General features: G+C 49.4%; 44 protein-coding genes and 1 pseudogene. 40 read left to right on the forward strand and 5 right to left on the reverse strand.

Annotated features, from left to right (window positions below; translation table 11 throughout):
* Positions 1-100: 100 nt before the first annotated feature.
* Positions 101-832: an MlaE family ABC transporter permease gene (locus ACAW87_RS22530; protein WP_370725912.1), complete on the reverse strand. Its 732-nt coding sequence runs from the start codon at positions 830-832 to the stop codon at positions 101-103.
* A 126-nt stretch (positions 833-958) separates the two neighbouring features.
* Here ACAW87_RS22530 and ACAW87_RS22535 point away from each other — a divergent pair, with 126 nt between their 5' ends.
* Positions 959-1,633: an SDR family oxidoreductase gene (locus ACAW87_RS22535; RefSeq protein WP_370725913.1), complete on the forward strand. Its 675-nt coding sequence runs from the start codon at positions 959-961 to the stop codon at positions 1,631-1,633.
* Positions 1,634-1,736: 103 nt separating this feature from the next.
* On the forward strand, positions 1,737-3,575 hold the full coding sequence (locus ACAW87_RS22540) for an ABC transporter ATP-binding protein (protein WP_370725914.1): 1,839 nt from the start codon (positions 1,737-1,739) through the stop codon (positions 3,573-3,575).
* A 76-nt stretch (positions 3,576-3,651) separates the two neighbouring features.
* Here ACAW87_RS22540 and ACAW87_RS22545 read toward each other — a convergent pair whose 3' ends face one another.
* On the reverse strand, positions 3,652-4,260 hold the full coding sequence (locus ACAW87_RS22545) for an IMPACT family protein (protein ID WP_370725915.1): 609 nt from the start codon (positions 4,258-4,260) through the stop codon (positions 3,652-3,654).
* A 188-nt stretch (positions 4,261-4,448) separates the two neighbouring features.
* Here ACAW87_RS22545 and ACAW87_RS22550 point away from each other — a divergent pair, with 188 nt between their 5' ends.
* From ACAW87_RS22550 to ACAW87_RS22560, 3 genes are all read left to right on the forward strand, one after another.
* The gene (locus tag ACAW87_RS22550; protein WP_370725916.1) at positions 4,449-5,555 is read left to right on the forward strand and encodes an LBF_2804 family protein; all 1,107 of its coding nucleotides are present in this window, start codon (positions 4,449-4,451) and stop codon (positions 5,553-5,555) included.
* Between the two features lie 64 nt (positions 5,556-5,619).
* Complete coding sequence (gene msrA / locus ACAW87_RS22555; protein ID WP_370725917.1) at positions 5,620-6,288, forward strand: peptide-methionine (S)-S-oxide reductase MsrA; 669 nt, start codon at positions 5,620-5,622, stop codon at positions 6,286-6,288.
* A gap of 217 nt (positions 6,289-6,505) precedes the next feature.
* Positions 6,506-7,495 (forward strand): ribonucleoside-diphosphate reductase small subunit, encoded by a 990-nt coding sequence (locus ACAW87_RS22560; protein ID WP_370725918.1) that lies wholly within the window; start codon positions 6,506-6,508, stop codon positions 7,493-7,495.
* A gap of 75 nt (positions 7,496-7,570) precedes the next feature.
* Here ACAW87_RS22560 and ACAW87_RS22565 read toward each other — a convergent pair whose 3' ends face one another.
* The gene (locus tag ACAW87_RS22565) at positions 7,571-8,032 is read right to left on the reverse strand and encodes a regulatory protein RecX (RefSeq protein ID WP_370725919.1); all 462 of its coding nucleotides are present in this window, start codon (positions 8,030-8,032) and stop codon (positions 7,571-7,573) included.
* A gap of 154 nt (positions 8,033-8,186) precedes the next feature.
* On the opposite strand from ACAW87_RS22565, the gene ACAW87_RS22570 reads away from it, so the two are divergent.
* Positions 8,187-9,044, forward strand: a complete 858-nt coding sequence (locus tag ACAW87_RS22570) for a 3'-5' exonuclease (protein WP_370725920.1) — start codon at positions 8,187-8,189, stop codon at positions 9,042-9,044.
* A gap of 19 nt (positions 9,045-9,063) precedes the next feature.
* Here ACAW87_RS22570 and ACAW87_RS22575 read toward each other — a convergent pair whose 3' ends face one another.
* Positions 9,064-9,411 (reverse strand): helix-turn-helix transcriptional regulator, encoded by a 348-nt coding sequence (locus ACAW87_RS22575; protein ID WP_370725921.1) that lies wholly within the window; start codon positions 9,409-9,411, stop codon positions 9,064-9,066.
* Positions 9,412-10,266: 855 nt separating this feature from the next.
* Between ACAW87_RS22575 and ACAW87_RS22580 the strand changes: the two genes are divergently transcribed.
* From ACAW87_RS22580 to ACAW87_RS22660, 17 genes and pseudogenes are all read left to right on the forward strand, one after another.
* Positions 10,267-10,911: a TlpA family protein disulfide reductase gene (locus tag ACAW87_RS22580; protein WP_370725922.1), complete on the forward strand. Its 645-nt coding sequence runs from the start codon at positions 10,267-10,269 to the stop codon at positions 10,909-10,911.
* A gap of 400 nt (positions 10,912-11,311) precedes the next feature.
* A pseudogene (locus tag ACAW87_RS22585) lies at positions 11,312-13,501 on the forward strand (peptidase domain-containing ABC transporter).
* A gap of 2 nt (positions 13,502-13,503) precedes the next feature.
* On the forward strand, positions 13,504-14,841 hold the full coding sequence (locus ACAW87_RS22590) for an HlyD family secretion protein (protein ID WP_370725923.1): 1,338 nt from the start codon (positions 13,504-13,506) through the stop codon (positions 14,839-14,841).
* 84 nt (positions 14,842-14,925) lie between these two features.
* Positions 14,926-15,273 (forward strand): NADH-quinone oxidoreductase subunit NuoK, encoded by a 348-nt coding sequence (gene nuoK / locus ACAW87_RS22595; protein WP_207329876.1) that lies wholly within the window; start codon positions 14,926-14,928, stop codon positions 15,271-15,273.
* A 133-nt stretch (positions 15,274-15,406) separates the two neighbouring features.
* Entirely contained in the window at positions 15,407-17,347 is a 1,941-nt protein-coding gene (nuoL, locus tag ACAW87_RS22600; protein WP_370725924.1) for an NADH-quinone oxidoreductase subunit L, read from the forward strand.
* A gap of 19 nt (positions 17,348-17,366) precedes the next feature.
* Positions 17,367-18,839, forward strand: a complete 1,473-nt coding sequence (locus tag ACAW87_RS22605) for a complex I subunit 4 family protein (RefSeq protein ID WP_370725925.1) — start codon at positions 17,367-17,369, stop codon at positions 18,837-18,839.
* Between the two features lie 83 nt (positions 18,840-18,922).
* Positions 18,923-20,356: an NADH-quinone oxidoreductase subunit N gene (locus ACAW87_RS22610; protein ID WP_370725926.1), complete on the forward strand. Its 1,434-nt coding sequence runs from the start codon at positions 18,923-18,925 to the stop codon at positions 20,354-20,356.
* Positions 20,357-20,455: 99 nt separating this feature from the next.
* Complete coding sequence (locus tag ACAW87_RS22615; RefSeq protein WP_370725927.1) at positions 20,456-20,965, forward strand: GtrA family protein; 510 nt, start codon at positions 20,456-20,458, stop codon at positions 20,963-20,965.
* Positions 20,966-21,104: 139 nt separating this feature from the next.
* Positions 21,105-21,302 carry a PG1828 family lipoprotein gene (locus tag ACAW87_RS22620; protein ID WP_370725928.1) on the forward strand — a complete coding sequence of 66 codons (198 nt, stop codon included), beginning with the start codon at positions 21,105-21,107 and terminating at the stop codon, positions 21,300-21,302.
* A gap of 101 nt (positions 21,303-21,403) precedes the next feature.
* Positions 21,404-22,003 (forward strand): SprT-like domain-containing protein, encoded by a 600-nt coding sequence (locus ACAW87_RS22625; protein ID WP_370725929.1) that lies wholly within the window; start codon positions 21,404-21,406, stop codon positions 22,001-22,003.
* Positions 22,004-22,055: 52 nt separating this feature from the next.
* Positions 22,056-25,460: a type IX secretion system sortase PorU gene (porU, locus tag ACAW87_RS22630; protein ID WP_370725930.1), complete on the forward strand. Its 3,405-nt coding sequence runs from the start codon at positions 22,056-22,058 to the stop codon at positions 25,458-25,460.
* A 102-nt stretch (positions 25,461-25,562) separates the two neighbouring features.
* Entirely contained in the window at positions 25,563-26,792 is a 1,230-nt protein-coding gene (gene porV / locus ACAW87_RS22635; protein WP_370725931.1) for a type IX secretion system outer membrane channel protein PorV, read from the forward strand.
* Positions 26,793-26,860: 68 nt separating this feature from the next.
* The gene (locus tag ACAW87_RS22640) at positions 26,861-28,147 is read left to right on the forward strand and encodes a M16 family metallopeptidase (protein ID WP_370726016.1); all 1,287 of its coding nucleotides are present in this window, start codon (positions 26,861-26,863) and stop codon (positions 28,145-28,147) included.
* A 132-nt stretch (positions 28,148-28,279) separates the two neighbouring features.
* The gene (gene plsY, locus ACAW87_RS22645; RefSeq protein WP_370725932.1) at positions 28,280-28,927 is read left to right on the forward strand and encodes a glycerol-3-phosphate 1-O-acyltransferase PlsY; all 648 of its coding nucleotides are present in this window, start codon (positions 28,280-28,282) and stop codon (positions 28,925-28,927) included.
* Positions 28,928-29,021: 94 nt separating this feature from the next.
* A complete protein-coding gene (locus ACAW87_RS22650) occupies positions 29,022-30,386 on the forward strand; it encodes a dipeptidase (RefSeq protein WP_370725933.1) in 1,365 nt (454 codons plus the stop codon).
* Positions 30,387-30,727: 341 nt separating this feature from the next.
* Positions 30,728-33,766, forward strand: coding sequence for a sensor histidine kinase (locus ACAW87_RS22655; RefSeq protein ID WP_370725934.1), 3,039 nt, complete (start codon positions 30,728-30,730; stop codon positions 33,764-33,766).
* Between the two features lie 196 nt (positions 33,767-33,962).
* Positions 33,963-34,691: a TetR/AcrR family transcriptional regulator gene (locus ACAW87_RS22660; protein ID WP_370725935.1), complete on the forward strand. Its 729-nt coding sequence runs from the start codon at positions 33,963-33,965 to the stop codon at positions 34,689-34,691.
* A 19-nt stretch (positions 34,692-34,710) separates the two neighbouring features.
* Here ACAW87_RS22660 and ACAW87_RS22665 read toward each other — a convergent pair whose 3' ends face one another.
* A complete protein-coding gene (locus ACAW87_RS22665; RefSeq protein WP_370725936.1) occupies positions 34,711-37,104 on the reverse strand; it encodes a sialate O-acetylesterase in 2,394 nt (797 codons plus the stop codon).
* Positions 37,105-37,585: 481 nt separating this feature from the next.
* Between ACAW87_RS22665 and ACAW87_RS22670 the strand changes: the two genes are divergently transcribed.
* From ACAW87_RS22670 to nuoF, 17 genes are all read left to right on the forward strand, one after another.
* Positions 37,586-38,419 (forward strand): MotA/TolQ/ExbB proton channel family protein, encoded by an 834-nt coding sequence (locus ACAW87_RS22670; protein ID WP_370725937.1) that lies wholly within the window; start codon positions 37,586-37,588, stop codon positions 38,417-38,419.
* A 71-nt stretch (positions 38,420-38,490) separates the two neighbouring features.
* On the forward strand, positions 38,491-39,117 hold the full coding sequence (locus ACAW87_RS22675; protein ID WP_370725938.1) for an ExbD/TolR family protein: 627 nt from the start codon (positions 38,491-38,493) through the stop codon (positions 39,115-39,117).
* A gap of 115 nt (positions 39,118-39,232) precedes the next feature.
* Positions 39,233-39,772, forward strand: coding sequence for an ExbD/TolR family protein (locus ACAW87_RS22680; protein WP_370725939.1), 540 nt, complete (start codon positions 39,233-39,235; stop codon positions 39,770-39,772).
* Between the two features lie 4 nt (positions 39,773-39,776).
* A complete protein-coding gene (locus ACAW87_RS22685; RefSeq protein WP_370725940.1) occupies positions 39,777-40,604 on the forward strand; it encodes an energy transducer TonB in 828 nt (275 codons plus the stop codon).
* 359 nt (positions 40,605-40,963) lie between these two features.
* Positions 40,964-41,899, forward strand: coding sequence for a PstS family phosphate ABC transporter substrate-binding protein (locus tag ACAW87_RS22690; RefSeq protein WP_370725941.1), 936 nt, complete (start codon positions 40,964-40,966; stop codon positions 41,897-41,899).
* 95 nt (positions 41,900-41,994) lie between these two features.
* Complete coding sequence (locus ACAW87_RS22695) at positions 41,995-43,779, forward strand: tetratricopeptide repeat protein (protein ID WP_370725942.1); 1,785 nt, start codon at positions 41,995-41,997, stop codon at positions 43,777-43,779.
* 116 nt (positions 43,780-43,895) lie between these two features.
* Complete coding sequence (locus ACAW87_RS22700; protein ID WP_370725943.1) at positions 43,896-44,477, forward strand: adenylate kinase; 582 nt, start codon at positions 43,896-43,898, stop codon at positions 44,475-44,477.
* Between the two features lie 97 nt (positions 44,478-44,574).
* Positions 44,575-45,576: a GTPase ObgE gene (obgE, locus tag ACAW87_RS22705; RefSeq protein ID WP_370725944.1), complete on the forward strand. Its 1,002-nt coding sequence runs from the start codon at positions 44,575-44,577 to the stop codon at positions 45,574-45,576.
* Between the two features lie 107 nt (positions 45,577-45,683).
* Entirely contained in the window at positions 45,684-49,292 is a 3,609-nt protein-coding gene (locus ACAW87_RS22710) for a T9SS type A sorting domain-containing protein (protein ID WP_370725945.1), read from the forward strand.
* Positions 49,293-49,392: 100 nt separating this feature from the next.
* Positions 49,393-51,606, forward strand: coding sequence for a sialate O-acetylesterase (locus tag ACAW87_RS22715; RefSeq protein ID WP_370725946.1), 2,214 nt, complete (start codon positions 49,393-49,395; stop codon positions 51,604-51,606).
* Between the two features lie 47 nt (positions 51,607-51,653).
* Positions 51,654-52,028: an NADH-quinone oxidoreductase subunit A gene (locus tag ACAW87_RS22720; protein ID WP_370725947.1), complete on the forward strand. Its 375-nt coding sequence runs from the start codon at positions 51,654-51,656 to the stop codon at positions 52,026-52,028.
* Between the two features lie 96 nt (positions 52,029-52,124).
* A complete protein-coding gene (locus ACAW87_RS22725) occupies positions 52,125-52,670 on the forward strand; it encodes an NADH-quinone oxidoreductase subunit B (protein WP_370725948.1) in 546 nt (181 codons plus the stop codon).
* A 31-nt stretch (positions 52,671-52,701) separates the two neighbouring features.
* A complete protein-coding gene (locus tag ACAW87_RS22730) occupies positions 52,702-53,202 on the forward strand; it encodes an NADH-quinone oxidoreductase subunit C (protein WP_370725949.1) in 501 nt (166 codons plus the stop codon).
* Positions 53,203-53,311: 109 nt separating this feature from the next.
* Positions 53,312-54,556 carry an NADH-quinone oxidoreductase subunit D gene (locus ACAW87_RS22735; RefSeq protein WP_370725950.1) on the forward strand — a complete coding sequence of 415 codons (1,245 nt, stop codon included), beginning with the start codon at positions 53,312-53,314 and terminating at the stop codon, positions 54,554-54,556.
* Positions 54,557-54,566: 10 nt separating this feature from the next.
* A complete protein-coding gene (locus ACAW87_RS22740; protein ID WP_370725951.1) occupies positions 54,567-55,067 on the forward strand; it encodes an NADH-quinone oxidoreductase subunit NuoE family protein in 501 nt (166 codons plus the stop codon).
* 29 nt (positions 55,068-55,096) lie between these two features.
* On the forward strand, positions 55,097-56,137 hold the full coding sequence (locus ACAW87_RS22745; RefSeq protein ID WP_370725952.1) for a phytanoyl-CoA dioxygenase family protein: 1,041 nt from the start codon (positions 55,097-55,099) through the stop codon (positions 56,135-56,137).
* Positions 56,138-56,159: 22 nt separating this feature from the next.
* Complete coding sequence (gene nuoF / locus ACAW87_RS22750; protein WP_370725953.1) at positions 56,160-57,500, forward strand: NADH-quinone oxidoreductase subunit NuoF; 1,341 nt, start codon at positions 56,160-56,162, stop codon at positions 57,498-57,500.
* Positions 57,501-57,671 lie beyond the last annotated feature (171 nt).

Raw genomic sequence — 57,671 nt, forward strand, 5'->3', positions numbered from 1 at the left:
CTGCGGCTCCAGCTTCGGTAGTAAAAAACTTGCGGTTTACTAGCTCTATTTAACTACCGAAGCTGGAGCCGCAGCGGCGGACCGTTTCGGTGCTACAGGGCTAAGCCAATAATAGTTGAGTCAGCACAAAGTCGGCTACAATAATCGAGATACAGCTGGCTGTTACGGCGTTGGTTGACGCGTTACCGACTTCCAGCGCGCCACCGGTCACATTGAAACCCTGATACGCAGAGATCGTCGCGATCAGAAAGGCGAATACCTCCGTTTTAATAAGGGCAAACTTGATACCGAACGGGTTATAATCGAAACGAAGACCCGAGACGAAATCTTCGTGCGAAATAACGCCAACCAGTACCCCAGCCAGGTAACCACCCAGAATACCCAGAAAAGCCGCCATCATGGTCAGCAATGGGAACATCAGCATCGCGCCGAGCACTTTGGGAAGCACCAGATACGAACTTGAGTTAATACCCATCACCTCCAGCGCATCGATCTGCTCGGTTACGCGCATAGTACCCAGTTGACCGGCAATGCTGGAACCAACCTTGCCCGCCAGCACAATACTGCTAATGGTTGGCGCGAACTCCAGAATGGTGCTATCCCGCACGATGAACGCGATGATATTACGTGGAACAAACGGATTGTCAAGGTTATACGCCGTTTGCACGCAGGTAACGGCCCCGATAAACGAGGAGACAATGGCGACAATAAAGACAGAGTTAACGCCGATACTGACACACTCGTCGAGAATCAGGCGCAGGTAAACCGATGTACGTTCGCGATCGCGAAACAACGTACCCAGAAATATAAAATACCGACCGAGGGTAACCATATGAAGAGGAAAGAGAGGCCGTAACAACCGGTTGAGTGCGGCCACTAAGGCAATGAACGGCCACGGCGGGCGAATGGTTTCGGCCCCCTGTTTCCGTTTAATAGTCGAATGGGCGAACTTTGTGGCATGAAAAAACTCATAGTGGTAACCGGTGGCTCAAAAGGCATTGGCCGGGCTATTGTCGATACATTCGTAGCGCGCGGTTTCGACGCCGTTCTCTGCGCCCGCAACGTCGATGGCATTGAAGGACCGGGCTTGATCCCCTTCGCCGCTGACCTCAGCACCCGCGGCGGTGTTGAGGCCCTGACAACGTACCTGAAAAGTCTGAACCGCCCCGTTGATGTGCTCGTGAATAACGCAGGTACGTTCCAGCCGGGGCAGATTCAGAACGAAGCTGAGGGTACGTTTGAGACCCTGATGAACACCAACGTGGCTAGTGCTTATCACCTGACCCGTGGCCTCGTTGGCGATATGATTGCCCGGCGTGACGGTCATATTATCATGATGTGCTCAACGGCCAGTATCATGGCCTACACCAACGGTGGCTCGTATTGCATCTCTAAGTTCGCTCTGTTGGGCATGAGCAAAGTGCTGCGCGAAGAACTAAAACCGAGTGGTGTTCGTGTTACAGCCGTACTGCCCGGCGCTACGCTAACAGCCAGTTGGGAGGGCACCGACCTGCCCACCGACCGGTTTATGCAGGCTACCGATATAGCCGAAACTATCTGGGCAGCCTGTACATTACCCAAAACCGCCGTCCTCGAAGAAATCCTGATGCGTCCTCAGTTGGGGGATATCTAAATCAATTAAGAATGAGGAATGAAGAATGGCTTTGCTGGAAGACCGACGTATTGATTAGCAGAGCCCATTCTTAATTCTTGACTCTTAATTCTTAATTCCAAAGATGAATACATACTTCCGCCTCTTATCGTATGGCAGGCCGCTGGGGCGGTTTTTGGCGCCGTTCATGCTGACGTCAATTTTGGCGGCTCTCTTTGCGACGCTGAACTTTACCCTGCTGATTCCGCTGCTGAATGTACTGTTCAAGCAGTCGTCGCCTGAGCAACTACAGGCGGTGTTGAATCAGCCAGCGCCAACGCTTTCGTTAGACACGTCGCCGATTGATATTTTTAATTACTACTTCGCGCAGCAGTTTCAACTGTATGGACAGTTGGGGGCACTGAAGCTTGTCTGCGGTACCGTAGTTGCTTCGGTCATGCTTAGCAACGTATTCAAATACCTGTCTGTCAGGCAGCTTGAATCGTTTAAGGCGCGTATGGTAGCCACCTTGCGGGAAACAGTTTTTGCCCGGGCCATTCAACTGCACCTCGGCTATTTCTCTGATCAGCGCAAAGGCAATCTGATTGCTCACATCACCACCGATGTGCAGGAAGTAGAGAACTCGATTGCCAATACGTTGTCGGCCGCATCAAAAGAGCTGTTCACGCTGATCTTCTTCCTGATTACCCTCTTCTCCATTTCGGCTAAACTTACGTTTGTTGCCTTTCTGGTCATTCCCATTTCGGGTGGTATCATTGCCACGCTCGTTCGGCGAATGAAGCGCGACGCTACCCAGGGTCAACAACGACTGAGTAGTCTGCTGAGCGTACTCGACGAAACCTTTGGCGGCATGCGCGTGGTGAAAGGATTTAACGCCGAGCCGTTTACGCTGGGTAAGTTTCAGACCGAAAACAATGGCTATCGCGATGCTATCCGGTCACTAGCCAACCGCCGCGAACTGGCGTCTCCATTTTCTGAATTTATGGGCGTGACCGTACTTTCCGGCATTTTGCTCTACGGCGGTTCGCTGGTTCTATCGGGTCAATCAGACCTGACCGCCGGGGAATTTGTTACGTACCTGGCCCTTTTTTCGCAGGTGACGCGGCCCGCCAAAGACATTTCCAACGCCATCAGTAGTTCACAACGCGGACTGGTTTCGGGTAAACGCGTATTGGATTTGATCGATATACAGCCAGCCATTACTGACAAGCCTAACGCGATTCAGCTAACGGGTTTTGAACGAGATATTACGTTCGACAATGTGTCGTTTGCTTACGAAAAAGGTTCTCCCGTCTTAAAAAATATCAATTTTCGGCTGGAAAAAGGAAAAACAGTGGCTTTGGTTGGCTCGTCAGGCGGTGGCAAATCAACGCTGGCCGATCTGGTGCCGCGTTTTTACGACCCCATTTCGGGTGCTGTCCGAATTGACGGGCACGACCTTCGCGATTGCCAGACTACCTCGTTACGGAATCTGATGGGCATTGTTACGCAGGAAAGTATTCTGTTCAACGATACCGTTTTCAACAACATTGCCTTTGGCAGCGAAGCCACCGAAGCTGAAGTTGAGCAGGCGGCGAAAATTGCCAACGCCCACGAGTTTATCAGCAAGATGCCTAACGGGTATCAGACCACCATCGGCGACCGGGGAAGCAAACTATCGGGCGGTCAGCGGCAACGTATCAGCATTGCCCGCGCCGTGTTGCGTAACCCACCCATCCTGATTCTGGACGAAGCCACATCGGCCCTGGATACGGAGTCAGAAAAACTGGTGCAGGAAGCCCTCACCCGCCTGATGGCCAACCGTACCACGCTTGTGATCGCTCACCGCCTCAGCACCATTCAGCACGCCGATCAGATTCTGGTGGTGCATCAGGGCCAACTCGTCGAACAGGGCAATCACCAGGAACTCCTCGCCAACGAAGGCGGCTTCTACTGGCGGCTTCAGACCTTGCAGCAAGTTTAAGATTAGTTTGAGGTTTGTGGTTTGTAGTTGCTCTGCTGGCGTATATGGCTGTGGTTTAGCGGAGCAACAACAAACCTCAAACCACAAACCTCAAACTGATTCCCTCCAGCTTCCCCAACCGTTCCAGGACGGTACTTACCAGCGATTTGCGGACTTCGATATCGAGGATACAGGCTGTGTCGTAATCTTGTTTAAGAACGGTTAGGTGTTGCTCTTTCACCAGACGCATTACCTCATTCATTTGCTCGAAGGGGTAACGTACCTGATAAATCTCATTTACGGTTTGCTCTGTAATTGTTGCCGCATCGAGGGCAGCTATGGTGGCTGTTTTATAGGCGTTGATCAACCCTGGCACGCCCAGTAACGTACCGCCGAAATACCGAACCACTACTACTAGCACGTTGGTCAGTTCCCGTGAATAAAGCACATTCAGGATTGGCCGACCAGCCGAGCCGCTGGGTTCACCATCGTCGTTGGCGCGGAAGTTATTTTTATCTACGCCGAGGCGGTAGGCGTAGCAATGGTGAACGGCTTTGGGGTGTTGCGCCCGCAGCAAGTCCAGGTACGTTCGGGTATCGGTTTCGGAATTGATAGGGTAAGCGAACGCCAAGAACTTACTACCCCGGTCGCGAAACTCGCCGGTAGCTTCTCCAGCCAGGGTGTGAAAGGTATCATCAATGATCATTTGTGCATGAGGAGAGAACTTTCCCCTCTTTTAGCTGATAACCAACCGGTTCTGTAGTGTAGGTGAGGTATGAGTAGAAGCTATAATTATACGCCAACAAGTAAACTGGTGTGTAGCGTTTCAAAACACGCTTGCCTATTTCTCAGTTGTATAGGCTACAAACCATTCTGATGCAAGTTACCCTGCCAATGTCAACTCAACCGCCCGACAACACACCTGGTCCCATTGACCAGCTAGCGTTGCGCTACTTGCGGGGAGCATTGGAGCCACCGCACCCGACCGACGAACCGTTTGTGATGAACAACCGAGAGAGTCATGTCATCGCCAAAATTCGGTGGCAAACGCTGGCTATGGCTGGTGTTTTCGGCGTGCTTGGTGTTGTGCTGCTTTACCTGCCGCAGTACCTGTGGCCTGCCTTCTTTGAGAACACAGACCTGACCTTTCTGAAGACCACCTACGCCCTGCCGCTCATTACGCTACTGTATGGTTTGTTGCTAGTCTATCTGGAAATTTACGCATTACTCTATATCAACCTGCGGGCGGTGCGATACGTGATGGCTGTCTGTCAGTTTCCACGCCAGTACGATGCGCAATACGAACGTCATTTACATGCCCTGGCCGACGCCGCTCAGGAAAAAGAAAACCAGGGCATGCTCCGTTTCGGCATCGACCCCTACTTAGGCCTGCCTCAATGGGGGCTCACCGCCTTTCTGGTTGTTACCAAGTTACGGGCCGCCATTTCGACCGTAGGGCTGAAATTTGTGTTGCGGCGGTTACCCGGCCAATTGGCCATTGGTCAGCTAATTGATCTGGCTGGCCTACCGATTCACGCTTTCTGGAATATTTGGGCGTCGAATCGGATTATTCATGAAGCTAAAATTCGGGTAATGGCTCCGCTGACCATCCGCGAGTTTGTGGATGGGTTGTACGAAGAATGGAAGCACAATCAAGCCTTTTGCGAGCTTATACCGGAGGCATTGCAATACGTCTCTATTCTGGAAAGACAATACAACTACGCCCACCTGCTGATGACCGAAACCCTGATGGATCGGTTTGGCCTGCAAGTAATCAAACCAACCGGCCATTTCCTTGATCGGTTAGCCGAAGCCCCCGCCGAGGTACGTCGACCATTGGAACGGCTAATCATTTTCGGGGTGCTCATCGATGGAAATATCTCATGGTTCGAAAAACGCCGCCTGCGACAATTTCAACAGCGCGGATGGCTTTCGTATTCTATTGAAGAAATTGAAGAGATCGGCCGGGAATATTACAAAGGGCGGGGGCTTTGGGTGTAATTTTTTCTGCTATTCGTTGTTCTAAAGCTATAGTTTTCCCTACCGTTCAAATCTGCTATTTCTTATGCGGCGCTATCTGCTTTTGCTGTTCATTCCCCTCTGCTTTGCCTGTGCTACCAAAAAAGGAGCTGACCAAGCCAACAAGTCTGATGTAAAAGATACGTCTCTCGCCAAGCTGCCGGAGCTACAGCCTGGCGAAGCCGTTGCTACTTTTGCGGCGGGTTGTTTCTGGTGTATTGAAGAAGAGTTTGAACTGCTGCGCGGCGTGCGCGAAGCCGTTTCGGGCTATGCGGGTGGTGAACAGGAAAACCCAACCTACGAGCAGGTTGGCACCGACAAAACGGGGCACGCCGAAGCGGTTCAAGTGTATTATGACCCCAAGGTGATTTCGTATGATACGCTGGTGAAAGCCTTCCTATATGCCCACGATCCAACCACATTAAACCGGCAGGGACCCGATGTAGGTACGCAATATCGCTCGATGGCCTTTTACCGCACTTCTGAAGAAAAGGCTAGTATTGATGCAGCCATTAAACGATTCAACGCTACTGGCGAACATAGCGACCCGGTGGTAACGGAGGTTGTTCCATTTAAAGCATTTTACCCGGCCGAGGTGTACCATCAGGGCTATTACCGCGCTCATCCTGACGAATTTTATATCAAAAGTGTGTCGGAACCCAAGGTGGAGAAGTTCAAAAAGCGTATGGCTGATAAGCTTAAGCCAGCTCAGTAAAAGGGTTGACCAATAGGTATGTTACCAAATATTTAGTAACCTATCTATCAGTGTCTTAACTAAAAGTTCCCGATTTTTTACTGAAAAGCGAGATATAAATTTATTCAGGATTGACGGCTGTTTGACCGGTGGAATCGGCTATTTTTGTTCACACGTAAACAATCCGTACCGTGCCTTTTGCACTGGTATCTGCAACCGATCAAAACTTCACTCCCGCATGCTTACAGCAACTGCAATTGAGCCCATTCTAGAAGAAGACAAAAGCCGATTTGTGCTCTTTCCAATCAAGCATAGTGACATCTGGCAGATGTATAAAAAGCATGAAGCCTCGTTCTGGACTGCTGAAGAAATTGACCTCGGTCAGGACATGACCGACTGGAACAACCTGAATGACGGCGAGCGGCACTTCATCTCACATATCCTGGCCTTTTTCGCCGCATCAGACGGCATCGTCAATGAGAACCTTGCCGTTAACTTTCTGTCGGAAGTACAATATGCCGAAGCTAAATGCTTCTACGGTTTCCAAATCATGATGGAGAACATCCATTCGGAAACCTATTCGCTGTTGATTGATACGTATATTAAAGATCCTGTTGAAAAAGACCGGCTTCTGAACGCCATTGATACTATTCCATGCGTGCAGAAGAAAGCCGAATGGGCGCTTCGTTGGATCGAGAATGGCAATTTCGCCGAGCGGCTCATCGCCTTTGCGGCCGTAGAAGGTATTTTCTTCTCGGGTTCGTTCTGCTCTATTTTCTGGCTGAAAAAGCGCGGCATGATGCCCGGCCTGACGTTCTCGAATGAGCTGATCTCCCGCGACGAAGGCCTGCACCGCGATTTCGCCTGTCTGTTGTACACGGATCACATCAAAAATCAGATGGATCCTGAGGCTGTGTACCAGATTATTCGGGATGCGGTGGCCATTGAACAAGAGTTTGTTACCGACGCGCTGCCCGTTTCGCTGATTGGTATGAACGCCGAGTTAATGAAGCAGTACATCGAGTTCGTAGCCGATCACCTCCTGATGTCACTGAATCTCAATAAGATATACAACGCCGCGAACCCATTCGATTTCATGGATATGATTTCGCTACAGGGCAAGACTAACTTCTTCGAAAAACGCGTCGGCGAATACCAGAAGTCTGGTGTGATGGCGTCGATGAAAGAGAACGACGGCTCTAAATTCTCGCTGGAGGAAGATTTTTAAGGTTAGTTGACGCCGTAACACGGACTTCAGTCCGTTTTTTGTTGAGTGAAAAAACGGACTGAAGTCCGTGTTACGTTACTCTTCCTGCGCGCCCAATACTTCCCAGATTAACGCTGGCTCGTAACCCTTACTAAGGGCATAACGAGCCAGTTTTTGTTTTACGACTAACGGGTTGTCGTCACGTACCTGGCGTCGCTTCTTCTCCAGCAGGTCAGTTAGTTTGGCGCGGTAATCATCGGGCTTAATATCGGCCAGAGCTTTATTGAGGTTATAGCCTGTAATGCCCCGTTGCGACAGTTCCTGCGTTATTTTTCGCTTTCCCCATCCCTTTATTCTGAATTTACCACCCGCAAAAGCCGTGGCGAACCGCTCTTCGCTCAGATAGCCCTGCGTGATGAGTTCGGCAATAATCTCTTCGGCATCATCGCCATAGATATCCCAGGCATCAAGGCGTTTGCGAACTTCCTGCTGGGTACGTTCCTGATAGGCACAGAACGAAGCGGCCTTCCGCAACGCATCTTTGAGGTATTCGGTCATATAGAAAAAACACTGTTGACTGGGGGTAGGTTCGGAGCGTATTTGACAAGAAAACCACTTGTCACTCTATTGGATCGGCAGATTGATCATCGGTATATGAAAGGTGTCGCTATTTTTGCAGTCGCTATGTAAACCGGCGCAACTTCCGTGTCTTATGACTCATCCGTTTTTACTAAAGAAACCACTGGCCATTTTCGATCTCGAAACTACGGGCGTCAACACGGCTAAAGACCGGATTGTGGAAATCTGTGTAGCCAAGGCCCTACCCGGAAAGGAGCGCAGCGACGGATCGAAAGAGCCCGGCGAACTGGTGGTGAAAACGTATCGAGTGAACCCCGGTATTCCCATTCCGATCGAGACGAGCCTGATTCATGGCATATACGACGAAGACGTAAAAGACGCTCCAACGTTCAAGAGCATCGCCAAAATTTTGGCGCAGTTTCTGGAGGGTTGCGATTTGGCGGGATTCAACAGTAACCGGTTCGATATACCCCTACTGGTCGAAGAATTTCTACGTGCCAATGTAGAGTTCGACATTAAAAACCGCCGAATGGTTGACGTTCAGCGCATTTACCACCTGATGGAACCCCGGAACCTGACCGCCGCTTACCGTCATTTCTGCGGTAAGGAACTGGTGGGTGCCCACGGTGCCGAAGCCGATACACTGGCTACGTTCGAGGTATTAGGATCTATAGTCGAGAACCATACGGGCCGGGTTATTCGGGACGAACAGCGCAAAATCAGCGTCACCATTGAAAATGATATGGAGGTGCTCGATTCCATTGCCCGCAACAACAATGTAGATCTAGCCGGCCGAATGGTCTTCAACGACAAAGGCGAAGAGATCATTAATTTTGGCAAACACGCCGGTAAATCCGTGCTGGACGTACTTAAAACAGAACCCTCATTTTACGACTGGATTCAGAAAGGCGACTTCTCGTTAGACACCAAACGCCGCTTCACCGAAATACGGTTACGGCTATTCACTGGTGCCCTGAACGGGAAAAAATAGCCTCGTCCGATCAGTTCGACTATCTGGCAGATGTATGGCCAAGTAGCTGTCTTTCTAGCTCATCTACACGCCTGGTGAGGTGTACATTATTCTGGCGGAGCAGTTCGATCAGTTCATCGCGGTGATCGTGGGCGATGGGCGTGGTAGGTATATCTTCTGGCTCGGGCGGAAGCAGGTCTCGCATTCGGACACCGAAGATAGCCGCTAGTTGGGGTAGGTACTCGACTTTATAGCTGGTTTGGTCGCTCTCCCACGCATTATAAGTGCTTTGGGCAATGCCGAGTTGGTCAGCAATTCGTTTTTGGGTCAGGTGGGTGCGGCTGCGATGCCGAATCAGAATAGAGCCAAGTTCCATGTTGGGGTGCATGGGGTAAAGTTTATTGAATCAGTAAGATTGAGCCAAAACTAACTTATTAGCAAGTACGAGCGCTGTTTGTTAGAAATTAGTAACTAATCGGTAAAACGGTGAAAATTATCGAAAAATACGTAGTCAAAAATCGGAAAACTGGTAGCTAGTACATGGTTCAGTAGCTTATGTTTGTGATAACCTACGCAAGAGTTGACGATCTAAGTCAATTCTTGCGTTGTAAACCACAACCCGATAACGTACCTATGCCCCCTACCGACCGCAACGCTATTGTTGCACGTTGCTAACACACACGCGCAGCAGTCATTACAGTACGTAAACGCTTTATTGACCACCCCGACTTTTCAAGCTTAAATGCGCTAAGTGATACGTTCACTGGCCTGAACATACACAATCCGGTCACGCAATTTTTACAAGTTCAGCCGCCGCAGTTGCGGCTGAGCTTGTAAAGCTGAATAATTTTTCTGTATAGATTATTTTTCACCTTTTTCCACCATAAATTACTATCTATATGTTTCAAAATTTTTCAGATGTACGTTTAACAAATCGAGCAGCCAAAAGTTTTAAAGGAGGTGTAGCTTTGGGCTGCATGTATTGTATAACTTTTGACTCAATTGGCGGATGTGGAGATTTTACACAAAGGTTATGGTTTAGGTCCCAGGACGATGCAGTGAGATGGGCGGAAGCACAACTAGACCCAGCGGGTGGTATAATGGGTTATGGTATAACGGCTTGCCCAGATATGACATAGATAACACAAAGACTATTGTATTATGTTACAACATCAAGTTTATACTTAGGCATGAACATGATGTTGTAACATAATAATTCTATTTTAAATTTACCAAAATCCTCATGAAAAAGATATTTTTTTACCTATTATTATCATTTTACTCCTTTACTTTACATGGGCAAACAGTCAAACTATGTGGCTGTGGCAATGAAAAACAAGCTATGGTGAGTAAAGTTTTTGAAGAAAGTACGGTTGCAAGGAAATCTGGAAAGGCTTTCAATCTGCTAGAAAATCTATATAGAGCGGATAGTGCTTGGTCAAAATGCATCAGAAACAGTGAAATAGAAGCTTCTTCATTAATAGGCAAAAGTCTTCCTCCTGAACTACTGGCAGAAGTACATCAAAAGGTTCTCGTTCTGAATTTTTGGTATATGGCTTGTGCTCCTTGTATTAAAGAATTTCCTGATTTAAACAGGATAGTTGAAGAGTATTCAAAAAATGAAGTTGTTTTTCTCGCATTGACTAGCGATAAAGATGAGACTAAATTATCGAATTTTCTTAAAGAAAACACTTTTCTTTTTCATCCAGTATTAGACGCTAAAGAAGCTATCAGTAATTTCTGCATATCTGGCTTTCCTACTACCTTTATTATAAGCAAGGATGGAATTATAGAAATAGGATGGATGGGTACAAAGGATAAAAGTGATGATAGTGTTTATCAACGAATAAAAAAAGGAATCGACAGTGTATTATCAAAAAATCACTAATTAACTGTTTAAATAACATCAACTATAACTCGATTCTTATATAAATTAGACCTGCATAATCTAATTACGCACTGTTTTTTATCGGAAATAATCTACTATACATCTTTTATAGAACAGGTCTGGTTTAAACTTAATTTGATTAACAATATTAAAACGCATTCACTAACTGTTTCTATAACTGTCTTAATTTAAAGAACTGTATTAAGATAGCTACAGAATTTTTAGAATCATTACAACAAGAATATATCTAATTACTTTTCAGCATTGTACTTACAATGATATAATTTATATTAATAAAAAACTCTAAAATTTATGTTAATATATAATTTCATAAATAATTCAAATAAAAGTAAGCATTTACTCTAGCATTGGAGTTTTGAACAAAAGCCACTACGCTTTTATGCCTCACCGATTCTCCTATTACCGACAAGTAGACCAAATGGACTGCGGGCCTACTTGCCTTCGCATGATTGCGAAGCACTATGGCCGTAGCTACTCCATGTCAACATTGCGCGACAAGACGGAAATTGGTAAGGAAGGGGTTTCACTGTTAGGCATTAGTCAGGCGGCCGAGAGTATTGGGTTTCGAACGTTGGCCGTGCGGGTGTCGTTAGCCCGGCTCGTTAACGACGCGCCCGTGCCGTTTGTGGCTCATTGGGGGCAAAATCACTTTGTGGTTGTGTACCAATTTTACAAGGAGCAGGTACGTGTCGCAGATCCGGCATCGGGGCTGGTCGAGTATACAACTGCCGAGTTCGAGCGCAAGTGGGCCACAACGGTTCAGGATGGCGAACGTTGCGGCATTGCGCTGTTGCTCGAACCCACCCCCCGTTTCTACGAGGAATCCGGCGAGGCAGACACGTCGCTAGGTATGGGGCGGCTGTTTGGCTATTTGCGGCCCCATACCCGTCTATTACTTCAGGTTGGGCTAGGTGTACTAGTAGGAGCTGGCCTTCAATTGCTACTCCCATTCCTGACACAGTCGGTAGTCGATAAGGGAGTACAAACGCGCAACCTGTCGTTTATCACGCTCGTGTTGGTGGCGCAACTAATGCTGTTTGCCTCACGCATGGCCGTCGAGTTTATCCGTAGCTGGATTTTGCTGCACATCAGCGTACGGCTCAACCTTAACATCCTCTCCGATTTTCTGGCCAAACTGTTGCGTCTGCCGCTGTCGTATTTCGACTCGAAACAAGCAGGCGATATTCTGCAACGCATTCAGGACCACAGCCGCATTGAGCAGTTCCTCACGAGTACGTCGCTCACTGTCTTGTTTTCACTGGTCAATCTGGTTGTGTTTGGGGTGGTACTGGCCTACTACAACTTAGCTATTTTCGGCGTGTTCGCGGCGGGGAGTACACTTTACGCTGGTTGGGTGGTGCTGTTCCTGGGCTACCGTCGCCGCCTCGACCACAAACGATTTGCGTTGGCTTCGCAAAACCAAAGCTCACTCATTTAGTTGGTAACGGGCATCCAGGAACTCAAACTCAACACCTGCGAACACCGCAAACGTTGGGACTGGGAGAACCTTCAGGTACGTCAGTTTCGGCTTACGATGCGCGGAATGGCCCTTGGGCAGTACCAACAGGCCGGGGCATTGTTTCTAAACGAGGGCAAAAACATTCTGATTACCTTTCTGGCCGCCACGGCGGTCGTAAACGGGCAGCTTACATTGGGCGGGATGCTGGCTCTGCAATATATCATTGGGCAGTTGAATAGCCCTATCGAGCAGTTGGTGAAGTTTTTACAGCACTATCAGGACGCTAAAATCAGCATTGAACGGCTCAACGAAGTACACACCCAAGCTGATGAAGAGCAGGGCGTTGGCCTGCAATCGGCACTACCTACAGAACGGGGCATCACGCTCCGTGATGTGTCGTTTACGTACCCCGGCGCAGGTAATGAGCCGGTACTGAAAAACGTGAACATGACCATCCCCGAAGGATGCGTTACGGCTATTGTGGGTAGCAGCGGGAGCGGCAAAACCACCCTGCTCAAACTACTATTGCGAATCTATGACCCCTCAACAGGCGATATCCGGGTTGGCCCGGCTTCGCTTTCAAGCCTGAGCCACCGGGCGTGGCGCGGGCAGTGCGGAACGGTGTTGCAGGACGGACTACTGTTTTCGGATACCATTGCCAATAACATCACCGTTGCCGATGAGAAGCCAACTCTAAACCGGCTACTTCACGCTGTTGAGGTGGCGAATATTCAGCCGTTTATCGACAGCCTGCCGTTGCGCTACAACACCAAAATCGGGGCCGAGGGCAGCGGCGTGAGTCAGGGACAGCGACAACGATTACTAATTGCGCGGGCGGTGTACAAAAACCCCCAATACCTGTTCCTTGACGAAGCCACTAACGCCCTCGATGCGAACAACGAGCGGGTTATTATTGACAAACTGAATCAGTTTTTTGAAGGCCGAACGGTGTTAGTAGTGGCGCACCGCCTCAGCACTGTTCGCCACGCCGATCAGATTGTAGTACTGGAACAGGGCGAAGTGGTAGAAACAGGTACGCACGACGAGCTGACCCGCCAACGGGGCCGCTATTATGAGTTGGTAAAAAACCAGTTGGAATTAGGGGTCTGATTATGCCACAACCTACCGTATTTATCGACGGGCCTACGTCACCAAACGTACCTGACGCGCCGCCGATTGAACTGCGAAGTAGCGAGGTAGATGAAGTGTTGGGCCAAACGCCTGCCTGGCTGGTGCGCTGGGGTACAACCGTTATTTTTGGTGTAGTAGCCCTGTTGTTTGGGCTGGCGTGGTGGGTACGTTACCCCGATGTAGTGCAAGCTCCGCTCCGGCTGATAGCGACCAACCCGCCCCGCGCAGTGATAGCCCGCACTGATGGACGGCTTACGCGGCTACTAGCACACGATGGCGACTCCGTTCGGGCGGGTGCCGTTCTAGCGTACTTGGAAAGCACCGCCAACCATGCCGAGGTGCTTCGGCTCATGGCCCAACTGCCCGTTGCCGAAATGTTACTGCGGCAAAACCAGCTTAATGCCCTTAGTCAACTTCCTCTCACCAACTACCATCAGTTGGGCGAGTTGCAAACGGCCTATCAGGCATTTGTGCAGTCGCAGAGTCAGCTTCGGGCATACCTGAGAAATGGGTTTTACGAGCAGAAGCAGGCTTTACTACAACAGGAACTCACCCACTTGCAAAATCTATATCAGAACTTGCTCGATCAGCAAGCCCTCCAACGCCGTGACCTCGACCTGGCCCGACAGGACTACGCCGTGCAGCAAACATTGGCCGATCAGAAAGTGATTGCCCCACTAGAGCTGAAACGCGAAGAGAGTAAACAACTAGGCCGACAACTGCCCTATGAACAGCTCAAGGCAAGTTTGATTAACAATCAGTTGGCTCAAAATGCCAAGCAAAAAGAGCGTATTGATCTGGACCGGCAAATTGGCGAGCAGCGTGATGGGTTTCTACAAGCCCTCAATACACTCCAAAGTGCAGCTTATGCGTGGCGGGCACGTTACGTTGTGCTGGCCCCAATGGCTGGGTACGTTGCCTGGCTTACGCCCCTGCACGAAGAACAACCCATAAAAACAGGGCAAGAGTTGTACTATCTACTGCCACCCAACAGCCACCCCAATAGCTACGTGGGCGAGATGGCTGTAGGTCAATACAATTTCGGCAAAATACGTACCGGGCAGACCGTGTTGGTGAAATTGCCCAGTTACCCGTTTCAAGAGTACGGGAGTGTGTCGGCGCGGGTAGCTTCCATTGTTCAGATTGCGTCTGATACCGCCTACAGAGTACGTATCGAATTCCCCGCCGGGCTACTTACCTCCACAGGTCAGCAATTGCCTTTTCGAAACGGGCTAACTGCCACTGGCGAGATCATCACCGATGACACACGTCTGATCGAAAAGATTTTCTACGAGCTGCGGCGGTTGCGGGGGCGGTAGGCGCTGCACGATTCTAAGGCACGTTGAACGGGAAAAAATAGATTTTCTTCTACCTTTGCCCGCACGATCCCATTCACAGCTTTTATGCAACCAACTGACGCAGCGGCTACCATTCCGGAAGTAATCCAGCAGATTCCTCTGAATTATTACCTCATCTTCAGCACCGCTTTGTTTGTCATCGGCATCATCGGTGTGCTGACCCGGCGCAACGCCATCGTCATGTTCATGTCGATCGAGCTGATGCTCAACGCCGTAAATACCCTCCTCATCGCCTTCTCGTCCTACCGGTCCGACCCGGCAGGACAGGTGTTCGTTTTCTTTATCATGGCCGTTGCAGCCGCCGAAGTATCGGTTGGCCTCGCCATTATTGTCATGATTTATCGTAACCTCCGCACTACGGATATCGGCGTGCTGAATAAACTTAAATGGTAAAATCAGTTTTGGAATTAAGAATTAAGAATTAAGAGTTAAGAGTTGCCTTGCTAAACGGCCAATTCGTTCATAAGCGGAGCAATTCTTAATTCTTAATTCTTAATTCTTAATTCCAAGACTTACGACTCCTCGTATGTCTACCGATCTACTCTGTCTTTTAATTCCCCTGCTGCCCCTTCTGGGTTTTGTCATCAATGGCCTTGGTTTCCGCAAGGTGCCATCTTCTCTGATTGGCATTATTGGTCTGGCGGGCCCCGTGCTGGCGTTCATTTGCGTTGTCATGCTCTGGGGTGCGTTCCGGGCGGGCAATGACGCCGTGATCAAGTCGGTGCTGTTCGACTGGATCAGTGTGGGTGATTTTCATATCAATTTTGCGTTTCAGATCGATCAGCTGACCATGCTGATGCTGGGTATTGTCACGGGTATCGGCTCGCTGATTCACTTGTACAGCATTGGCTACATGCACCATGACGCCGGTTTCGGTAAGTTCATGGCGTTTCTGAACCTGTTCCTATTCTTCATGCTACTCCTGGTACTGGGGTCGAACTTCGTCATCATGTTCATCGGCTGGGAAGGTGTTGGACTGTGCTCGTACCTGCTCATCGGCTTCTGGAACACGAATACGAGCTACAACAACGCGGCGCGGAAAGCCTTTGTGATGAACCGCATTGGTGACCTTGGCTTCCTGCTCGGCATTTTTACCATCATGGCCACCTTCGGCTCGGTTGAATATACCGACGTCTTTACGCAGGCGGTGGGTATGGAGGTGAACGACAAAGTGATCCTCACCATCACATTGCTCCTGTTCGTAGGCGCAATGGGTAAGTCGGCACAGATTCCGCTCTACACTTGGTTACCCGACGCCATGGCCGGTCCAACGCCTGTGTCGGCGCTGATTCACGCCGCAACCATGGTGACGGCAGGCATTTACATGGTGGTCCGGGCCAACGTGCTGTTCTCATTGGCTCCGCTAACGCTCGACATTATCGGTGGCATTGCTATCGCTACGGCGCTGCTTGCCGCCTCGATCGGTCTGTTGCAGAACGACATCAAGAAAGTACTGGCCTACTCGACTGTATCGCAATTAGGCTATATGTTCATGGGTCTGGGCGCTACGGCCTACACCGCCAGTATGTTCCATGTGATGACACACGCCTTCTTCAAGGCGCTGTTGTTCCTGGGTGCGGGTAGCGTCATTCACGCCATGTCTGACGAACAGGATATTCGGAATATGGGTGGCCTGCGCAAATCGTTGCCTATCACCTTCTGGACGTTCCTGATCGGTACCATTGCTATTGCTGGTATTCCACCGTTCGCCGGTTTCTTCTCGAAAGATGAAATTCTGGCGCACGTATTCGAGCATAACAAAGTAATGTGGATACTAGGCGTGATTGGCTCGGCCATGACCTCATTCTACATGTTCCGGCTGCTGTTTCTAACCTTCTTCGGTGAATTCCGGGGTACGTCGGAGCAGAAGCATCACCTGCACGAATCGCCGCTCAGCATGACCCTGCCGCTGATGGTGCTGGCCGTTCTCTCGGCGCTGGGCGGTCTGCTGAACGTACCTGAAGTATTGGGCGGTTCTGCTCGTCTGGCGGAATTTATGTCGCCCCTCTTCGACGAGGCACGGCAGGCAAACCCGGCTATTTTCGAGGCCCATTCGCTCGATCACGGCACCGAAATGACCTTGATGGGCGTATCAGCCGGCATTGCTATTCTGGCCGCCATTGGTGCTTACGTCATGTACGTTCGGAACGCGTCTGTACCAGCGCCTGATTCAGAAGCACGGTCGTTGCCACAACAGGTTATTTACGGCAAATACTACATCGACGAGTTTTACGAGAACCTGATCATTCGGCCGGTACGTGCGCTGGGTGACGCTTTTTACAGCCTTGGCGAATTTGCGATCGATGCTATCGTGGGTGGAGTGGCCTTTGCCGTTCGTGGCAGTTCTGTTGCACTAAAACGGGTACAAAGCGGCTCTATTAGCCTGTACGTGCTCCTGATGGTGCTTAGCATTACGCTTCTTGTTGCCCTTCGCTTCTTTACTCTCCCCTTCATTGGCGGGAAATAACCGTTACAGCTACTGAACCATGCTTACGTTATCCCTAATTATTTGCCCCATCGTAGCGGCCATAGCGGTACTCTTCTCGTCCCGTGAAACGGCCAGAATAACTGCTCTGGTAGGTACGTTGGTTGAGCTGGCCCTGGCGGCTCACGCTTTCTACTACTTCACGGCCAATGCCGATTTCCAATATGGCTTCGATTATGCCTGGCTGTTCAACGCCGCTGATGGCAAAAGCGGTATTCGCTTTGCCGGTGCTATTGACGGAATCAGCCTGTTGCCTGTTGTGCTGACCGGACTGGTTACTCCGCTGATTGTCTTATCTACGTTCAAGCAAACCTACGATCGAACCAACGCCTTCTACGCGCTGATCCTATTCATGCAGGCCGCGTTGATGGGCGTATTCGTAGCCCGCGACGGGTTTCTATTCTACCTCTTCTTTGAAGCCGCACTGATTCCAATTTACTTCCTGGCAGCGATGTGGGGCGGCGAAAACCGAATCAAGGTTACGTTCAAGTTCTTCGTATACACGATCTTCGGCAGCTTGTTGATGCTGGTTGCGCTGGTTTATCTATACGCCAATACCCCGATCACCACGACCGGCGTGCACAGTTCGGCCATCGCCGACCTGTATGCGCTGAACCTGAGCCCCATGCAGCAGGGATGGGTTTTCTGGGCCTTCTTTATCGCTTTTGCCGTGAAGATGCCGGTATTTCCGTTTCACACCTGGCAACCCGACACCTATGTGGAGTCGCCTACACCGGCTACCATGCTGCTGGCGGGTATCATGCTGAAAATGGGTGTCTACGGCCTAATTCGTCTGCTGCTTCCCATCGTTCCGGCCGGTGTTGACCGCTGGGGTAGCCTCGCCATCACCCTGTCGATCATCGGTATTGTGTATGGTGCGGTGATTGCCATTCGTCAGCGCGACATGAAACGGCTCATCGCTTACTCATCGTTCTCGCACGTGGGTCTGATGGCCGCGGGTGTGTTTTCTCGCTCAGAAATGGGCCTACAGGGCGCCCTGATTCAAATGCTGGCTCACGGCATCAACGTGGTGGGGCTCTTCTTCATTGCTGAACTGATTTTGCAACGTACCGGTACCCGCCAACTCGACCAGTTAGGCGGTATTACCCGCACAACGCCCAAACTGACGGTCTATTTCATGATCATTCTGCTGGGTAGCGTAGCCCTTCCCCTGACCAACGGCTTCGTCGGAGAGTTCTTACTGCTGGCCGGTATCTATGCCTACAACCACTATTTAGGTTTGATAGCCGGACTGACCATTATTTTCGGAGCCGTTTACATGCTTCGGATGTATCAGAAAAGCATGTTTGGTACGACCAATACCCGCACAGAGTCAGTTGCTGACCTGAGTGGTTCTGAAAGTTATACGCTTTTGGTGCTCTGCGTATTCGTTTTCTGGATGGGCCTTTACCCGGCTTCCTTCCTGAAACTAACCGAACCCGCCGTCGCCAACTTAATGCAATACATTAAATAGTTCAAGGTTCAACGTCTAATGTTCAATGTTCGCAGAGCATCAACTTTAGACGTTAAACCTTAAACGTTGAACTCCCTTTTTCTATGTTTCCCATCGTTGTCCTTTCTGTTTCCGGCATTGTTTTGCTGTTTCTGGGCTTCCTGAAGTCGCGGGCCGTTTTGCTGCCTGCTACCCTGGCGTGCCTTGTTATAGCTGCAGTAGCTAACTTCTACGACTGGAACAAGACCTTCGTTTATTTCAATGACATGCTGGTGATCAACAACCTGGCGATGGTCTTTATCGGCATTGTGCTACTGTCGGCATTTATGGTTGTGGCCTTGTCGGGAAGTTTGCTCGACGATGAAGATGCTCAACCGGCCGAATATTACGCCATCATGCTGTTTTCGCTGGTGGGTGCCGTGATGATGATTGGCTACGAAAACCTACTTATGCTCTTCGTAGGCATTGAGATTTTATCTGTTGCCATGTACGTTCTCACCGGTAGCGATAAGCGGAATCTGCGCTCGAATGAGGCGGCCTTGAAATACTTTTTGATGGGTGCATTTGCCACGGGCATTTTGCTGTTTGGTATGGCGTTGCTGTACGGGGCCACAGGTACGTTCACTATCAGCGGCATTGGTAACGCGGTAAACGGAATGATTGCAGCCCAGACATCGCCCTTGTTGCTTTACACCGGTATGTTCATGTTACTGATCGGTATGCTGTTCAAGGTATCGGCCGCTCCCTTCCACTTCTGGACACCCGACGTGTATGACGGCGCCCCAACGCTGTTTACCGCCTATATGTCGACCGTGGTAAAAACGGCTGGTTTCGCGGCGCTGCTTCGCATACTACTCGTTTGCTTTAGTGCCAGCAGCGTATATGCTTATTGGGTGCAAGTGTTGGCTATCGTCACCGTACTAACGCTGGTCATTGGTAACATAACGGCCGTTTATCAGAGCAGTTTCAAGCGCATGATGGCTTATTCGAGCATTTCGCATGCTGGGTATCTGCTTATTGGCTTGGTAGGACTCACGCAGCAATCGAAGGGAGCCATTGCGTTTTATTCACTGGCTTATTCATTATCAACTATTTCAGCATTCGGTGTTCTACTACTGGTTGTTAAAAACCGACCTCTGAATGATGCTTTGGTGGGTGAGCAAACTACGCTAAGCCGCCCCGATGAAAGCTACGAAGCCTTTAATGGATTGGCCCGTAAGAATCCGCTGCTTGGTTTTGTTATGACCGTAGCTATGCTTTCACTAGCTGGCATTCCACTCACCGCCGGTTTTTGGGGTAAGTTTATGTTGTTCTCAACAGCGGTAGACAAAGGCCTGGTTTGGCTTCTAGTGGTAGCCGTGCTCATGTCAGCGGTCGGTATTTACTATTATTTCCGGGTCGTTATTGCCATGTATTTCCGGGAAGGTCAGGCCGAAACTATCCGGGTTGCTCCCTTCTATCGCTTCGTGCTGATTGCCGCAACCGTTGTAACTATTGTACTTGGCGTGGTGCCCGGGCTATTTCAACGGCTGATATAACTATTCAGCAAATGGCCCGTTTACTCAGTAGATAGGTCTAAAGCAACAGAACAAACGGACGATGCGTACTTTTGCCCCCGTATCATATATCCAACAAACGTGCAGCCTGTCGAAATCAGCATCGTGCAAACAGAGAAATATAAAGCACCACGGGAGTTTTTCTCCTTCTTCTTGACGGCTCTGCTCGGTGCTTCTATCAATTTTGTTAGTCGCATTGTTTACCGCGAACTGTTTGACATAGATTACAGCACAAGTGTACTATTTGGCTATCTAACAGCAACTCTATTAACCTTTATCCCGACGAAGCGATACGCTTTTTCAGCCGGCGATACGGGCAATACGAAACGCGAAGCCATTAAATTCCTGATTATAGCTGGTGTTGCGCTGGTTGTTCAGGTGTATGTTGCCAAACTGACACTCGACTATGTAGCTAACCCGTTCTTTCCAGCCTTATCGAAGATTTGGCGGGAAACAGGTTCACATGTGGTTGGAATGGGACTTAGCTTTATGGCTAACTTTTTCGGTCATAAACTGCTTACGTTCCGTAGCACCGGTGTATACGATCGCATCAAAGCCCGGACCGGACGTCAGAATGAAGACGTATTCTAGTCTATCTCTACAGAATTACAATACTGTACTTTTTCAAGACGATAGTGGGCCTACGAAAATTAATAGGCTTCTATATTGCACATTATCAAGGCGGTGTCTACATTTGTGGCGGAAACTTTAAAGCCACCAAGACATTACCATGAAAAAAGTTATCGCCCTCCTGTTTGTAGGTAGCGTTCTAACGCTGGCCGCCTGCGAAAGCAAGCCAAAAACTGAAGAAGCTGCTGTTGATTCAACTGCCGCTGTTATCGATTCAGCTGCCGCTGTTGTTGACTCAGCTGCTGCTACTGTTGATTCAGCCGCTGCCGTTGTTGACTCAGCTGCCTCAGCCCAGTAATTACAGTTGCTTTTTAGCGACTCAGAAAAAGCCCTATTTTCGTAGGGCTTTTTTGTTTTTATACCTCTGTGCTTCGTCAGCTTTCTCAACATATACCCGCATTGGCAGTAGCTTATTGCCAGCAGCTTCAACAACAATTCCCGTTCGGGTTCCGTATCGTTCGGCCCAGACGAACTCGCCTTGGCGATTTTCGGGCATTTCCCGATGGCACTACTCACATCACTGTCAACGCTGATCTGAATCCATATGCATTTCTGATCACCTACGTACACGAAGTGGCTCACTGCGCTGTGTATCACACGTATAAACGCCCTGGTAAACCGCATGGACGTACCTGGCAGGCCCAGTTTCAACGGCTTATGGCTCCTCTGCTGACCGAAGCCATTTTTCCGGTCGATGTGCTGGAACCACTTCGGTATTACATGGCGCGGCCAGCCGCAACTACATCTGCTCAACCTGCGTTAATGCAGGCACTAAGGCAGTATAACCAACAACCAACTCAGCCGCCCGTTACTGGTCAGGTAGAACTCCGGCAAATACCAGAGGGTCAGGTTTTTCAGCTTCAGAAAAAAAAGTACATCCGGGGTAAGTTACGGCGTACCCGTGTCGTTTGTAAAGAGATACAGTCTGGTCGTTCCTATGCCGTACTGGCCGATGCACTGGTCATGCCAATCAACGAAAAGCAGATGAACAATGCATAACATATACCGGGTAGTGAATCACGGGCGTAGGTTACCCACAGATCATCGTCTTATGATCTCAAAGTGGTTATGTCTGCTACTCGTGGTTCATTGTTCACTGTTCATTGTTCATTGTTCAGCTGCTCAGTCTGTTCTTCACTCAGGTACGTGGTATAAGATTGGGGTGCTGGGTACGGGTGTGTATCAACTCGATTACCCCACACTTACAGCCCTTAACCCGGCTTTTCGAACGGCCGATCCGCGCCGGTTCAGGTTATATGGAAACGGGGGAGCACCGCTACCACAAGCCAACGCAGCGCCCCGCCCTGTTGATTTACTGGAAAATGCTATTCAGGTAACCGGTGAAGCCGACGGTCGTTTTGATGATGGCGATGTGCTGCGGTTTTATGCACAGGGGCCGCAGACCGTTGCGCGTAACCCCACTACCGGGCGGTTTCAGCATCAGTTGAATCCGTATACCGACACTACCTTTTACTTTCTGACCATTGGCCCTGATTCTGGTCGGCGCATTGCTTCGCGGCAGTCAGTTTCGCCAACCGCCCTGCCAGCCATCACCACATTTGATCACTATGCCTATTATGAACGCGATACGGCTAACCTAATCAATTCAGGACGCGATTGGGTGGGCGACTACTACGGTACGTATCCACAGCAGTTTACGCCATTCCGGCTACCCGGCCGCGTAGCTGGCGCCCCCACTTTTGTGACCCTTTCGGCTGTGGCCATCTCATCGACATCCTCATCGTTCATTGTGTCAGTAGATAACACAGTGCTGGCCACGGCTACGTTCGACGCCATTAGCGGTTATCGTTATGCGCCCAGAGGGTCGGCCCGAACCGTAATGGGGCAGGCCGTTTTGCCCAACACAGCCGATGAACTGCGACTGACACTAACTTACGACCGGAAGGGGGGGAGCGGTGCGGCTGCTTACCTGAACTATGTAGCAGTACAGACCCGGCGGGAAATTCGCCAGTACGACGTACCCACGCTGGTGCACGGAGGGCGCGGCAACTACATTGCCCAGCAGGCAAATGCTGATCTGGTGATTTGGGATGTAGCTAATCCGGTTACCCCGGTTCAACAGGCTTATGCATTAACCGGTACGCAAGCTAGCTGGGCTGTAACCGACAGCGCTTTGTTTTACCTTCACACCGGCAGACAGGTGAGTAAGCCAGCCGCGGTGTATGCCATTCCCAACCAAAATATACGGGCCGAAGCAACGCCAAATCTGCTCATTATTACCCCAACAGCCTGGCGCGATCAGGCTGAACGGCTGGCTCAGTTTCGGCGCACAAATGATAAACTAACGGTGCTGGTAGCTACTACGGCTCAGGTTTACAACGAATTTTCGTCGGGTCACCCCGATGTGTCGGCGATTCGGGATGCAGCTCGGTTTTTCGCGCAGAAGCAGCCGGGTACGTTGCGCTACCTATTACTGATGGGCGACGCCTCATTCGATTACCGGGGGAAAACGAAATCGCTCACACCCGCTCAAATTGCGAATCTGGTACCTACCTACGAAAGCCGCGAATCGCTTGACCCCGTTCGCAGCTTTTCGTCGGATGATTATTTCGGTTTCCTGAAAGATGAGGACGGCGAATGGCCTGAAACGTTTAGCGACAATACCAGACTTGACATTGGCGTTGGCCGATTGGCCGTGAAGACGCCCGCCGAAGCCCGAAACGTAGTAGACAAGCTGATTCGCTATGCCAGCGATAAACGATTAATGGGCGATTGGCGCACCAAGTTGTTGTTGGTAGCCGACGATGGCGACGGTAATATTCACAAGAACGATGAAGACCGATTGGCCGCACTCGTTGAGGCACGACACCCCGAATTCAGACCGGAACGGTTGTTTCTGGATTCGTTCAGGCAAGATACGATTACGTTGGCCGGGCAACCCGCTAACCTGATCACCGAGCGGGCACCGCTGGTTAATAAAGCAATAAACCGGGCCGTTGAGGAAGGTCAGTTACTGATCAACTATGCCGGGCACGGCGGCGAAACGGGCTGGGCACAGGAACAGATTTTGACCGTTCAGGATATTTTGTCGTGGAAAAACAGCCGGATGCCCCTTTTTGTGACGGCTACCTGCGAATTTGGCCGTTACGACGACCCAAACGTGGTTTCCGGGGCTGAATTGGCTCAGGTTAGTCGGGTAGGCGGGGCCATTGGTATGCTGACTACAACCCGTCCCGTGTTTGCCAACACAAATTATTTATTGAATGACGCCTTCTACAAAGCTATTTTTCTGGCCGTAGAAGGAGGTTTACCTCGACTCGGCGACGTCATGCGCGATACGAAGAACAACAGCATCAGTGGTGTTCAGAACCGTAATTTCACCCTGCTCGGAGACCCATCGATGCGATTGGCTTACCCACAGCAAAACGTAACTTTTACACACCTCAACAACCGTTTACTGAACCCCGGCAGGGTAGACACGTTGCGGGCCGGGCAACGCATCATGCTTCAGGGCGAGGTTCGTCCGCAGAGTAGCACGCTGGTAGAGAGTCAATTTTCGGGAATGGTACGGGTGCTGGTGTACGATAAACCACTCGCCCTGAAAACACGCGGAACCGAAAGTGCGCCCTACGCTTACAAGGCTTATCAGAGTCTGCTATTTGCTGGTCAGGCTCAGGTACGACAAGGCCGTTTTGAGGTCAGCTTCAACGTACCTGCCGATGTGTCGCCCACGTTCGGTTTTGGCCGAGTATATGCTTATGCCGTTGATGCCGATAGCTTGACGGATGCCGTTGGTAGTTACCAAAACCTGTTGATGGGAGGCACAAGTACGCCCTCAACCGATACGCGACCTCCTAGTCTGACACTTACACTGGCAGGAACAGAGGCCAACGTTCAGCGCCCCACAACCACCGGATCAACAGCTACAATTCGGCTACAGGTCACCGATGAAACGGGGATCAATCTAACTCAAACCTCGGCCAACCGGGGCCCCACCCTGCAACTCGACGGAGCTGCGCCAATGCGCATCGCCGATTATTTTACGGGTTCAGCAGATGGACGTTGGGGCGAATTTATAGTACCGCTGCGCGATATGATGCCCGGCAATTATGTAGCACGCGCACGGGTGTTCGATCTTAACAATAATCTGACAGAGGCTACGTTTGCATTTGTAGTTGCTGAGCAACCAGCCATGACCATTCAACGACTAATGGGAGCACCAAATCCGGTACAGGAGCAAAGTCAGTGGCAATTGACCCACAACCGCCCCGGGCAACCTCTTAGCTGGACCTGGCGCTTGATATCAGTGATGGGTACAAACCTGATTCAACAACATGGCGAGTGCTATGACTGCGCTAAAACAATAACGATTGGCTCATATAACCGATTGGCACACCCTTTGTCGGCAGGTATCTATATCTTACAAACTGAACTGACGAACCCCGAAACAGGCGAACGGGCAACGGCCAGCAGTCGGATTCTTTTTACCGACTAATCGAAACGTTTTTTTTCTACACGCAGAAACCTCGTAATTTTGACGGTCATGCAGTACCGAAGCCCATTGGCTACCACACTGACAGACCATTAGCACGGATTTATGAATCGTATGTACTTCAGCTTGCTACTTAGCGCAGGCTTCTTCGTAACAAGTCTGGTGGCTGTCGCTCAGACAACACCCGCGCCGTCTTTTACCAATCTGGCAGGTCAGACAGGGCGGGTTCCAAACTCAGCGGTGCCCTTTCTGAACTTCACACCCGATGCCCGCTCCGGCGCGCTGGGTGATGCGGGGGTAGCACTCGATAATCCGGATGCTAACGCCATCTTTTGGAATCCAGCCAAACTGGTCTACGCCAACCAAAACTCAGGAGCGGCCGTTTCGTACACGCCCTGGCTGCGCGACCTGATTGGTGACATGTATTACGGCTACTTCTCGGGTTATAAGAAGATCAACAAAAACCAGGTTGTTGGCTTGTCTCTACTTTATTTCGATTTAGGTACCATCGATTTTACCACGAATCAGGGCGTATCAGCGGGGTCGTTTAACTCCAGGGAATATGCGCTGACGGCCAGCTTCTCGCAGAAACTGGCCAAGAATTTTTCGATGGGCGTTAACGTGAAATACCTGAACTCGAACCTGGGCGGTGGTGCTTCTTTTGCAGGTGGCCAAACACCGATCGAAGCAGGATCGACAGCTGCGTTTGACCTTAGCGCTTACTACAATAACTCAGCTCGTGATGAGGTTACGGGTAAAGGCATGAGTTGGGCCTACGGCCTGATGATCTCCAATCTGGGTGGTCGAATCAACTACGGTAGCCAGGAACGTTATTTCATACCGACCAATTTCCGGTTGGGTGGTATGTTTACTTATCACGCTGACCAGCTAAATAAATTCAATTTTGTGGTCGATGTGAATAAACTAATGGTACCAACGCCGCCTATTACCCAACGCGTAAATGGTGTAGACGTCATTGTATCGGGGCAAGACCCCAACCGGCCTTATCTGAGTGCTGTTTTCGGTTCATTTGGCGATGCACCCGGTGGATTCAGCGAAGAATTGAAAGAGGTAACCGGGTCAATCGGTGCCGAGTACTGGTACAACAATCAGTTTGCTGCCCGCGTGGGATATTTCGGCGAATCGGTTGAGAAAGGTGGTCGGCAATACGCCACGGCGGGTATCGGTGCCCGGCTTCCTTCATTAGGTATCGATTTCTCGTACCTGTTGCCTGTTCGTTCGGGCAGCCCACTGGCAAACACATTCCGGGTATCGCTGCTGTTCAACTTTAATAAAAGCCAGCGCGTAGCAGAAGACACCGATTCTGAAAACTAGTTTCGATATACACAATTTCTATACCGGCAATCCATTACGGTGGGTTGCCGGTTTTTCTTTATCAGATGATATCACTTGATCGTACCATTGCCCCTGATTACCATCCTGTTCAGGATATTCGGCTTGCCCATGTTGATTCACAGCTACTGAGCAACGGCGCACCGCTATACATTGTGGCTTTTGACCAGCAGCCCGTTATGCGCGTTGAGGTAAACTTCGATGCGGGTGCCTGGTATGAAACACAGCCCGCCACCTCCTCTTTCGCCTGGAAGATGCTGGCTGAGGGTACAACCTCCCGCACATCGGCCCAGATCAGCGATGCCTTCGACCGATACGGTGCTTTTCTGGAACTGAACAGCGGTTTTGATCGGGGTAGCCTGGTGGTTTACTGCCAGCCCAAACACCTCGCTAATGTTTTGCCTCTTGTGGCCGAATTATTAACGGAGGCAACGTACCCGGAAAAAGAGTTTGAAGACCTGCGCACTATCACGTTGCAAAACCTGAAGGTGAGCTACGAAAAAACAAGCCACCTGGCCAGCGTGCGCTTCAGGCAGAAACTATACGGGCAGCAACATCCCTATGGCCGTAGTCAACACCCCGACACGGTGGGAGCACTGCCGCGTTCTGAAGCTGTTGCTTTCTACAATCAACACATTCGTCAGCAACCATTCCGCGTGCTGCTGGCCGGGCAAATTACGCTGACAGAAACTGCGCTGGTCAACGAAATTCTGGGTCAGCTACCCATTGTGGGGCAGGCTAAACCTGGTAGCCTAATTACCCCGCCCACTTTCGCCACAGACGCCTCTCCCGAGCTTATCGACAGACCCAATAGTTTGCAATCGACCATTCGACTGGGACGGGTTTTGTTTAAACGCGATCATCCTGATTTTTACAAGATGCTGGTTACCAACGAAATACTTGGCGGTTATTTCGGCTCTCGGTTAATGAAAAACATTCGTGAAGACAAAGGATTCACCTACGGCATTTCGTCTAATGTAGGCGCTTTCCGGCAAGCCGGACAATTTCTGATTGGAACCGATGTGAAGCGCGAGTTTACTCAGCAAACCATCGACGAGATATGGAAAGAAATTAACCGATTGCACACTGAACCGACCCCGGCCGATGAACTGCTCACCGTTCAGAACTACATGGCCGGCGAATTTGTCGGTTCATTGAATACCCCGTTTGAGATTGCTGACCGGTACAAACTCATTCTGCTCGACGGCCTTCCCGTTGATTTCCTGAGCGGCTACATCAGTCGAATTCGGGCGGTTACGGCCGAGGATGTGCAACAAATGGCGCAGACGTACCTGACTGAACAATCGCTCGTAGAAGTAGTTGCAGGAGGTAAGTAGTTTCCATAATACCAGATAAAGCAACCAAACGGGCCCTTGGATAGCGTTAGAAAGCGTTCGCCAGTTTTTTGCTAAATTTGATGTCAAATCAGTCGAAACTGGTTTGAAACAGCCCTACATAAGATCGCGCTAATGACAGTATCCATTGCCCCAGCTGCGTTGCTGGCCTATTTACTAGGATCGATTCCGACAGCCGTTTGGTACGGACGCGCCTTTTTCAAGATAGACATTCGTGAGCATGGGAGCGGCAATGCCGGAGCCACCAACACGTTCCGGGTGCTGGGTAAACGAGCCGGCACCGTTGTCATGTTGGTCGACGTACTGAAGGGTTTTGCCGCTGCCTCACTGGTGCATATCCTCAGCGCGCTGGGTACGTTGTCGGTCGATGAAATCCTGGGCTGTCAACTTCTGTTTGGTTTTCTGGCGGTGTTAGGTCATCTATTTCCCGTTTTCGCTCAGTTTCGCGGAGGCAAAGGCGTGGCTACACTTTTAGGAATGGCACTGGCTATCAAACCCGATGTGGCCGCCATCTGTATTGGCGTCTGGTTGCTGGTCGTTATTGCCTCACAATACGTGTCGCTTGGGTCTATTCTGGCCGCGCTGGCCTTTCCGGTGTCGTTGCTGTTACGCGTATCCGGGCAACCCGAAAATCCACTGCTGATCGCCTTCGGCTTCGTTATTTTTCTGATCGTCGTGATTACCCACAAGAAAAACATTGGTCGTTTGATTCAGGGAAACGAAAGCCGAACGATATTGATAAAAAGAAGTCGAAAGTCATAACAAATACACGTCATCGTCTCGGAAACTCTTTTCGAAGACGACAGCCTATCGGCTTCATATAGACCAATCCTGCCGATTCTTTTAACTCTTTAGTATGCTCGCTACTTACCTCACCACCAATAAGCAACGGTTTCTCGACGAACTGTTCGACCTAATTCGCATTCCGTCCGTTTCGGCCGATTCAGCATTTAAAGATGACGTTCGGCGGGCAGCCGAATTTGTTCGCGACCGCCTCAACGACGCAGGGCTCGACGGTGCCGAAGTCATTGAAACGCCCGGACACCCCATCGTGTTTGCCCAAAAACTGGTTGACCCGAGCAAACCGACCGTACTTGTGTATGGTCATTACGACGTTCAGCCAGCAGATCCGTATGAACTCTGGGACACCCCGCCTTTTGAGCCAACTATTCGGAACGAACGAATTTATGCGCGGGGTGCCTGCGACGATAAGGGGCAATTCTACATGCACATTAAGGCACTTGAAGCCATGATTGCTACCGGAAATTTGCCCTGTAACGTAAAGGTGATGATCGAAGGTGAAGAGGAAGTTGGCTCGGACCACCTCGGCGACTTTGTGACCGCCAACCGGGAAAAACTCGCTGCTGATGTTATTCTGATCTCAGATACCAGCATTATCAGCAACGATGTGCCTTCGGTAGAATCGGGACTACGCGGGTTGTCTTATGTAGAAGTAGAAGTAACCGGCCCGAACCGCGATTTGCATTCGGGTGTGTATGGCGGCGGTGTTGATAACCCGGTTAACGTACTTTGCCAGATGATTGCCTCGCTGAAAGATGCTGATGGACGAATTACCATTCCTGGTTTCTACGATACCGTTGTTGACCTTACCACTGAGGAGCGTTACGAACTGGCCAAAGCTCCTTTTGATCTGGATGAGTACAAGCGTGACCTGGGTATTGGTGATGTGTTTGGCGAAGCTGGCTACTCAACGAATGAACGTACCTCGATTCGGCCAACTCTGGACGTGAATGGCATTTGGGGTGGTTATATTGGCGAAGGGGCAAAGACCGTATTACCGTCGAAGGCGTCGGCTAAGATTAGCATGCGCCTTGTGCCTAACCAAACACCCGACGAAATTACGGCACTTTTCGCTAATCACTTCGAGTCAATTGCTCCTGCTTCGGTATCGGTGAAGGTGAAGCCTCATCATGGCGGTTTCCCCTATGTTACGCCTACCGACTCTATTGAGTTTGAGGCGGCGAGCATGGCTTTTGAGGAAGCTTGGGGCAAAAAACCCATTCCAACACGTGGCGGAGGAAGTATTCCTATTGTGGCCTTGTTTGAAAAAGAATTGGGAATTAAAAGCATCCTGATGGGCTTTGGCCTCGATGCTGATGCGCTGCACTCGCCCAACGAGAGCTACGGCCTTTTCAATTTTTACAAAGGCATTGAAACGATTCCTTATTTCTACAAGCATTACACGGCGCTGAAAAGCTAATTTTTTATGTAACGCCATTTTGCAAAAAGCCTTCTTAATCGAAGGCTTTTTTTTGTCTAATATAAAGTAAAAAGAAGGCTCAATACGGCTAATTGAATTAGCTTTTACATCCGCATCAACTACAGTAATTTTTTCGTATAATTCGGTTCATTAACAGTGAGTTAACAACCGAAGCGATGAGAAAAGTAACTACGTGTGCAGCACGGTGGTGGGCTATGGCCTTCTATGGGCTGTTAATGCTGTGTAGTTGCGTCTATGCTGACCCGTTGTTACCACCTGTCCGTTTTCGAGTCGATCATATCGGGGTTGACCATGGTCTAACTCAGGGCTCTGTCTACTTCATGCTCAAAGACTCCCGTGACTTCATGTGGTTTGGCACGCAGGATGGATTAAACTGCTACGACGGGCACCGGTTTTTAACCTTCCGCCCCGACAACTATCGGCGTGGTTACATTCGGGGCGTCAATATCTTCGGAATCGTAGAGGACAAACAGGGTACCATTTGGGTCGGTACCGAAGAGGGTCTAAACCGATACGATCGCCGGAAAAACCAGTTTATCTGCTTCTACTCAACATTGCCCAAGCCAGGTACTAGACCAGTCCCCTCGCGAACACTCCCCTTTTTTGCCGACGATACCGAATTACTTTATTTAAGCGATCAGGAAGGACTGGTTTCTGTAGACTACCGTTCCCGCCGAAAACGAATCATCAATCCTACACTAAAGCCAAAGCAGGAATATGATCTTCAGAGTTCAACTAAACGGACAGTAGCCGGCGATGTGTGGCTACACGCCCCCACCGGTTTAATTCGGTACAATCTGGCCGAGAAAAAATTGTATCACTATTTTAGCAGAAAGGCAACAAACACCTTTGGTGACCCCGAAACTGTCTTTTCTTTTCATATAGACGCAGCTAACATTGCCTGGATTGGTACCGCAAACGGACTTATTCGATTTGATTACAAAACGGGCAATACTCATCGATATAACCAGGTGGGAAGCTTAAAACTGGGACCTGTTTACAGTTTAGCCGAAGATCAGCAAGGACGAATCTGGATTGGGACACAGCAGCAGGGAATCTTTTATTTTGATAAACGGGCCCGGCTGTTTGGCACCATCGAAACACCACCCAACAATCAACAAGTCATCAATCAATACGAGATTAACAAGATTTTGGTCGATAACCAGGGTATTGTGTGGGCCAACATTGATCCTAATGGTTTAGTAAAGCTTGTGCCGGAGGTATTCTCGTTTGGAGGTCTTTCCAAGAACGTTCAAGTCAGGCAGAGTGCGCCCAATCAGCAACTAACGAGTTACACCGTGCGTTGCTTCGCCGAATTTGCTGCGACAAAAGCGGATAGAATGCTTCCCAAAAAACCAATCTGGGTAGGCACAGAAACAGGTATAAATGTACTGGATCAATCATCCTGGCGAGTACTCCGACATTATCTCACGGCTACACCGCGCAGCGATCAGCCAACACATAACCCCATCAAACGATTGTATGTCGACTCTTATCAGCGGATGTGGGTCGGTGCGGTTGGCGGTGCTTATTTATTCCACCCACGCGATGAATCCTTTGAGCTACTGGCTTTTTCGCCTGGCTTGACCCCGCAAGCGGAAATAGCCGAAAATTTCGCGCGTGACCTTGTCGCCATCAGTGCAGATACTATGTTAGCCACCACTGAGGAAGGTATTTTTCAGTTAAGTCTGGCCACAAAACGATGGCAAAAACGATCCGAATTGGCCAATCAAAATCTTTTCTGTTTCTATTGGGAGCCGTACTATCGGCGCCTTTGGGTAGGTACGTACCTCAACGGATTTGCCTGCTACCAGCTTCCCGCCGATGGTTCATCTTCTCCGTGGCGGCGATTGCTAACGGGCCTTGTTGGCTATACGGTATTGCATATCCATGATGACCCCACCCGGCAAACTGTCTGGCTCTCGACTGATCGTGGTCTGGCAGCTATGAACCGTAAAACAAATAAGATAAAGCTATATACCGAGCGCGACGGATTGGCCAACTCTTTCGTTTATGGCACCTTAGCTGACGACCGGAACAACCTATGGATGAGCACAAACCGTGGTATATCAAGACTAAATACAGAAAACTGTCAAATCAAAAATTTTGGGCTTACCGATGGACTTCAGGGATTAGAATATAACGGAAATGCGCTGCTACGTACCCAGGATGGCACCTTATTATTTGGCGGCGTGAACGGATTTAACAGCTGTCGGCCCAACTTATACCGCAATGTTCGCACAAACCCGGCTGTTCATTTATATAACCTGCGCGTAAATGATGAATCCTATACTACAGACGCTATTCTCAATGAATCTAGCTTGGAATTCAGTCATTCACAAAATACATTCTCACTCGAATTTGCGGCGATCGACTACCTGAATACCACTAAAAATCGATACTCATACAAGCTCAGTAATTACGATAACGATTGGGTGCAGGCAGGCGAGAAAAACTACGTTCGTTATGCCAATGTACCGCCCGGTACCTACACGCTGGAGGTGCGAACGGCAAACCGCGATGGACAGTGGAGTTATCGGATTCATAGATTAGCTATCCAAATTAACCCTCCTTTCTGGCGTACAGTACCTTTCCTGTTTCTACTCATAATGTCTCTGGCTGGTCTGGTTATGCTTTGGGTACATAGGCGCGAAGAGCAAATCCGGCACCAGCAGGCCGAACAACTCCGATTGGCTTTTGATGTGCAGGAACAGGTGAAGCGAGATATTGCGCGCGACTTACATGATGAGATTGGTACCAGACTGGCAACCTTGAAACTATATACATCGCAGATTGCTCGCTATGCGGGAGATGAAGAAGCGCCAAGAACATTGCGCAATGCTATAAACGGGCTCATCAATGATACCATCAGTGATGTGCGTGACCTGCTCCGCGAGCTGAACCCACGCACGCTGGAACAATATGGATTTGGCCCTGCTCTGGAAGAACTTCTCGATCGAATCAACGCTACGGGTGCTATTGAAGCCCACGTAAGTTTAGATACAAGCATGACTCGCCTACCCACCGATACCGAAATTATGCTTTACCGTATTGTGCAGGAGTTAATTAACAACACGCTGAAACATGCTAATGCAACTCATATAGATATCACTTGCTATTACCGCGAGGATCGTATTCATCTGACTTATGCCGATAATGGACAAGGGTTTAATTATGAGCGTGTTCGGCAAGGTTTAGGTATTGGCAACATCGAGTCACGGGTACTCATGCTCAAAGGCAGTATTCAATGGCAATCAGAAGATGACAAGGGAACATCGGTCGTAATCTTAATACCCTTGCCTTATGCTGACCGGACTATGCGCCGTTCACAGACCTCTATAAATATACCTTTCCCTTGATCAATTTTCAGTATATCGGATAAAACACATTTTGAGTTGAGAGTTCATTTACAGCATAGGGAGTGCATACGACTGTAACTGAAATAATATTGAGTTAGCAAAAATCCGATTAAAGTAATATCTGGTATATACATAGCTAAAAAAGCCCTATTGGGCGCTCATTCTGTAAGGTTAATTCCTTTTATGTCAACCAGTAGTGACCTTCCGAAAAAAGGTACGTCTGAGTTACAAAATATTATTTACTGAACCTGGTATTATGGAAAAGGTAAGAAGAAACCGCACCAAGACTACACAACGAATCATTGACGCCTTTGAAGAAGTACTAGCAGAACGGGGTCTACAGGCGGTAGGCGTAAATCGGGTTGCTGAACGGGCCGGCGTCAGTAAAGTGTTGATATACCGTTACTTCGGTGGCTTGGAGGGCCTTATCGCGTATTATATACGTATGGGAAGGTTGTATCCGAGTTTTACGGAGCCTGTACTGGAACAGCTACGTCCTAGTAATGAAGATGAACTGGGCCGTTTGTGGCATAAGCAACTGACTCAGTTGTTTCGTCAGTTTCGCAACAATAAAGCGAGCCGCGAACTACTAAAAGCGAACACAATAGAAAATGATCCTATTGCCGACATCGCCAGTCAGGTACAGGACGAGGAAATCACCAGATTGATCGGTCAGTTTTCTTTTGTCGATCACATGGACAATGAAGCCATTTCTGCCGTTACTGTCGGGGCAATGTCTTACCTTACTTTGCTGGCCGATAATAACCGTACAATGGCTGGTATCGACCTGCGCAGTGAGGAAGGCTGGAAACGGATTGAGGCAGCGGTAAAACTAATTTACACTGCACTAAGCAAGAAAGCCGCCGAATCGGAGAACATAACATTCGCTAAACCTGAAAGCGCGCTGGATATACAGTGGAAGTAATCAATTGCTGACAACTACATCATTGCACACGTAGATCAACAGTAGCTTCGTCATCTTCACCCGTCGATATAGGGTATCCATTTCCCGGGGTACTGTCTGGGTCGGCGGGATTAGCTACACGTACCTGAGCTTGCGTTTGCTTTGGGCCAATTGTCGTCGCTCTTGCCCTGAAACTTCTGGTGCTGGATGCCCCGGCCGGTAGTGTCAGTGTCGTGCCTGTTATTCCCCCGCCACCCGGCCCCATATCATTACTGTCTACAAACTGCATACCTGCAGGCAGATAAGCCGTGGTGTTTATGTTACTGGCTTCAGCGCCCCCGCGATTGGTTACTATCAGCGAATAGGTTACCAACTCATTCAATGCCGGTGTGCGGTTGCTCACCACAAGGCGAAGACTAAGATCAGCCATATTGGCAACCGGCGTAGGCTGATTACCAACAACAGTAGGCAACGGCACCTGATCCGGATTGGGCGATACGTAAGTATCTTGACCTGTCCCAACCCTCAAATCAAGGTGAGTTGCATCATCCTGCCCATCACCCGTTCCTGAGCCTGGCTGGCTATCCGGGTCATTATTACCACTTTCTTTAATCTCAGATGCCAGTGAGTAGGTTCCGTTAACGGTAACCTGTATACGGAACGCACGTGTCAGCTGTTGTCCCGCTGCCAGAGCAGGCAACGTACCTGACACGATGCCGTTCGTAACAGTTACAGTACCTGCCAGTGCTGTAGCTATTACGTTGGTTGGCAATCGACATTGCCAGACTATACCTACTGCCTCAGCGGGGCCAGCATTGGCAACCGTTATATACACCGTAGTTGTGTCGTTTACAGCCAATACACGCCGCCGGGCCGCGCTACTTATACTGACATCTGCCTTTGCCCGAAGGCTAAATACAGGCGTCGGTGCACTAGCCATGACCGGACTCGTGGATACTACCCGCACCCGATACGTACCTATAGCTAGTGAATCGGGCCATTTTACTCGGATGGGTGATACACTCCCTCGCCCCACATTGGCTCGAAACCGACCCTTCGCATCAAGAATCTGAACATCCCACCGGTTGTCAGCATTAAACGTACCTGACTGATTGAAGGTGACCAGAACACTGTCTCCTGGCGAAAAAGCCCCCCCTCTAGCGGCTGTTACCTCGTTGGTCGACGCAAACAGAACGGGGAGAACTGGCGCTGCTGTTTGAAAAAAAGAATCGGTCAAGCTATTATTCCAGTTTCGGGCAAAGCGGGATAGTCCCATGTTTGCTGGTATAGACTGCGGATTAAGGTAGTATCTGGGATGAACAGCCGGGCGTAGCGCGTTCCCAAAATGCACATCAGGCTGACCACCCAGCCGGTTCAGAATGGTATCATTGAGAGGCCCTCGGAATACGCTAAAATTGGGCGTTTGAATCACTTTCTCCTGTTGAGCAACTACATCAGCATTGGTTACCTGCCCTGTAAATGACGCGCGTGCGATCACCCAAGGCATTGATCGGTTATTAAAATCCTGGCGCACTTTTCTGATCAGTGAATCGAGGCGGGCCGCATAAAGGGGAATTGTTGACGGCCGAACATTCTCTGATTCGCCCTGATGCCACAAAACGGCCCGAAAACCACCCGTAGCGCCATAATAACTCATAATTTGCTTCAGATTGGTATATGGTTGAAGATTAGGCCAGTTCACCACGCAATAGAACAGGTTACAGGCCGGTATACCTTTGGCCGGGTCATTCCAGTTATCAACAGTAGCAGCATCCCAGCCTGCGTTGTAGAACATCACCGGCACATTGAAGCGATTCACGATGTAGTCACCCAATTCACCCCAACCCCATGAGCTTTCGCCCATCGGAAATACACGTTTTCCCGCCGTCAGTGGCGAATAAGTAGGAAAAGGCATTGGATCGCCCGATGAAAGCAGGGCCGGAAAGTTGGTAGGATAATAGTGATTGATCGTGTCGATAGAACTTACGCGATCAGAGGTAGCACCCAGGTCGTTATCGCCAATGCCGAAACCGCGCGAATTAGACTGTCCCGCCAAAATAAATACCTCACCAATGCCTACGGGTTGCACGCTTGCCTGCGATACAACCACGCCATTCTGAATGGCTCTCACGGTAAGTACATACCAGCCCCCGGCCCCGGTTACGTACCCCATCACGCCCCCCGGCTGAGGATTGATTTGGATAGTCTGCCAGGACGAAGCCACTCCCTGACCAGTTACGACAGGTGTTAACTGGGCCTCTACCCGGTCAGCTGCTTGGCTGATTCGAGCGGCAATGTAGAGTCGGCCCTGATTATCTAAACCACGTTGCGCAACAAAGCGACTGGCCGGAAACTGAATGGTCAACTGTGCCAGAGCTGGCCTACCAATAGACAGCAACAGGCATAGGAAAGCTGAAAAACGGAGCAAAATCATCAAAACAGGAATAGAGCCGGATAGCGTCTTGGGATGCGTACGAGGGGCACAATTTTGAATTTAGACATTGTCTTATGCAAAAAGGATACCGCCCGCATCTATTAAAAATCAAAGATAATTGACTCTACACGCATAATCTGATTTACCTATGCAACGACGCGCTCCCCCAAAAGTCCAATCTTTAGTACACTTTTTTTTAGTCAGCCTTATTTATTCACTTAGCTGACAGTCAATATATAAACTATACAGATTATAGTCTTCGGCATGGGTTTTTGTCCTACGAAATAGTAGGAAAATTACAATTCACAATTTTTTTACAAAGATAGCGTATCTGTATATGGACAGAAAAAACGTAGATTTGTAAGCGTGTTTAGTGGGCTTTTTCGGAATTTTATTTCCCGAAACGTCACAGTTGTAAAATTTTCACTTTTTTTACGTTCAAAACCTAACTTTCAATTCAACCCCAACAGTACACAGTTCAATGAAGACACAATCTGCAACCCCCGCACCCGCTAAGGCAGCCGCACCGAAGAAATCGTCAGGTGGTTTGAACCCGGTATTTGTTATCCCGATCCTATTCATCATCGCCGAATTGGTTTACCATTTCATTTTCGGAGATGGCAAACACTTCCAGGATGGAGACAACACCAAATTACCCCTACCCGGTGATTATTTCGGAACCGTTTACGCTGGTGGTTTTATCGTACCTATTCTGTTCACTTGCTTTCTGTGCGTGTTCGTGTTCTCGATCGAGCGTTTTATCACCATTGGCCGCGCCAATGGATCAGGCTCTATTGATGACTTCGTTCGCAAAGTAAAAGGCCAGCTTGACCGGAATGAGATTTCAGCTGCTATTGCTGAGTGCGACAAGCAGAAAGGCTCGATCGGAAACGTAGTGAAAACGGCCCTGCTGAAGTATCAGCAATTGACTACAGAAACCAGCATGAACAAAGAGCAGAAACTGGTTGCCCTTCAGAAAGAAGTAGAAGAAGCAACTACACTGGAACTGCCTATGCTGGAGAAAAACCTGACGATCATCGCTACGCTGGCGTCGGTATCTACTCTGATCGCCCTGCTTGGAACGGTATTAGGTATGATTCGTGCCTTCGCCGCCATGGGTGCAACTGGACAGCCAGACACAGGCGCTCTGTCGACCGGTATTTCTGAAGCCCTTGTAAACACGGCTATCGGTATCGGTACAGCAGCTATTGCTACGATCATGTACTCGTACTTCACGAGCCGGATCGATACGCTGACTTACAACATCGACGAAATCGGCCTGAGCATCCAGCAGAACTTTGCTGCGCATAACTAAGCCGGCTTCTGACGTTATTTACACGGTTAGCCCGCTCAAACGGGCGGGCTAACCCTTAACGGACCAAATCAATGCCAAAAGTTAAAGTTAAAAGGGCCAGTTCATCGGTCGATATGACAGCGATGTGTGACGTAGCCTTCCTGCTACTCACCTTCTTTATCCTGACTGCCCAATTCCGGTCGCAGGATGCTGCAGCCATCGAAACGCCTTCGTCGATTTCGTCTATCAAGGTGCCTGACACAGACATCATGACTATTGCCCTCGATAAGGAAGGTAAAATTTATTTCGGTGTCGACGGACAGCCAACCCGCATCGCCATGCTCGAAAACGTTGCCGAAGCAAAAGGCATCACGTTCACCGAGCAGGAAAAGAAAGAGTTTGCCCTGATGAGCAACTTCGGTATGCCCATTGCCCAACTTAAGTCGTACCTGAATCTGCCTAAAGAACAGCAGGCGAAGGTGAAGCAGCCTGGCATTCCGACGGATACCACGGGTGCGGGTCCAACCAACGAGCTTAAAGACTGGGTTTATAACAGCCGTAAGTCTAATAACGGTCTTCGTATTGCCCTTAAAGGTGATAACCTGGCTAAGTTCTCGAACTTCAAAAATGTTCTGACCACACTTCAGGCACAGAATATTAACAAATTCAACCTGATCACCGGTACTGAAGCACCACCGGCTGGCTGGAAGGCAGACTAACAGAAACGCTGTTTATCTAATTTAATTGACCTGTTTTTATGGAATTTGCCACTTCGGTGCATCCAACAAACAGATAACAAGTTGAAAGAGATAAACACCTAAAACATTTTTTCTCATGGCAGAAATTAACACCGGTGGTGGTGGTGGTAAGCATGATGGTGGTAAGGTACGGTCCAAGAAAGCATCTACCCGCGTCGATATGACGCCTATGGTGGATCTTGGTTTCCTGCTCATTACCTTCTTCATTCTGGCTACCACCCTCAGCAAGCCATCTTCGATGACGCTGAACGTACCGGACAAAACACAAAAAGAGGAAACAGAGCCTCTGAAGGCATCTAACGTGATGACGATCTTTCTGGGGAAAGACAACAAAGCCCATTACATTATGGGTAAAGCTGCCTCAGAAGATCCGGAATTGAAAACCGTTTCGATTGGTTATGATCTGCGGAAAGCAATCCAGGAAAGCGCGAAAACAGTACCAGGCGACAAGTTTGTGGTCGTACTGAAACCAACGAAAGAATCTACCTACAAAAACATGGTAGATCTTCTGGATGAAATGGCGATTATTAAAATCAAGCGTTATGCGCTGGTTGATCTACTAACGCCTGATGAGAAGACGCTGTTGAAAGACAAAGCAAAATTAGAGGAGATTTAAACCCATGGCAGAAAAACCAAATCAGGCAACACTCGATGATATCGTGTTTGCCGACCGGAATAAGGCCTACGGTGCCTATGCTCTACGTAAAGGCTATCCTGCGGTTGTTACTCGTGCGCTCATCATTGGTTCTGCAATCACGGCTCTCGCCCTGTTTGCACCAACGTTGCTCGATATATTAACACCCGAGGAGACGCAGGAAGCGATGGTAGAAGTTGATCTGATGAAGTTGCCACCGCCACCAATCGATCCAAACGAACCACCACCACCACCACCGCCGCCGGTTGAATTGCCTAAGGTGAACACGGTTAAATTTCTTCCTCCCGAAGTAAAACCGGATGAAGAAGTACCCGAAGAAACACCGCCTCCTGCTGTTGAAGAACTGAAGGAAGCTGTAGCCGCTGAGAAAACGCAGGAAGGTGACCCCAATGCTGAAGAAGTAATTGCTGCACCGGAAGCATCAGCTGGCCCTTCAAGAGCCGAAGTCGTGGTTGAAGCGCCTGCCCCTAAAGATGACGAAGTCTTTACGGTGGTAGAACAAAACCCAGAATTTGTTGGTGGTCAGGCTGCCATGTATGCGTGGTTAGGCAAAAACATCAAATACCCGGCTGCCGCATCGCGGGCCAACATTTCGGGCAAGGTGTTCGTAAGCTTTACCGTGAACACAGACGGATCAATTACCGATGCACAGATTCTGAAAGGTCTTGGCTTTGGTACTGATGAAGAAGCCCGCCGGGTGGTTATGTCGATGCCTAAGTGGAAACCAGGGAAACAGTCTGGCCGCGCTGTTCGGGTGAAGTATAACTTGCCTATCAGCTTCCAGCTGGAGTAAACATGAGTCGCGACAACAATCGCCTTGCCGAAAACCTTCGGTTTTATCTGTCGGTTTTAGCATCGGTCGCATATTTGGGAGGAGGCATCGCACTGATAGCCTCCTCTCAGTCTTTTGGCATAGCTGACTCCGACGGTCCGTTAAGCAGAATTTTAGCTTTTATCATTACCGACGGCCCTTTTCGCTATGCATTGGCTGTTCTGTTAATTCTCTACGGGGCTTTCCGGGGCTTCAGAGCGTTTCAACAGTTTCGTAGTCAATAGGTGCGCTAGTTATCGTTCATTTTTTGTGGAAAAACCGTTGTCGGCGCATCTAATAGGTGTATAGGCAACGGTTTCTCTGCCTTACCACTTACACGATTGATCTCACGCACACGCCCCCTAGTCGGTATTTTGCTTATAGGCGCACTCTTGTTTGGATGCAAAGAAGAGAAAAAGCTGGATAGTCCCTCGCAAGGGCAGATTACAGTAGCTGCCGATGAATCGTATCAGCCACTTACCGAAGAAATTACCAGAACATACGAGTTGCTTTATCCAAGAACAAAATTTGAGCTGGTCTTTAAACCAGAGCGGGAGGCAATACGTCTAATGCTTGAAGACAAAGCCAGAATTTGCATTGTCTCGCGCAAACTAACAGCCAATGAGCAACGTGGCCTGGACCAGAATAAAATAGTGGGGTCAGCAACCCGAATTGCAACAGATGGTGTAGCACTGATCATTAACAACTCAAACACCGATTCGTTGATGACGGTCAGTGAGCTAAAGAATCTGTTTACCAAACAAATTACCCAATGGTCGCAGTTAAAGGGAGGAAATCAGACAGGGCCCGTTACGCTGGTGTTTGATAATCCCAATTCTAGTAACCTGGATTATGTGCTGAATAAATTTGGGGTGAAAAACCTCGACGGACTGCGGATCACTACGGCCAACTCAAATAAGGGAGTGATTGATTACGTAAGGCAACATCCCGACGCCATAGGGTTTATCGGGGTCAACTGGATTAGTGATGGTGACGGAGACGTATCGGCCGAGCTGTCGAAGAACATTCGGGTTGTGGGGCTTTCGCAGAAAGAAAACCCCGGTTCACGGGCTGATTATTTTCAGCCTTTCCAGCAGGCATTGGGATTGAAAGATTATCCGCTGCGTCGTGATGTGTATATTTTGAGCCGTGAAGCCCATCCTGGTTTGGGCAGTGGGCTAACCAATTACCTGATACGGGATGCCGGCAGCCTGTTGATTGAAAAATTAGGGCTTTGGCCTCAGGTGCCGTACAATAGAGAAGTACGTTTCAGATAAGCAGACGTTTTTTTCTGTTTGAACGCAATTTTTTAGTTTTGCACCTTGTTTTACGATTAAAGCACCCTCGTTTTACTAACAACCTACGAATGCGAATGAACCAACCCAAAAACGCCCTGCTAGCCACCTTATTTTTAGGGGCTGCAACGTTGGTACCAGCCACCGCTCAGGATATTGCATCAGGTTTGAAAGACCTTGAGGCAGAGCGCGTTCCGAAGGCGGAGCAAACGTTCAAGCAATTGGCGTCCACGGCTCCAACCGCCGAAAACCAGTTTTATCTGGGCTATTTCCTCTTGAAAACCGGAAAAGCAGACGAAGCGAAGGCGGCCTTTGAAAAAGGATTAGCAGCTGATCCCAAAAATCAGCTCAACAACGTAGGTCTGGCCGGAGTGGCTCTGACTAAGAAAGATCTGACCACGGCCAAGACAAAAACTGACGAAGCCGTAGCTGCAACCAAAGGGAAAAACAGCGATGTGCTGTTCCGTGCGGGCGAAATGTACACCCTCTTCGAAGGTGATAAGGGAGTCAACGATCCGGCGCGCGCCATTGAGCTGTTGGAACGGGCTAAGGTACTGGACAAAAAAAACCAGAACGTTGAGATTCCAATGGCGATGGGCGATGCCTATACCCTGCGGAACGAAGGCGGACCAGCCGTTAGCCGTTACGAAGACGTTATTGATGGCCCATTGGCCGCTGTGTCGAACAATACAACAAAGGCCGAAGCAAACGCTAAAATCGGTCAGTTGTATCTGCGGAGTAAGCAGTATAAGCTTGCTCAGGAGTTCTTCGAAAAAGCCTTGGCTGCTGACCCTGAATTTGCTCCTACGTATCGTTCGTATGCCGATGCGCTGGTTGGTTCAAGGGCCTACAAAAAAGCATCGGAGATTTATGACAGGTACGTTCAGAAAAGTGGCACACAAGACCCGGAATTGTTGCTGAACGTAGCTAAGTACTACTTTCTGGCTGGCGAGCACGAAAAGTCGCTTGCTTATCTGGACAAGCTGAAAGGGCAGGTGAAAGACCCTATCATTGACCGTATGACCGGTTGGTCGAGTGTGGCTCTTGGCCGTAACGAACAGGCTGTTCAATCGTTGGGCAAGTTCATTAGCACGGCTCCAGAGAAGGTGATCTTCGATGACTATAAATACCTGGGTCGCGCTCAGGCGCAACTTGGTACACCCGAAGGTGATTCATTGAGCATTGTGAATTTGTTGCAGGCTGCACCAAATGATACAACAGAGAACCTTTACAAAGAGGTAGCCGACAAATACTATGCAACTAAGCGGTATGATAAGTCGGCAATGTACCTCCAACAGGCTATCAACAAGGAAGAGAAACCAAGCAATAACGATTACCTGAAGCTTGGCCTTTCTTACTATCAGTATGGTTTCCAGGTTCCGAAGATGATTGCTGATACTGCACAACAACAGGTTGCCCGTAAAATGGCTTTTATGCAGGCAGACTCAGCATTTGCTAAGCTTGCTGAGAATGCAGAAAAAATAGGTACTCCTTACCCGCTGGCCTATTATTACCGTGCTCAGTCGAATTACTTCGCGAATGGTCGCGAGGCTTCATTGGCAAACGGTTATCCTGTACCTCTTTACGAGAAGTTTATCGAACAGGCACTTGTTGCACAGGCAAACCCGGAAACAGGTGCTACCACGCGTGATCAGAACCGGAAGTACCTGATCACCGCCTACCGGTACCTGATTCAGAACAGCATTGCCAAGAAAGATGATGCGAAGGCAAAAGAATATGCCAACAAAGTGCTTGAACTGGACCCGAACGATAAGGAAGCGAAAGAATTTTTGAATCCAACACCGGCGGCACCAGCTAAGCCAGCAGCAAAAGCGGCTCCTAAAAAAGGATCTGCCAAGTAATAGTTGAGAATGAGTTTATGCAGAGGGCGCAGGCAGGTTTGTCTGCGCCTTTTCGTTTTGTAAATTTGTCGCCGTTGCTTTTTCAAACGCAACCTCGCATCCCCCTTCGTAGCCGCATGCTCAATCTTGTACTATTTGGTCCGCCGGGTGCCGGTAAAGGCACACAGAGTGAAAAACTAATTCAGCAATATCAGCTTGTACACCTATCAACGGGTGACTTGTTGCGGTCGCAAATAGCCGCAGGAACCGAATTGGGCCTGCGCGCTAAATCACTAATGGACCAGGGTCTGTTGGTACCCGACGAGGTGGTGATTGGCATGATTGAAACCAAGTTAACTGAAAACCAGTCGGCGGCGGGCTTCATTTTCGATGGTTTTCCCCGCACGGTCAAACAGGCCGAAGCGCTGGATACTCTTCTTGAACAGCACGGAACAGGCATTACAACAATGGTTGCGCTGGTTGTTGACGAAGAAGAGCTGATTCGTCGTTTATTGAAACGGGGGGAGACATCAGGTCGTCCGGATGATAAAGACGAAATAACGGCCAGGCGCCGGGTGAGTGTATATAATAACGAAACAATGCCCGTTGCTCAACATTACGAACAACAGGGTAAGTATGCCGCCGTCAGTGGTATTGGTACTATTGATGACATTTTTGATTTAGTCTGCCAAAAAATTCAGCAGGCACAACTTAACTAACCGCGCGTTTGTCTGTTTGCGTTTTTGTGTGTTCGGTTGTGCTGAAGCATAATTGAATCGCTGGACAGGCAAACATGCAAACAGACAAACAACTACTGTGGCTTCATCAAACTTTATTGATTACGTAAAAATAAATTGCCGGTCGGGGCATGGCGGCGCGGGGTCTATGCACTTCCGACGTGAAAAGCACGTACCTAAAGGTGGGCCCGATGGTGGCGATGGCGGACGCGGAGGACACATTATTCTGAAGGCAAACTCTCAGTTGTGGACCTTACTCCATCTAAAATATCAAAAGCACATCAAAGCCGATTCGGGCAACGGAGGTGAAGGAGGTCGCCGAACAGGAGCCGAAGGAGCAGACGTTTATATTGAAGTTCCGCTGGGGACCATTGCCAGGCATGCAGAGACCAGCGAAGTATTGGCCGAACTCACTGAAGACGGTCAGGAAGTGATTCTGCTACCGGGCGGACGGGGCGGCATGGGTAACTCACACTTTAAGTCGGCCACTCAGCAAACACCGCAACACGCGCAACCGGGTGAAGCCGGCCAAGAAGAATGGGTTATTCTTGAACTCAAATTACTGGCCGATGTGGGTCTCGTTGGTTTTCCTAATGCAGGTAAATCCACGCTATTATCGGTGCTCTCGGCGGCAAGACCCGAGATTGCAGATTATCCTTTCACAACGTTAGTCCCTAATTTGGGCGTTGTGGCTTACCGGGATTACAAATCGTTTGTTATCGCTGACATTCCCGGTATCATAGAAGGGGCTTCACAAGGAAAAGGGCTCGGGCTACGTTTTCTGAGGCACATAGAACGTAATTCTGTACTCCTGTTTCTTATTCCGGCAACCAGCGAAGATATAGCCGGCGAGTACCAGATACTGGCCAATGAGCTCGTTGCGTTCAATCCGGAACTGGCAGACAAAACCAGAATACTGGCTATTACAAAGATTGATTTGGCCGATAGCGAGATGATTGACCAAATACAAAATAATCTGCCGGCCAATGTACCGACTTTGTTTATTTCGTCCGTTCAACAAAAAGGTCTTACCGAATTGAAAGACCTGCTCTGGAAAATACTTACCACCACTGTTGATTAAACCTGATACCAAATTTTCACGAGTTCCGGATGTAGTATCGCAAACGCAACTCACCCTGGCGTGTTTCTTAGCATGGCACTGCCAACCAAATGGACTCCTCATTGCCCATGAAACAGTTCGCGTTCTGCATTACCATCGTACTTTGTTTAGTTAATACGCTGGGCGCAGTTGCCCAACTCAACGTATCCTTTCCAGTCACTCGAGCCGTATTTCAACGAAACTCAGCCAATACAGCATCAGTCAGTATCACAGGCACTTACTCAATTGCTATTACACGAATTGAGGCACGGGCTGAAGCGAGAAACGGACAAGGTACCTCTACTGATTGGCAAACCATTGTAGCCAGCCCGCAGGGTGGGGTTTTCAATGGGTCGCTCAGTATGCAGGGAGGTTGGTATAATCTGTCGATACGGCTCATGCGCGATAATCAGGTGGTGGGTCAGCAAACCATTGAGCGTGTAGGGGTTGGAGAAGTGTTTGTCATTGCCGGTCAGTCAAATGCAGAAGGACGGCGGCGCGACACTGAATCGGCTCAGGACGACCGGGTTAATTGCGTAGATTACAAATATGAGGTGGAGCAATATCCTAACGACGCTCCTTTTCCAGTATTTACCCATCTGGATGGACCGAAAACTATTGCACCAAGAGGAATTGGCTCTTGGTATTGGGGAAAATTGGGCGACTTGCTTGCTGCTCGGCTGAACGTACCTGTGCTTTTTTTTAACGCAGCTTTTGAAGGTACAACCGTACGAAATTGGGCGGAAACAGCCACCGGTAACACAACAATAAGCGATTATTTACCCGAACCTTACCCACTCAAGCACCCCTATTTTCCCCTTAAACTAGCTCTGCAGAATTATACGAATATGCTGGGTGTGCGTGCAATTTTGTGGCATCAGGGCGAATCAGACAATCAATTTGATACCCCAACGGCCCTATACGTAGAAAGGTTACAAACTGTAATCAGACAGAGTCGCGCTGATTTTGGCAAAAATATTCCCTGGGTAGTAGCCCGTGCATCGTATCGGGATGCTTACTCAGATGACCCCAGGATTATTGACGGTCAAAATCTGGTAATTGCCAACGGGTCAAACATTTTTCCCGGTCCAAACACAGACAATATTCAGCGCCCCCGCTCGCGTGCACCCCTGTTTGACGATGTTCATTTTGACAATAATGGACTGCGTGATGTAGCAACAGCCTGGAATGCTAGTCTGACAGCGGAGTTTTTTAATAATGCTGTACCTATTAGTCCGGCTCCGGTTCCGACCATAACGGTGAGTTGCGCTGCTAACAATGCTGTAACGTATGCGGTCACCAACTACCAGCAAGTATTCTGGGAATCTGGAGAAACAGGACAATCGGTGACCAAACCGTCAGGTACCACCGTAAGAGCTAAGGTGAAAGATGCGCTTGGAAATATTCATTACACGCCATTTATCAGTAGTACTCCCGCTCCAGTTATTCAGGCCGATGGCCCTACCCGTTTTTGCGAAGTGGGTCAGGTGAACCTCACCAGCAACGTTGACCAAAACATTGTCTGGAGCAATGGTTCGGCGAGTAAGACGATCAACGTAACCAGTACCGGCACATACTCGGTATCGACAAGAGATATCAACGGCTGCACGCTGACTTCTAACTCAATTGCAGTCTCGATTAACCCACTACCGGCCAGGCCTACTATCACTACCGAAGGAGCGCTTACATCTTGCCAGGGAGATAATACAACCCTGGTGGCTAGCCCGGCAGCCAGTTATAGGTGGAGCAACGGCGAACGTACCCAGCGTATCGTTGTTGGGCAAACGGGCGGGTATTCATTAACCGTAGCCGATGAGAACGGCTGTGCTTCACCGCCATCTTCGGTGATAAACGCCACAGTTAATCCTCGTCCTAATCCACTCACTATCAGTTTTAACGGACGCACTACATTTTGTGCCAACGAAACATTGACACTCACGGCAACTCCCGGGGTGGAATCAGGATACGAGTGGAGCAATGGTCAAACTACACCAAGCATTGTAGTGCAACAGTCAGGCAATTATACGGTTCGTACGCGCAACTCGTTTAATTGCCCATCGGCGCCATCTAACGTGGTTCCTGTCATCGTAAATGCTTTGCCAACTACTCCTATCGTAAACAGTAGCCGATCAACCACTCTCTGCCAGGGCGAGAACACGCTGTTGTCGGTAGTAAATACATCTGCTGCCAGCTATAATTGGAGCAATGGTGCCCGCACGCCACAACTCACTATTACCCAGCCAGGTAACTACTCGCTGACCATCTCCGACGAAAACGGCTGCGTGTCGGCCCCATCGAACAGCATCGGGATCATTGTTAATCCAGTGCCGTCTATCCCACAAGTAACAGCTAGCGGTCGGACCATTTTCTGTGCCAACGAATCGGTTACACTGACGTCAAGCCAGGAGAATGCCTATGAATGGAATAGCGGTCAGGCAACGCAGAGTATTGTTGTCACCCAGTCGGGGAGCTACTCGATACGTACCCGAAATCAATTCAATTGCTTTTCAGAACGCTCCGGCCCAATCAACGTAACGGTAAATCCACTGCCTGCTACACCAATTATAGCCAACGAGCGCCCCACCACATTCTGTCAGGGTGACAATACGGTGCTGACAGCCAGCCCGGCAGTAGCATACAACTGGAGTACAGGTGAACAAACCCAGCGTTTAACCATTTCCCAAAGCGGTAATTTCTCACTGACCGTTTCAGACGCCAATGGATGCGTGTCTTTACCATCGGTGGTAGTGTCTGTTGTCGCCAATCCGTTACCTGCCACGCCGCAACTCACAGCTAGTCGCTCAACGACTTTTTGCGCCAATGAAGCGGTTGTCCTCAGTTCGACAACCGAAGCCAGTTACCTCTGGAGTTCAGGACAGACAACCCGCACCATCAACGTGACTGAATCCGGTACCTATTCATTACGTACCCGAAATCAGTTTAATTGCGAGTCTGCTCAGTCAAACATTGCCACCGTATTAGTTAACCCGTTACCCCCTGCGCCCAACCTCACTGCCAGAGGATCGCTCACTTTCTGTGAAGGAGCCAGTGTAACGCTGCTGACCAATTCTCCGCTCAGTACATCCTGGTCAACGGGAGAGTCCACCCAGAATCTGGTGGTTCGTCAGTCAGGGACTTATACCGCTCAAATTCGGGATGCAAATGGATGCTACTCGCCAGCGAGTCTACCCCTATCGACCACCACAAGGGCTAGACCTGAGGCACCACAACTGGCTCAAATTGGCACGTACCTGCTAGAGGCAAGCGGCGCTCCTGCCAACGAGCGCTACTATTGGCAACGTGATGCCGATTCGCTTAACATAGCAACTGCGCAACTGCGCGTATCGCAGAGCGGTGTATACAGCGTACGAACCGCACTTACGTATTCGCCATCTCTTGTCTGTTTATCAGTACCGTCTGACAGCTATACGTATCAGCTACCCAACACCAATCAAAACATCAGCGTCTATCCAAACCCAAGCAGTGACGGTAATTTCTTGATTGAAGCGCTGGCTGACCTCAGCAATACGGTAATTACCGTTTACACGCTTGCCGGCCAACAGGTATATCAGACAACCATCACATTACTGAACGAACGGTATCCACTTTCGCTCTCATCGCTTCTTCCGGGGCCATACATTATCGCTATCCGGTCGGGCAACAATAGAGTGACTAAACGCATACAGATCGGTCTGTAATAATCACCGGTAGAACACGTTAACTTTGTGGCCTATCGGTAATTGAACTGATGGTGTTATTTGGGTAATTTTAGAGTCTCCATTACCCGCCAACTAACTTATGAACAGTATACGTATGCGCTGGAATTTTTACGTAATTATAGCTTTATTATTCAGTTATTCATCTATTGCTCAGACTGTTAGTACTGGCATTAAGATTACGTACCCAGAAAGTCGCGCCGTTTTTCAGCGAGATAACGACAACACGACTACTCTCTCTTTATCGGGGAGTTACTATCAACCGGTCGATAGTTTGCAAGTGCGTTTACTGGCCGAAGTGGCCGGACAGGGAATCAACACGCCCTGGAGAACTTTTCAGCGATCGGCTCAGGGAGGCGTTTTTCAGGGTTCGGTGAAAGGTACCGGCGGTTGGTATAGGCTGGAAGTACAGGCATTCTATAACGGCTCAGTGGTAGCTACCGATGTAATCCGTAAGATCGGCATTGGTGAAGTGTTTATCATTACCGGCCAATCCAATGCACAGGGTTTTCAAGACTTTGGGGCGGTTGGGGCTGCCGATGACCGAGTTAACTGTGTTAGCTATAACAACACGCTTGCCAACTCGCTGGGCGATCCGCCCGCGCCAGTATTTGAGCAACTAAGTGCTACGTCCGTAATTGGTATGCGGGGACAAAGTGCCTGGTGTTGGGGCCGACTTGGCGATCTGCTGGCTCAACAGTACAACGTACCTGTTTTATTTATCAATACAGCCTGGGCAGGAACCACTATTCGCAACTGGATAGAAAGCTTCGATGATAAGGTAACCAAAAATATTTTCGCTCTTGGTACCCCGAACGAAAACCTCCCGCGAGGAATGCCTTACGCCAACCTGCGTATCGCTTTGCGTTACTATTGTTCGTTGCAAGGGCTACGGGCTATTCTGTGGCATCAAGGAGAAACAGACAATGTGCCCCTCAATCTGGAACGTGAAGAATATCGGCGTTTATTGCAGAGTCTCGTTGATAAAACCCGTACAGACACCAACCGCTACCCGGCCTGGATATTAGCCCGTGCATCAAGAAACGGCAGTCTCGATGGCACTTGCTTTAATAACTGTAATGGAAATCAGGACTGTATAGATAAATGTCCGTACATATTTACTAACAGCGAGAAAATCACCAGCGGGCAAACTGATATTATCAATTCTTTCAGCAACAACGTATACGCAGGGCCCTTCACCGATAATATTCAACCTAACCGACCCGATGGTGTTCACTTCACCGGCGACGGATTGATTCAACTGGCACAGGCTTGGTATCAGAGCATGAGCCCAGTGTTTTTTGCCAGTTCAATTCCCTTGCTTCCAACCATACAGCCCCTCATAAGCGTCGCCTGCGGTCCGTCAGAAAACAGCGTGAATGTTACATTGCCAGCGGGCTATAGCAGCTACACTTGGCGAACAGGCCAAACTGGCCGCAACCTGACCATTACGCAACCAGGTCAGTATCAGGCAACGCTGAAAAATGCAGATGGCAACACGTTTTTGTCGCCGACCATCGATGTTCGTCTTCCCATTCAACCGGTTGTTCCTGTTGTTTCGGTGGCAAGGCGGGAGGGAGTGGCTGCTGCTTCACAACAGCAAATCTGTGCCGATTCGGTTTTGTCGCTTGTGGCTGGCGTTACGCCTCAAAGCGCCGCTCAATGGAGCAACGGCATCAATCAACGGATACTGAACGTAGGTAATCCAGGTACGTATAGCGTGAGAGCCGTGAACATATACGGCTGCCGTTCAGCCAGTTCGCCGGGTATCACACTAACTGTGCGCCCTAAACTGGCAACGCCAACTATCGAAAAAATCGGCGTGTATTCGTTGCAGGCAACTTTACCTGCATACCCTAATAATGAGCAGTTCGACTGGCGGCGGGGCTCAGCGTTCCTGAATAACCAGAATGGAGCGGTGGCTAAGGCAGTACTTAGCGGCCCTTACACAGCGCGCGCCAAAGCAACATTCACTCTGGCTGGCGTACCTGACTTGACCTGCTATTCTAATTTCTCGAACGAAGTACTGTTCGAGTCGACCGAGAATTCTGAAGGATTAAGTGTGTACCCAAACCCCAGTGCCAACGGTTACATTGCGGTAGAGACAATCGAGGATTTGCAAAACGTTGATCTGACGGTACATACGTTGGGGGGGCAGCTTGTATTCTCGACCAAAGTGCCATCGTTCAACGAGCGTAAACTCATCAACGTATCCGGCCTAACGTCGGGTCAGTACATTGTTCGTCTAAAAACGGCAGGCTTCGACGTAGCCAAACGCGTTCTCGTTATCCAGTAAGCCGTTTTATAGCTAACTTGCAGTCTATTTTAAAGCCGTTCAACAGCATGAACACAGCGTCGTATTTACCCTCCGATTACATTCCCATCTTTGTTCAGTTAGCGCTGGCTCTTGGGTTCATCATCGTCACGATGATTGTTACGCACAACATTGGCCCGAAGCGAAACAGCCAGAAGAAAGATGACCCCTTCGAGTGTGGCATTCCAGCGCAGGGCGATGCCCGCGCCCCTATCTCGATCAAGTATTTCCTGATTGCCATTCTATTCGTTTTATTCGATGTAGAAGTAATCTTTTTGTACCCCTGGGCTGTTAACTTTCTGAAGCTTGGCACCGCCGGGTTTATTCAGATGATTTTGTTTATGGGCCTGCTTTTAGCTGGTTTTTACTACGTTATCCGAAAAGGTGTATTGAATTGGGAATAATCAAACGAGTTTGAGGTTTGACGAGTAAGGCCTGGGTGACCCATCAACAGGTACGCTGCCCTTCCACGTTGAACCCTGAACCTTGAACTTATTATTATGTCATCATCTATTAAGATGGTAGAGGGTCCGGAAGGCCACGAAGGCTCGGGTTTCTTTGCTACTTCACTCGATAAAGTTGTTGGTATGGCCCGGGCTAATTCGCTCTGGCCTTTACCATTTGCCACCTCATGCTGTGGCATCGAATTTATGGCCACGATGGGCTCTCACTACGACATTTCCCGGTTCGGATCTGAACGTCCCAGTTTTTCGCCCCGGCAGGCCGACCTGCTGATGGTGATGGGAACGATCGCTAAAAAGATGGCACCGATCGTGAAACAGGTTTACCTGCAAATGGCTGAGCCCCGCTGGGTTATGGCCATGGGCGCTTGCGCCAGCAGCGGTGGCATTTTTGATACGTATAGCGTGCTGCAAGGTATTGACCGAATCATTCCCGTTGATGTGTACGTTCCCGGCTGTCCGCCCCGCCCTGAGCAGGTTATCGAAGGACTAATGGAGATTCAGGAAATGGCTCGCAACGAATCCACCCGTCGGCGCAACACAGACGAATATCAGTTGCTGTTGAATTCATACGGCATTCAGTAACCAGTCCGTGTGTTATTAAAACTTATTCACTATGCTCACTAACCAGGCTGTAGCCGAAGATCTGATTAAGCAATTTGGCGCCGATGTGTACGATTTCGACGAGCCTTATGGCCTTCTCACTTTATCGGCAACACGCGAGCAAATTGTCCCTGTTCTGCTCTATCTGAAAGAGCATAAGATCTATAAGATCAATTTTCTGACCGATATAACGGGCGTTCATTATCCAGATGAGTCGGGTCGCGAATTTTGTGTAGTCTATCACGCGCACAGCCTGACCGAAAATTTCCGGGTACGTGTCAAAGTGTTTCTGGCCGAAGCAGATCTTCATATTCCCAGTATGACGGTGCTCTACGCTTCGGCCAACTGGATGGAACGCGAAACGTTTGATTTTTACGGAATCCTGTTCGATGGTCACCCCAATCTGACCCGCATATTGAACATGGAGGAAATGGATTATTTCCCAATGCGAAAACAGTATCCGCTTGAAGACGGCACCCGGGAAGATAAAATTGATGCCCTGTTTGGACGGTAAAATTTGTTAGTTAAGAGTTAGAAGTGAAGAATTAAGAGTTGACATCAACTGCCATTTTCACACATATCAACTCTTAATTCTTCACTTTTAACTCTTAACTCTTTCAGTTATGACCACTGAAGATCTTAGCATAGATGCCGTTGGGGCACGTAATACCCCAGCCACCCCGGAAGGCCCTATTCAGTACGTTAATGAACTAACGACACTGAACTTGGGGCCTACGCACCCGGCTACCCACGGAATTTTCCAGAACATCCTGCAAATGGATGGTGAGAAAATTGTGTCGGGCGAACAGACGATTGGTTATATCCACCGGGCTTTTGAAAAGATTGCAGAACGGCGACCATTTTACCAGATCACGACCCTTACTGACCGGATGAACTACTGTTCTTCACCGATCAATAACCTCGGCTGGATGATGACCGTAGAGAAACTTTTGGGTGTACAAACGCCCAAACGAGCCGATTACATCCGGGTGATTATGATGGAATTGGCCCGTATCTCCGATCACCTTATCTGTAATGGTATTCTGGGTGTAGATACAGGAGCCTTCACTGGTTTCCTGTACCTCTTCGAAGAACGCGAGAATATCTACGAAATCTACGAAGAGATGTGCGGTGCCCGTCTGACGACCAACATGGGTCGGATTGGAGGCATGGAGCGGGATCTTTCTCCTGAAGCAATCCGTAAGATCAGGAAATTCCTCAAAGACTTCCCTCCGGTGATGAAAGAGTTTGAAAAGCTCTTTAACCGCAACCGTATTTTCATGGACCGTGTGGTTGACGTGGGGCCAATCAGCGCTGAGCGGGCGTTGAGCTACGGCTTTACCGGGCCTAACTTACGGGCTGCCGGTGTCGACTACGACGTGCGGGTTATGAATCCGTATTCGTCATACGAAGATTTTGAGTTCGAGATTCCTGTTGGGGAGAACGGCGACACCTATGACCGGTTCATGGTGCGTAACGAAGAAATATGGCAGAGTCTGCGCATTGTAGAGCAGGCACTCGATAAATTACCCGAAGGCCCTTACTACGCTGATGCTCCTGAGTACTACCTGCCGCCCAAGCAGGAAGTGTATAAAAACATGGAAGCGCTGATCTACCACTTCAAGATCGTCATGGGCGAGATTGATGCCCCGGTGGGTGAGGTGTACCACGCGGTAGAGGGCGGAAACGGCGAACTGGGTTTTTACCTGATCAGCGATGGTGGACGTGCTCCTTATCGCCTGCATTTCCGTCGGCCAAGCTTTATCTACTATCAGGCATTTCCAGAGATGTGTAAAGGCACAACCCTGTCAGATGCCATCGTAATTATGAGTAGCCTGAATGTGATTGCAGGCGAATTAGACGCGTAGAGAACCATCCATGACTACTGAAGCAAATCCTAACGTTGCCTTCACGCCCGAGCGGCTGGCACTGGCAAAGGAAATCATTGACCGTTATCCGGCTGGTAAACAAAAATCAGCGCTGTTACCACTGCTTCACTTGGTGCAGGAGCAAGAGGGCTGGACCAGCCCCGAGGGCATGAATATGGTGGCAGCCATGCTCGATATTGAACCCATTGAGGTCTACGAAGTGGCGTCGTTCTACACGATGTACCACCTTGAACCGGTGGGTAAACATGTTATCGAATATTGTCGTACCGGACCATGCTGTTTAATGGGAGGCGAAGACGTATATGGTCACCTGAAGCAAACCCTCGGTATCGAAGCCGGACAAACCACTGCAGACGGTTTGTTTACCGTGAAAGAAGTAGAGTGCCTGGCTGCCTGTGGTATGGGACCAGTATTCCAAATTCGGGAACAGTATTACATGAACCTGACCAATGAGCGAGTTGACGAGATCATTCGTGAATTAAGTGCCTGATCCAGTCTATTCAAAAACCGCTTCAAACAATGGAAAGTAAATTCAAAGACAGACTACGTCGGCTATATCGGATGGCCAAGCACAAGCTGAATGATCCTCAACGGGATTTTGAAGCCGATACGTTGCCTTGGATCGACCGCCCCGGTGCTGATATCGATGCCTTCCTGGCTCGTTTTAACGTACCTGCCGACTTTCCGTATGATTTGAAAGCGTTGCTGGTGCAATGGCGTGATCAGGGATATGTTGTGCTGGAGGGAGCATTACCAACAGCGATGGTTGATGGCCTATGGCAGGAAGTTGAGCACACAATTGAACAGCACGATCAGCATTCGCTGAAGGCGCTGGTTTATCAGTTCAACGATCAGAAAGAGACCCCGATTAAAGACGTACCCAAAGAGAAACTCTCGGGCATTGGATCACGATTGCTGGAATATCATAATAGCTCGGTAGCAGCCAAACGGGTAATGACTTATCCGCACATTGCTACCTTCTTGAAAGCTGTTTTCGACGAACCGGTCAGCGTGCTGCAAAGCCTCATATTCAAGTACGGCAGTCAGCAGGATACCCATCAGGATTTCCCCTGGGTACGTTCCAAAATCGCGTCTCATTTGGCCGCCGCCTGGATTCCGCTCGAAGATGTAGACGCCGATTCTGGACCGCTTTATTATTACCCTGGTTCGCACCGGATGCCTAAGTTTGACTTCGGTACGGGAATTCTTTACAAGCCCGATTCCTTTTATTCGCCCGACCAGTTTTCAAAATACTTGGACAAGACCTGTAAAAAGCTTGGTATCGAGCGAAAAACGCTGTTGTTGAAAAAAGGGGATTTGTTACTGTGGCACGGTGGTTTAGCGCATGGCGGCAATCGAATTGGTAATGATGCGCTAACCCGTAAATCATTTGTTTGTCATTACTCTACAGTGCGTTCCTACTCGAAACATCGTAATGAAGCGCCCGGCATTGAGTCGTCTCCGGTGAATTATTACAATGATATTGCCATTTACGTGAATCCCGAAAATCCGGCTGAAGAAGATAAACTGGCTGAGATGGAATCTGCAAAAAACGTCTAATTGGTCTTGTAAAACCTTTCGTATGGGCAAGAAAATATTAACCGAACACATCAACGTACCTGGCATCGAAACACTTGACGTGTACCGGAAACAGGGCGGCTATTCGGCCGTTGAAAAAGCGTTGAAAACCATGACTCCCGAGGGTGTGGTGGAGGAAGTAAAAAAGGCGGGCGTTCGTGGTCGTGGGGGCGCAGGCTTTCCAATGGGCATGAAATGGAGTTTTCTGGCCAAGCCGGAAGGTGTACCCCGTTACCTTGTGTGCAACGCAGATGAGTCGGAGCCGGGTACGTTTAAAGATCATTACCTGATGAAAAATCTCCCTCACGTACTCATCGAGGGAATGATCATTTCGTCGTTTGCACTGGGGGCCAATACTTCATTCATCTACGTTCGCGGTGAACTGATGTATGTGATCAAGATTCTGGAAAAAGCGATTGCCGAAGCAAAAGCAGCCGGTTTTCTAGGGAAAAATATTCTTGGCAGCGGCTACGATTTGGAACTGGTTGTTCAGCCCGGTGGTGGCGCTTACATCTGCGGGGAAGAAACAGCATTACTTGAATCATTGGAAGGCAAACGGGGCAACCCTCGCAATAAACCACCGTTTCCGGCGGTGAAAGGCCTCTACCAATGCCCAACGGTGGTGAACAACGTAGAGTCAATTGCTACAACGGCCTGGATTGTCAACAACGGAGGTGATGCCTATGCCGCCATTGGCATTGGTCGCAGCACAGGTACAAAACTCATTTCGGCATCGGGGCATATTAAAAAGCCCGGTGTGTATGAAATTGAACTGGGTGTTCCGGTCGAAGAATTTATCTATTCCGACGAATGGTGTGGCGGTATTCGCGATGGTCATCATCTGAAAGCCTTGGTAGCCGGCGGTTCATCGGTACCCATTCTTCCCGCCGAACTGGCCCTGAAGTTAGCCAATGGTGACCCTCGCCTGATGAGTTACGAGTCACTCTCTGAAGGAGGTTTCCAGACAGGTACTATGCTTGGGTCGGGTGGGTTTATTGTCTTCGACGAAACGGCTTGTATTGTTCGCAACACCTGGAATTTCAGTCGGTTCTACCACCACGAATCGTGCGGGCAGTGTAGCCCCTGCCGCGAAGGAACAGGCTGGATGGAGAAAGTACTACACCGAATTGAACACGGCCACGGTAGCATGCACGATATTGACCTGTTGGTTGATGTTGCCAAAAAAATAGAAGGAAATACCATTTGTCCGCTTGGCGATGCCGCAGCCTGGCCCGTTGCCAGTGCCATTCGCCATTTCCGCGACGAGTTTGAGTGGCACATCACCAATCCGTTTGAGGCCACCCAGCCTGGGGCTGTTTATCAGGGCCATATGGCGCTGGTATAAGCCGATTCAGGAGCATACAGTAGAGGGCAACTTACATTCGTGAGTTGCCCTTTTTATTGGGTACGTACCCGGTTTTGCCTATAGAGTTGGCCAGCCCTAAACCAGTCGATACGGCCCAACGGTTCCCCCGAACGCTCATAAATTTCTGCCTAATGGCCGGAAAGCATTAAC

It is taken from the genome of Fibrella aquatica, from assembly GCF_041321135.1.
Taxonomy (GTDB): domain Bacteria; phylum Bacteroidota; class Bacteroidia; order Cytophagales; family Spirosomataceae; genus Fibrella; species Fibrella aquatica.

Coding starts and splice junctions, on each gene's coding strand:
- nuoK (WP_207329876.1), top strand. CDS start 14,926: ATGCAACCAACTGACGCAGCGGCTACCATTCCGGAAGTAATCCAGCAG.
- ACAW87_RS22730 (WP_370725949.1), top strand. CDS start 52,702: ATGCTCACTAACCAGGCTGTAGCCGAAGATCTGATTAAGCAATTTGGC.
- ACAW87_RS22675 (WP_370725938.1), top strand. CDS start 38,491: ATGCCAAAAGTTAAAGTTAAAAGGGCCAGTTCATCGGTCGATATGACA.
- nuoF (WP_370725953.1), top strand. CDS start 56,160: ATGGGCAAGAAAATATTAACCGAACACATCAACGTACCTGGCATCGAA.
- ACAW87_RS22725 (WP_370725948.1), top strand. CDS start 52,125: ATGTCATCATCTATTAAGATGGTAGAGGGTCCGGAAGGCCACGAAGGC.
- ACAW87_RS22605 (WP_370725925.1), top strand. CDS start 17,367: ATGCTTACGTTATCCCTAATTATTTGCCCCATCGTAGCGGCCATAGCG.
- ACAW87_RS22575 (WP_370725921.1), bottom strand. CDS start 9,411: ATGCACCCCAACATGGAACTTGGCTCTATTCTGATTCGGCATCGCAGC.
- ACAW87_RS22680 (WP_370725939.1), top strand. CDS start 39,233: ATGGCAGAAATTAACACCGGTGGTGGTGGTGGTAAGCATGATGGTGGT.
- ACAW87_RS22700 (WP_370725943.1), top strand. CDS start 43,896: ATGCTCAATCTTGTACTATTTGGTCCGCCGGGTGCCGGTAAAGGCACA.
- msrA (WP_370725917.1), top strand. CDS start 5,620: ATGCGGCGCTATCTGCTTTTGCTGTTCATTCCCCTCTGCTTTGCCTGT.
- ACAW87_RS22740 (WP_370725951.1), top strand. CDS start 54,567: ATGACTACTGAAGCAAATCCTAACGTTGCCTTCACGCCCGAGCGGCTG.
- ACAW87_RS22565 (WP_370725919.1), bottom strand. CDS start 8,032: ATGACCGAATACCTCAAAGATGCGTTGCGGAAGGCCGCTTCGTTCTGT.
- ACAW87_RS22535 (WP_370725913.1), top strand. CDS start 959: ATGAAAAAACTCATAGTGGTAACCGGTGGCTCAAAAGGCATTGGCCGG.
- ACAW87_RS22540 (WP_370725914.1), top strand. CDS start 1,737: ATGAATACATACTTCCGCCTCTTATCGTATGGCAGGCCGCTGGGGCGG.
- ACAW87_RS22745 (WP_370725952.1), top strand. CDS start 55,097: ATGGAAAGTAAATTCAAAGACAGACTACGTCGGCTATATCGGATGGCC.
- ACAW87_RS22710 (WP_370725945.1), top strand. CDS start 45,684: ATGAAACAGTTCGCGTTCTGCATTACCATCGTACTTTGTTTAGTTAAT.
- ACAW87_RS22580 (WP_370725922.1), top strand. CDS start 10,267: ATGAAAAAGATATTTTTTTACCTATTATTATCATTTTACTCCTTTACT.
- ACAW87_RS22715 (WP_370725946.1), top strand. CDS start 49,393: ATGAACAGTATACGTATGCGCTGGAATTTTTACGTAATTATAGCTTTA.
- ACAW87_RS22530 (WP_370725912.1), bottom strand. CDS start 832: ATGGTTACCCTCGGTCGGTATTTTATATTTCTGGGTACGTTGTTTCGC.
- plsY (WP_370725932.1), top strand. CDS start 28,280: ATGACAGTATCCATTGCCCCAGCTGCGTTGCTGGCCTATTTACTAGGA.
- ACAW87_RS22665 (WP_370725936.1), bottom strand. CDS start 37,104: ATGATTTTGCTCCGTTTTTCAGCTTTCCTATGCCTGTTGCTGTCTATT.
- ACAW87_RS22550 (WP_370725916.1), top strand. CDS start 4,449: ATGTCAACTCAACCGCCCGACAACACACCTGGTCCCATTGACCAGCTA.
- ACAW87_RS22720 (WP_370725947.1), top strand. CDS start 51,654: ATGAACACAGCGTCGTATTTACCCTCCGATTACATTCCCATCTTTGTT.
- ACAW87_RS22560 (WP_370725918.1), top strand. CDS start 6,506: ATGCTTACAGCAACTGCAATTGAGCCCATTCTAGAAGAAGACAAAAGC.
- ACAW87_RS22670 (WP_370725937.1), top strand. CDS start 37,586: ATGAAGACACAATCTGCAACCCCCGCACCCGCTAAGGCAGCCGCACCG.
- ACAW87_RS22570 (WP_370725920.1), top strand. CDS start 8,187: ATGACTCATCCGTTTTTACTAAAGAAACCACTGGCCATTTTCGATCTC.
- porV (WP_370725931.1), top strand. CDS start 25,563: ATGAATCGTATGTACTTCAGCTTGCTACTTAGCGCAGGCTTCTTCGTA.
- nuoL (WP_370725924.1), top strand. CDS start 15,407: ATGTCTACCGATCTACTCTGTCTTTTAATTCCCCTGCTGCCCCTTCTG.
- ACAW87_RS22695 (WP_370725942.1), top strand. CDS start 41,995: ATGAACCAACCCAAAAACGCCCTGCTAGCCACCTTATTTTTAGGGGCT.
- ACAW87_RS22685 (WP_370725940.1), top strand. CDS start 39,777: ATGGCAGAAAAACCAAATCAGGCAACACTCGATGATATCGTGTTTGCC.
- ACAW87_RS22590 (WP_370725923.1), top strand. CDS start 13,504: ATGCCACAACCTACCGTATTTATCGACGGGCCTACGTCACCAAACGTA.
- ACAW87_RS22650 (WP_370725933.1), top strand. CDS start 29,022: ATGCTCGCTACTTACCTCACCACCAATAAGCAACGGTTTCTCGACGAA.
- ACAW87_RS22655 (WP_370725934.1), top strand. CDS start 30,728: ATGCTCAAAGACTCCCGTGACTTCATGTGGTTTGGCACGCAGGATGGA.
- ACAW87_RS22620 (WP_370725928.1), top strand. CDS start 21,105: ATGAAAAAAGTTATCGCCCTCCTGTTTGTAGGTAGCGTTCTAACGCTG.
- ACAW87_RS22735 (WP_370725950.1), top strand. CDS start 53,312: ATGACCACTGAAGATCTTAGCATAGATGCCGTTGGGGCACGTAATACC.
- ACAW87_RS22610 (WP_370725926.1), top strand. CDS start 18,923: ATGTTTCCCATCGTTGTCCTTTCTGTTTCCGGCATTGTTTTGCTGTTT.
- ACAW87_RS22545 (WP_370725915.1), bottom strand. CDS start 4,260: ATGATCATTGATGATACCTTTCACACCCTGGCTGGAGAAGCTACCGGC.
- porU (WP_370725930.1), top strand. CDS start 22,056: ATGATCTCAAAGTGGTTATGTCTGCTACTCGTGGTTCATTGTTCACTG.